The organism is Virgibacillus proomii (assembly GCF_900162615.1).
Taxonomy (GTDB): Bacteria; Bacillota; Bacilli; order Bacillales; family Amphibacillaceae; genus Virgibacillus; species Virgibacillus proomii.
Genome location: NZ_FUFN01000010.1, coordinates 346,030 through 403,700 on the forward strand (window position 1 = coordinate 346,030; position 57,671 = coordinate 403,700).

Annotated in this window: 48 protein-coding genes and 2 riboswitches (2 of these 50 only partly in view); of the genes, 41 read left to right on the plus strand and 7 right to left on the minus strand. The window is 36.6% G+C overall.

Annotation, left to right across the window (positions count from 1 at the left end; translation table 11 throughout):
- Together BN1066_RS09670 and BN1066_RS09675 are read right to left on the minus strand one after the other, a co-directional pair.
- Positions 1–385, minus strand: partial view of an ECF transporter S component gene (locus BN1066_RS09670; RefSeq protein WP_143695776.1) — the 5' portion only. The gene continues 197 nt to the left of window position 1, outside the view; 385 of the gene's 582 nt are visible here — the first part of the coding sequence; it begins with the start codon at positions 383–385; the stop codon falls past the left edge of the window.
- Position 386: 1 nt separating this feature from the next.
- A complete protein-coding gene (locus BN1066_RS09675) occupies positions 387–995 on the minus strand; it encodes a YkoF family thiamine/hydroxymethylpyrimidine-binding protein (protein WP_077319247.1) in 609 nt (202 codons plus the stop codon).
- 101 nt (positions 996–1,096) lie between these two features.
- A riboswitch (TPP riboswitch) is annotated at positions 1,097–1,198 on the minus strand.
- 1,022 nt (positions 1,199–2,220) lie between these two features.
- Between BN1066_RS09675 and lhgO the strand changes: the two genes are divergently transcribed.
- The 24 genes from lhgO to qoxD all read left to right on the plus strand — a co-directional run bounded on the left by lhgO (position 2,221) and on the right by qoxD (position 29,611).
- Complete coding sequence (lhgO, locus tag BN1066_RS09680) at positions 2,221–3,408, plus strand: L-2-hydroxyglutarate oxidase (protein ID WP_077319248.1); 1,188 nt, start codon at positions 2,221–2,223, stop codon at positions 3,406–3,408.
- A gap of 225 nt (positions 3,409–3,633) precedes the next feature.
- Positions 3,634–4,632: a TAXI family TRAP transporter solute-binding subunit gene (locus BN1066_RS09685; protein ID WP_077319249.1), complete on the plus strand. Its 999-nt coding sequence runs from the start codon at positions 3,634–3,636 to the stop codon at positions 4,630–4,632.
- A 10-nt stretch (positions 4,633–4,642) separates the two neighbouring features.
- On the plus strand, positions 4,643–5,140 hold the full coding sequence (locus BN1066_RS09690) for a DUF1850 domain-containing protein (RefSeq protein ID WP_077319250.1): 498 nt from the start codon (positions 4,643–4,645) through the stop codon (positions 5,138–5,140).
- Positions 5,141–5,562: 422 nt separating this feature from the next.
- The gene (locus tag BN1066_RS09695) at positions 5,563–7,716 is read left to right on the plus strand and encodes a TRAP transporter permease (RefSeq protein ID WP_077319251.1); all 2,154 of its coding nucleotides are present in this window, start codon (positions 5,563–5,565) and stop codon (positions 7,714–7,716) included.
- Positions 7,717–7,860: 144 nt separating this feature from the next.
- Positions 7,861–8,235: a hypothetical protein gene (locus BN1066_RS19825; protein WP_143695778.1), complete on the plus strand. Its 375-nt coding sequence runs from the start codon at positions 7,861–7,863 to the stop codon at positions 8,233–8,235.
- Entirely contained in the window at positions 8,181–8,936 is a 756-nt protein-coding gene (gene yidC, locus BN1066_RS09700; protein WP_077319252.1) for a membrane protein insertase YidC, read from the plus strand. Before BN1066_RS19825 ends, yidC begins: the two co-directional genes overlap by 55 nt.
- Positions 8,937–9,329: 393 nt before the next feature.
- On the plus strand, positions 9,330–9,827 hold the full coding sequence (queF, locus tag BN1066_RS09705) for a preQ(1) synthase (protein WP_077319253.1): 498 nt from the start codon (positions 9,330–9,332) through the stop codon (positions 9,825–9,827).
- Positions 9,828–10,267: 440 nt separating this feature from the next.
- Positions 10,268–10,369, plus strand: a complete 102-nt coding sequence (locus tag BN1066_RS20770) for a VUT family protein (RefSeq protein WP_245799838.1) — start codon at positions 10,268–10,270, stop codon at positions 10,367–10,369.
- 294 nt (positions 10,370–10,663) lie between these two features.
- Entirely contained in the window at positions 10,664–12,004 is a 1,341-nt protein-coding gene (locus BN1066_RS09715) for an aminotransferase family protein (RefSeq protein ID WP_143695897.1), read from the plus strand.
- A 168-nt stretch (positions 12,005–12,172) separates the two neighbouring features.
- Positions 12,173–13,582, plus strand: a complete 1,410-nt coding sequence (locus tag BN1066_RS09720; protein ID WP_077319254.1) for an APC family permease — start codon at positions 12,173–12,175, stop codon at positions 13,580–13,582.
- Positions 13,583–13,924: 342 nt separating this feature from the next.
- Positions 13,925–14,581, plus strand: a complete 657-nt coding sequence (locus BN1066_RS09725) for a GntR family transcriptional regulator (protein ID WP_077319255.1) — start codon at positions 13,925–13,927, stop codon at positions 14,579–14,581.
- A gap of 351 nt (positions 14,582–14,932) precedes the next feature.
- Entirely contained in the window at positions 14,933–15,328 is a 396-nt protein-coding gene (locus tag BN1066_RS09730; protein WP_077319256.1) for a thioesterase family protein, read from the plus strand.
- Positions 15,329–15,339: 11 nt separating this feature from the next.
- Positions 15,340–16,479 (plus strand): Leu/Phe/Val dehydrogenase, encoded by a 1,140-nt coding sequence (locus BN1066_RS09735; protein ID WP_077319257.1) that lies wholly within the window; start codon positions 15,340–15,342, stop codon positions 16,477–16,479.
- 15 nt (positions 16,480–16,494) lie between these two features.
- Positions 16,495–17,559: a pyruvate dehydrogenase (acetyl-transferring) E1 component subunit alpha gene (pdhA, locus tag BN1066_RS09740; protein ID WP_077319258.1), complete on the plus strand. Its 1,065-nt coding sequence runs from the start codon at positions 16,495–16,497 to the stop codon at positions 17,557–17,559.
- A 5-nt stretch (positions 17,560–17,564) separates the two neighbouring features.
- Positions 17,565–18,581, plus strand: a complete 1,017-nt coding sequence (locus tag BN1066_RS09745; RefSeq protein WP_077321432.1) for an alpha-ketoacid dehydrogenase subunit beta — start codon at positions 17,565–17,567, stop codon at positions 18,579–18,581.
- Between the two features lie 11 nt (positions 18,582–18,592).
- Positions 18,593–19,807: a dihydrolipoamide acetyltransferase family protein gene (locus BN1066_RS09750; RefSeq protein WP_179104350.1), complete on the plus strand. Its 1,215-nt coding sequence runs from the start codon at positions 18,593–18,595 to the stop codon at positions 19,805–19,807.
- The gene (locus BN1066_RS09755; RefSeq protein WP_077319259.1) at positions 19,807–21,234 is read left to right on the plus strand and encodes a dihydrolipoyl dehydrogenase family protein; all 1,428 of its coding nucleotides are present in this window, start codon (positions 19,807–19,809) and stop codon (positions 21,232–21,234) included. Before BN1066_RS09750 ends, BN1066_RS09755 begins: the two co-directional genes overlap by 1 nt.
- Positions 21,235–21,470: 236 nt before the next feature.
- The gene (nhaC, locus tag BN1066_RS09760) at positions 21,471–22,892 is read left to right on the plus strand and encodes a Na+/H+ antiporter NhaC (protein WP_077319260.1); all 1,422 of its coding nucleotides are present in this window, start codon (positions 21,471–21,473) and stop codon (positions 22,890–22,892) included.
- Between the two features lie 751 nt (positions 22,893–23,643).
- The gene (locus BN1066_RS09765) at positions 23,644–24,423 is read left to right on the plus strand and encodes a GNAT family N-acetyltransferase (RefSeq protein WP_077319261.1); all 780 of its coding nucleotides are present in this window, start codon (positions 23,644–23,646) and stop codon (positions 24,421–24,423) included.
- Positions 24,424–24,589: 166 nt separating this feature from the next.
- Positions 24,590–25,096: a DUF1648 domain-containing protein gene (locus BN1066_RS09770; RefSeq protein WP_077319262.1), complete on the plus strand. Its 507-nt coding sequence runs from the start codon at positions 24,590–24,592 to the stop codon at positions 25,094–25,096.
- A gap of 683 nt (positions 25,097–25,779) precedes the next feature.
- The gene (gene qoxA, locus BN1066_RS09775) at positions 25,780–26,745 is read left to right on the plus strand and encodes a cytochrome aa3 quinol oxidase subunit II (RefSeq protein ID WP_077319263.1); all 966 of its coding nucleotides are present in this window, start codon (positions 25,780–25,782) and stop codon (positions 26,743–26,745) included.
- Between the two features lie 38 nt (positions 26,746–26,783).
- On the plus strand, positions 26,784–28,730 hold the full coding sequence (gene qoxB, locus BN1066_RS09780; RefSeq protein ID WP_077319264.1) for a cytochrome aa3 quinol oxidase subunit I: 1,947 nt from the start codon (positions 26,784–26,786) through the stop codon (positions 28,728–28,730).
- Complete coding sequence (qoxC, locus tag BN1066_RS09785; protein WP_077319265.1) at positions 28,730–29,326, plus strand: cytochrome aa3 quinol oxidase subunit III; 597 nt, start codon at positions 28,730–28,732, stop codon at positions 29,324–29,326. The genes qoxB and qoxC overlap by 1 nt, the downstream gene beginning before the upstream one ends.
- Positions 29,327–29,611, plus strand: coding sequence for a cytochrome aa3 quinol oxidase subunit IV (gene qoxD, locus BN1066_RS09790; RefSeq protein ID WP_077319266.1), 285 nt, complete (start codon positions 29,327–29,329; stop codon positions 29,609–29,611).
- A 959-nt stretch (positions 29,612–30,570) separates the two neighbouring features.
- Here qoxD and BN1066_RS09795 read toward each other — a convergent pair.
- On the minus strand, positions 30,571–30,792 hold the full coding sequence (locus tag BN1066_RS09795) for a hypothetical protein (protein ID WP_077319267.1): 222 nt from the start codon (positions 30,790–30,792) through the stop codon (positions 30,571–30,573).
- Between the two features lie 218 nt (positions 30,793–31,010).
- On the opposite strand from BN1066_RS09795, the gene BN1066_RS09800 reads away from it, so the two are divergent.
- From BN1066_RS09800 to BN1066_RS09830, 6 genes are all read left to right on the plus strand, one after another.
- Positions 31,011–31,400: an ArsR/SmtB family transcription factor gene (locus BN1066_RS09800; RefSeq protein WP_245799759.1), complete on the plus strand. Its 390-nt coding sequence runs from the start codon at positions 31,011–31,013 to the stop codon at positions 31,398–31,400.
- On the plus strand, positions 31,366–33,492 hold the full coding sequence (locus BN1066_RS09805; protein ID WP_077319268.1) for a heavy metal translocating P-type ATPase: 2,127 nt from the start codon (positions 31,366–31,368) through the stop codon (positions 33,490–33,492). The genes BN1066_RS09800 and BN1066_RS09805 overlap by 35 nt, the downstream gene beginning before the upstream one ends.
- Before the next feature lie 200 nt (positions 33,493–33,692).
- Positions 33,693–33,880: riboswitch (cyclic di-AMP (ydaO/yuaA leader) on the plus strand.
- Positions 33,881–34,837: 957 nt separating this feature from the next.
- Positions 34,838–36,187: a TrkH family potassium uptake protein gene (locus tag BN1066_RS09815; RefSeq protein WP_077319270.1), complete on the plus strand. Its 1,350-nt coding sequence runs from the start codon at positions 34,838–34,840 to the stop codon at positions 36,185–36,187.
- Between the two features lie 431 nt (positions 36,188–36,618).
- On the plus strand, positions 36,619–36,942 hold the full coding sequence (locus tag BN1066_RS09820) for a PadR family transcriptional regulator (RefSeq protein WP_077319271.1): 324 nt from the start codon (positions 36,619–36,621) through the stop codon (positions 36,940–36,942).
- Positions 36,935–37,495, plus strand: coding sequence for a DUF1700 domain-containing protein (locus tag BN1066_RS09825; RefSeq protein WP_077319272.1), 561 nt, complete (start codon positions 36,935–36,937; stop codon positions 37,493–37,495). The genes BN1066_RS09820 and BN1066_RS09825 overlap by 8 nt, the downstream gene beginning before the upstream one ends.
- Positions 37,488–38,291 carry a DUF4097 family beta strand repeat-containing protein gene (locus BN1066_RS09830; RefSeq protein WP_077319273.1) on the plus strand — a complete coding sequence of 268 codons (804 nt, stop codon included), beginning with the start codon at positions 37,488–37,490 and terminating at the stop codon, positions 38,289–38,291. Before BN1066_RS09825 ends, BN1066_RS09830 begins: the two co-directional genes overlap by 8 nt.
- A 378-nt stretch (positions 38,292–38,669) precedes the next feature.
- On the opposite strand, the gene BN1066_RS09835 is transcribed toward BN1066_RS09830, so the two are convergent.
- Positions 38,670–39,281: a YdhK family protein gene (locus tag BN1066_RS09835; protein WP_077319274.1), complete on the minus strand. Its 612-nt coding sequence runs from the start codon at positions 39,279–39,281 to the stop codon at positions 38,670–38,672.
- A 470-nt stretch (positions 39,282–39,751) separates the two neighbouring features.
- On the opposite strand from BN1066_RS09835, the gene BN1066_RS09840 reads away from it, so the two are divergent.
- Both BN1066_RS09840 and BN1066_RS09845 read left to right on the plus strand, forming a co-directional pair.
- Positions 39,752–41,140 carry a sensor histidine kinase gene (locus BN1066_RS09840; protein WP_077321435.1) on the plus strand — a complete coding sequence of 463 codons (1,389 nt, stop codon included), beginning with the start codon at positions 39,752–39,754 and terminating at the stop codon, positions 41,138–41,140.
- 266 nt (positions 41,141–41,406) lie between these two features.
- Positions 41,407–42,084: a response regulator transcription factor gene (locus tag BN1066_RS09845; protein ID WP_077319275.1), complete on the plus strand. Its 678-nt coding sequence runs from the start codon at positions 41,407–41,409 to the stop codon at positions 42,082–42,084.
- 285 nt (positions 42,085–42,369) lie between these two features.
- On the opposite strand, the gene BN1066_RS09850 is transcribed toward BN1066_RS09845, so the two are convergent.
- Positions 42,370–42,693 (minus strand): four-helix bundle copper-binding protein, encoded by a 324-nt coding sequence (locus tag BN1066_RS09850; RefSeq protein ID WP_077319276.1) that lies wholly within the window; start codon positions 42,691–42,693, stop codon positions 42,370–42,372.
- Positions 42,694–42,811: 118 nt separating this feature from the next.
- Here BN1066_RS09850 and BN1066_RS09855 point away from each other — a divergent pair, with 118 nt between their 5' ends.
- The 3 genes from BN1066_RS09855 to helD all read left to right on the plus strand — a co-directional run bounded on the left by BN1066_RS09855 (position 42,812) and on the right by helD (position 49,357).
- Positions 42,812–43,429, plus strand: coding sequence for an NUDIX hydrolase (locus BN1066_RS09855; RefSeq protein WP_077319277.1), 618 nt, complete (start codon positions 42,812–42,814; stop codon positions 43,427–43,429).
- A gap of 1,059 nt (positions 43,430–44,488) precedes the next feature.
- Entirely contained in the window at positions 44,489–46,558 is a 2,070-nt protein-coding gene (locus BN1066_RS09860) for a heavy metal translocating P-type ATPase (RefSeq protein WP_077319278.1), read from the plus strand.
- A gap of 504 nt (positions 46,559–47,062) precedes the next feature.
- Complete coding sequence (gene helD, locus BN1066_RS09865) at positions 47,063–49,357, plus strand: RNA polymerase recycling motor HelD (protein ID WP_077319279.1); 2,295 nt, start codon at positions 47,063–47,065, stop codon at positions 49,355–49,357.
- 448 nt (positions 49,358–49,805) lie between these two features.
- Here the strand turns inward: helD and BN1066_RS09870 are convergent, their stop codons facing one another.
- Positions 49,806–50,021, minus strand: coding sequence for a hypothetical protein (locus BN1066_RS09870; RefSeq protein ID WP_077319280.1), 216 nt, complete (start codon positions 50,019–50,021; stop codon positions 49,806–49,808).
- 379 nt (positions 50,022–50,400) lie between these two features.
- Between BN1066_RS09870 and BN1066_RS09875 the strand changes: the two genes are divergently transcribed.
- Positions 50,401–51,225: a DUF5915 domain-containing protein gene (locus tag BN1066_RS09875; RefSeq protein ID WP_077319281.1), complete on the plus strand. Its 825-nt coding sequence runs from the start codon at positions 50,401–50,403 to the stop codon at positions 51,223–51,225.
- Positions 51,226–51,458: 233 nt separating this feature from the next.
- On the opposite strand, the gene pdxK is transcribed toward BN1066_RS09875, so the two are convergent.
- A complete protein-coding gene (gene pdxK / locus BN1066_RS09880) occupies positions 51,459–52,265 on the minus strand; it encodes a pyridoxine/pyridoxal/pyridoxamine kinase (protein WP_077319282.1) in 807 nt (268 codons plus the stop codon).
- A gap of 433 nt (positions 52,266–52,698) precedes the next feature.
- Here pdxK and sppA point away from each other — a divergent pair, with 433 nt between their 5' ends.
- The 5 genes from sppA to cydD all read left to right on the plus strand — a co-directional run.
- Positions 52,699–53,691: a signal peptide peptidase SppA gene (sppA, locus tag BN1066_RS09885; protein WP_077319283.1), complete on the plus strand. Its 993-nt coding sequence runs from the start codon at positions 52,699–52,701 to the stop codon at positions 53,689–53,691.
- Positions 53,692–53,702: 11 nt separating this feature from the next.
- A complete protein-coding gene (locus BN1066_RS09890) occupies positions 53,703–54,173 on the plus strand; it encodes an RDD family protein (RefSeq protein WP_077319284.1) in 471 nt (156 codons plus the stop codon).
- A gap of 926 nt (positions 54,174–55,099) precedes the next feature.
- Positions 55,100–56,452: a cytochrome ubiquinol oxidase subunit I gene (locus BN1066_RS09895; protein ID WP_077319285.1), complete on the plus strand. Its 1,353-nt coding sequence runs from the start codon at positions 55,100–55,102 to the stop codon at positions 56,450–56,452.
- Positions 56,449–57,462 carry a cytochrome d ubiquinol oxidase subunit II gene (locus tag BN1066_RS09900; protein ID WP_077319286.1) on the plus strand — a complete coding sequence of 338 codons (1,014 nt, stop codon included), beginning with the start codon at positions 56,449–56,451 and terminating at the stop codon, positions 57,460–57,462. Before BN1066_RS09895 ends, BN1066_RS09900 begins: the two co-directional genes overlap by 4 nt.
- A gap of 127 nt (positions 57,463–57,589) precedes the next feature.
- A protein-coding gene (gene cydD / locus BN1066_RS09905; RefSeq protein ID WP_077319287.1) for a thiol reductant ABC exporter subunit CydD crosses the window boundary here: on the plus strand, positions 57,590–57,671 show its beginning. The gene runs 1,655 nt beyond the window's last position; the window shows 82 of its 1,737 coding nt (coding positions 1–82); the start codon lies at positions 57,590–57,592; the stop codon falls past the right edge of the window.

A 57,671-nucleotide genomic window follows, 5' to 3' on the forward strand; every position in this document is an offset into this window, starting at 1 on the left:
TGAAACTGAAGATAGCAGCGCCGACTCCTGCAAGCATTAATACCCATAGTGAATATCGCCTATATCGTGTAACTGCAAAGGCTGCTTCTGCCCCCAATCCTTGGATCATGCCTGTAACGATAATGATCGGTCCCATCGCATTACCTAACATCATTTCAACAGTAGCGGCAATGGTTTCGGAGAGAAATGCTGCCCCTGGTTTACGCAGGATATAAGCTGCAATAATGGAGACGATAAACCATATTCCAAAAATAAGATCATAACCAATTGGTCCCATGAAGGTTACGAGTAGCTTTCCTACAGGAAGGAAAGCTAAATAAACAATCCCAAATACAACAGATAAAACAGCCATGACAATAATTTCTTTTAAGCGCCAGCGGTTCAAATTAGTTCACATCCTTTTTAGAAGGGCTATTAGCTGAGATCGTGACAGTCATCACCGTATGAGATGAACCGCACTTTTCCATGTTAGTAAATACTTGCTCCAGTCCTTCAAATACATCTTTTCCTTCTCCGTCAATACGTGTAGCATAGTGAATGGATGATACGTCGATAGCCTTCTGTTTCATCACGTTAATTTGCTGATAAATCATATCCATATAATTTCCACCACCTAATGGATAAAGAGAAAATTTCCCTGCTACTTCCTGCTGAATTTCGTTACTTCGCTGCCTATTTAATCGATGATCATCTTCTGCTAAGAAAACATCACCATCGGAATCACCAGGACAGCCTAATGAATAAGTACCACTAAATACGACATGATGATTCGTACTTGCCGTGTGCAAAAACAGTGCTTTTGTTACATCAAATACATGTGAAATCCTCCCTCTAACACAGGTTCCTACATCCGTTGTTTTCATCCAAACTTTTGATGAATCTATTTCTTGTAGTGCACTGGTGATGACATCGACAAATTGGTCTGTCATTGGGTAAATAGCAAAATCACATCCTGCAATTCTGCTTTGATGGCAAGTTGTTGGTTGATTACTCATTGTTTTTTCCTCCTTGTTTTAAAAAATGCATATAAAAAGACTGCACTCGCCAGGAATGCAGTCTTTGCTCTATTAAGCAGAAAAGTTTCTGTTAATTTATATGTTCGTCGACTGCACTTCCCCACGCTAGTATTATCCAGATCGGGTTATAAGGGTCAGAGTATCTCTTCTCAGCCATATACATAGCTCCCCTAGTGCCAACTAAATACTATATGCAGTTTTTGGTGTTGTAGATTCCTCACATGTCGAGTCAGTCTAATAAATAAACGTGAGGAATAACGGCGTCTAAATGCCTAATTTGTTCAAAGGGCTTTAGGTTATACCATTAAGGTACTAACATTCAGGGAGAAAAGCATTCCCGGAATGAAGTTTCACTTTATTCTATATATTAGAATAGAGGAATAATGCTAAATTGTAAATAAAAAGAATAGTATAGTAAGAAATAGGTGAAAATTCAATCCAGATTTCTTTTTATCCCGCATGTAAGGTGCCGTAAGCCTCCCACTTCAAGATGTGAGTTAATATAACAGGTTCTAAGTGTGAGAAAACGGCACCTAAATGCCCGATTCGTTCAACTAACCATGAGTGGGTGATGAAAGTAAAACCCCCACTCATGGAAGTTTCACTTTATCCCGCATGTAAGGTGCCGTAAGCCTCCCACTTCAAGATGTGAGTTAATATAACAGGTTCTAAGTGTGAGAAAACGGCACCAAAATGTCCGATTCAGTTCATTCTAACAATCAGTGGGTGATGAAGAAAACCTTGACTCATGGAAGTTTCACTTTATCCCGCATGTAAGGTGCCGTAAGCCTCCCACTTCAAGATGTGAGTTAATATAACAGGTTCTAAGTGTGAGAGAACGGCACCTAAATGCCCGATTCGTTCAACTAACCATGAGTGGGTGATAAAGAAAACCCTGACTCATGGAAGTTTCACTTTATCCCGCATGTAAGGTGCCGTAAGCCTCCCACTTCAAGATGTGAGTTAATATAACAGGTTCTAAGTGTGAGAAAACGGCACCTAAATGCCCGATTCAGTTCATTCTAACAATCAGTGGGGGATAAAAAAAGCTCCACTGATTGAAGATTCACTTTATATTATCAGGTTAAGAAAAATATGAAATATAGTAGCGACATGGTAAAAAGTTTTGGTTTTAAGTAAGGAGTTCAACTGGCAGATTGCCGTGTAAAAGGTTGGGCTGAATATTATATCAGGGGGAACTTGTGTGTATGATTATATTGTAATTGGTGGAGGGATTGTTGGTTTAGCAACAGCGTGGCAATTAAAGAAACAGGCTAAAGCTGCAAACATTGCTGTTTTGGAAAAGGAAGCAGACTGGGCATTACATCAAACAGGAAGAAATAGCGGTGTTTTGCATAGTGGTGTTTACTATCAGCCAGGAAGTTTAAAGGCGAAATTAGCCATAAAAGGTCGCAATTCCATGATACAGTTTTGTCAGCAATATGATGTGCCTTATGAAGTATGTGGCAAAGTAATTGTTGCAACAAATGAACAGGAATTTCCTGCAATGGAAAAATTATATCAACGCGGCAGAAAAAATGGGTTAACGATTATGAAATTACATCAAGAACAAGTGAAAGAGCACGAGCCTCATGTCCGCTCGGTAGGGGGGCTATATATACCGAGTACAGGCATTGTGAATTATCAAGAAGTAGCCAACAGATTAGTAGAATTACTAAGGCAGAAAGGAGTTGACTTCGTATTAAATACAGAAGTAATGCGTGTTCATGAACAGATGGAACAAGTAATAATAGAAACGAATCACCAGACCTATACTGCTAAAAATATGATTAATTGTGCTGGACTTTATAGTGATGAGTTAGTAAAGCAATCAGGAATTATTACCGATGTCAAAATCATTCCCTTTCGCGGTGAATATTTTACATTAAAGGAAAGTAAGCGTTATCTAGTAAAGAATTTAATTTATCCTGTACCAAATCCTAAGTATCCCTTTCTTGGCATTCACTTAACAAGAATGATTAACGGAGAAGTTCATGCTGGTCCTAATGCTGTAGTAAGTTTAAAGAAAGAAGGGTATCAAAAAAGAGATATTGACATAAAAGAAGCGTTTGCTACGTTAAGTTTTCCAGGGTTTTGGAGGTTAGCAAAAGATAATATATCAGTTGGGATGATGGAGGTGTCACGTTCGATTTATAAAGGGTTATTTGTAAGAAGTTTGCAGCGTTTAGTTCCTGACATACAAGCAAATGATATAGTGAAAGCGGATGCAGGTGTGCGAGCACAAGCAATGCTAAAGGATGGACAATTACTAGATGATTTTTTTATGATATCCGGTAAACGGATGACTCATGTTTGTAATGCGCCTTCACCTGCTGCTACTGCAGCGTTGGAAATTGGTAAAATAATTGCTAAAAATAAATGTTTAAAATAAAGAGTATGACTAGCTACCATTCTACATTGTAGCGAACACTTTTATATGAAGGAGGAAAAGGGAGAATTGCCCTTTAATACAACTTGGCAGGGTGCCCAATAAACGCTACCAGCTTGTATCAGTAATATTGAAAAATAAGAAACAACATGTCTAATATGTTCACAATATTCATAACTATAATTGTAAACGCTAACATTGAATAAAAAATAATGGGGGGATATATGGATGAAAAAGTATCTTTTTCTTATGTATATGATGATAGTAGGTATTTTTTTGGTTGCTTGTGGTGGTAATGCTAGCGAGCAGGCGGAGGGATCAAAGGATACAGAGGGAAAAGCACAAGCGATCGTTTTTGGAACTGGTGGTACTTCTGGAACTTATTATCCGATAGGCGGTGCATTGAAACCAATATTTGAAAAAAGTGACTATGTAAATAATGTTACAGTAGAATCTACCGGCGCTTCCATTGCTAATATTCAAAATATTCAAGATGGATTAAATCAAATGAGCATTATTATGAGTGATGTAGGGTATGATGCGCTAGAAGGAATTGGTCAATTTGAAGGGAATCCGGTTGAAATTCAAGCAATGGCAGGAATGTATCAAAATGTTGTACAGATTGTAGCTTTAGCAGATAGCGACATTAAAACGATTGAAGATCTGGAAGGAAAACGTGTTGGTGTAGGGAAAGTTGGATCTGGTGTCGAACAAAGTACGCAAAAAGTTCTAGAAGTGCTTGGCTTAACATACGATGATTTATCTAAAGTTACTCATACAGGCTATGCAGATAGTGTTCAAGAAATGAAAAATGGAAATCTGGATGCGGCTTTTTTCACTTCAGGTGTTCCAAATAGTAATATTACTGATTTAATGCAGCAAAATGATATTGTATTTGTTGAAATTGAAGGAGATATTGCTAATAAGTTAATGGAAAAATATCCATTTTACAAAGCGTTTACGATTCCTGCTAATGATGAAGCGATGTACAATTTGCCGGAAGAGGTAAACACAGTTGGTATCCAAAATTTAATTACGGTGTCGCCGGCATTAAGTAAGGACCTCGTATACGATTTAACGAAGCGTTATTACGATTATTTAGGAAGTGAGGAAGTTTCGATTCGTGCCTTAAAACAGCTGGAACGAGAAGAATTGGCTAATGAATTGATTGTTCCACTACATCCAGGTGCCGAAAAATTTTATAAAGAACAAGGATTACTAGACTAACTGATCAAAAATGATGTCATTTCAGCCGTTTCGTAAAATAGTAATGACATTTATTTTGATTCTAATCTTAACAGGAATATTTTTCCTTCCAGTACGGGCATTAGTAATTTCACAAGGGGATTCTGCCATTTATACATTTCTAGTAGCAGAAAAGCGTTTTTCCTTGAAATGGATCCATTCTGTAGAAAAGGAGGTATGGGTGGAAAACTTCCGTATCGAAGGTCAACATATTTTCTTGGAATCTACACACTTCAAAACGTTTGGCGCAGGTACCCCTTCTACATCTGAACAACCGATAAAGTTAAAAAACGGTTGGTTACATCTTGATGTAAATCGAAACATCGGCGCTAGTTTAATTGTTAGAGCTACGATGAACAATAATTACCAGCTGATTATCAAGGGGGAAAAATATCCGCTTGTAGAAAGTAATATTTCATATCGGATTGAGGAGAAAACGACAACGATGATTAAGGTAGTATTTTCAGCTGTAAAGCGTCTCTTCTATTGATCTAAATAATGATAGCCTTACTTTTTAAGTGAAAATAGACGAAAGTTTGCAGGCACGTCTTAACTGAGCGCTTTTAGCTATTGTTCCACTATAGGAAAGAATACAACTTTAGGCTTTATCCCCCATGTAAGGTGCCGTAAGATTCCCACTTCAAGACCTGAATTGATACAAAGGGTCAAAGTGGGAGAAAACGGCACCTAAATGCCCGATTGGTTCAACTAACATTCCGTGTAAAAAGCATTCCACGGAATGAAGTTTCACTTTATCGTATAGGAAAAACGATCGCTTTCGCCATAAAGACTTGGCGACAAGCCAAGTTTTTCTAATATCTTGACTACCTTTGTCTATACGTCTTTTTTCCAAAACGACGATATCTTTTTCGTTTTGCATACAAATTATACGGAAAAAGGTGAGGTGAAATAGTGAATAAACAGAAACAGTTACAGGAATATGAAAGAGAAAGTAATTTGCGGGTTAACTTACCAAAAGCGATTCAATTATTTATTTCCATTTTGGCAGTAGTTCTAGCGTTATTTCATCTATATACATCCTATGCTGGCTCGCTCGTGGATATCAAACAGCGAAGTATTCATTTATATACATTGATGATGCTTGCTTTTTTACTGTACCCGATGCTAAAAAAGGGAGCAAAGCAAAAAATACCGATTTACGATTATGTACTAGTATTGCTTTCGTTTTGTTTAGGTAGCTATATGATAGTATCAGCAACAAGAATCATTGAATCAGGTGGACAAATAAATAATGTAGATATTTATGTGGGAATCGTTGTCCTTTTCGTATTATTTGAAATTACGAGAAGGGTAACGGGATGGGGATTAACGATGTTGGCTTTTGGTTTTCTGGTATATGGGTTTTATGTAAAATTATCTATCTACCCTGAATTAACAGGAGCGATTATATTAAATGCTTCTAAAGGTATTATTACTCATCTCGTCTATATTACAGAAGGGATATTAGGTACAGCCATTGGTGTATCAGCAAGTTATATTATTTTATTTATTTTATTTGGAGCATTTTTAAGCAAATCGGGAATGGGAAAACTATTTAATGATATTGCGATGGCAGTCGCTGGTCACACAAAGGGAGGACCTGCAAAAGTCGCTGTATTAGCCAGTGGCTTTCTTGGATCGATTAATGGTTCTGCAATTGCGAATGTTGTAACCACAGGAGCTTTCACCATTCCCTTAATGAAGAAGGTAGGTTATCATAAAAATTTTGCCGGGGCTGTTGAATCAGCTGCGAGTGTTGGTGGACAAATTCTCCCGCCAATAATGGGAGCAGCAGCTTTTATTATGGCTGAAAACCTTGGTATAGCTTATACAACAGTTATTTTAGCTGGAATCATTCCCGCTCTAATGTATTATTTTGGTATTCTTTTACAAGTGCATATTCGTGCGTCGAAACTTGGACTAAAGGGACTGGATAAACGTGAACTACCTACGCTTAAGGAAGTGCTGATGGAACGAGGGCATTTATTGATCCCAATGGTAATTCTGCTATATTTATTATTTAGTGGGAAAACTCCCTTTTATGCAGCTTTTTGGTCGATTATCTCTACGATTCTCATTACAGGAACAGGAAGAATGTTAATTACGAGCTTTGTAATCTCGCTTTTCCTATGGTTTGAACCTCAAGTAAAAGCATTGATGGCTGGTAGCGGTATGCTAGGACTAAGAGACAACTGGATTGAAATCGGTCTGATTATTATGATCCCGATCTCGATTAATCTGATCCGGAAACAAATGAACGTAAAGGCAGAGGAAATGGGTGTAAAGGATGTCATGGAGGCATTAGAGAGCGGTGTTACAACAACAATTCCGGTTGCAGTTGCCTGTGGGGCTGTTGGTATTATTGTAGGGGTTACTTCACTGACTGGGGTTGCTCTTGAAATAGCTAATTCGATTGTGGGTATTGGTGAACTAATTCAACATCCGCTTGTTCAATTATTAATAACATTGGCGTTAACCATGCTAGCCTCCATTATATTAGGTATGGGTTTGCCAAGTATACCAACCTATATTATTACAAGTACGATGGCTGCACCAATTCTATTACAGCTTCCCTATTTCCGAGAATTAACCGGTTCAGGTGAAACAGCTGTATTTGTGGCACATATGTTTGTTTTTTATTTTGGTATCTTCGCTAATATTACACCGCCAGTAGCATTGGCGGCATTTGCCGGTGCAGGGATAAGTAATGGTGATCCGATGAAAACAGGATTTCAGGCAATGCGACTGGCTTTGGCAGGATTTATAGTTCCGTTTATGTTTGTTTTTTCTAGGCAAATGTTAATGATCGATGTGACATTTCTAAATATATTGCTCCTTTTACTGACCTCATTAACGGGAGTTTTCCTTTTATCTGTTGCCGCAGAGGGTTTCTTTAAACAATCACTGACCTGGTATATACGGATCATTGTAGCTGTAGGGGCATTATTGCTTATCTACCCAGGTCTATGGACAGACTTGGCAGGGCTAATTGCATTACTCATGTTACTATTTTCTACTAGGTTTATGAGCAATAAAGCAAAAACAGCTTCCAAGCATGCTGGATAAAAAATTTGTCAACCGTGGGTATCCCTTTCCACGGTTGATTGGTTTAAGGTCTTAGCGGGTTTACTATGTAAATTATTCCTTTAAATATTTACCTTGTCATATGGTATAATAATAGAATTAATAGGGACAGGAGGTGAATATAGAATGATTGAATTATTAAACCAGCTATTGAATGATATGACCCCCTTTTATTTATATGTCAGTATATTGCTTACAATGGTATCTGTGTATTCTTTTACAGCTATAAATACAAGAGATATCATGAGCAAAAACTATTTGCATATTAGACAATATCATGATGAACGTTTTCGGTTATTACCAATGCAGGAATTATTTGGAATGTGTCAAGAGGTATTTCAATGGTTTGTTAAAAAGGCGAATCGGTTAGCGGCTCCAGAAGATGATACAGACCATCCATCCTTCTCGTTTATTTATAGGGATTTATTACTACGAGGAGGACAACAATGCAAGGTCATTTTATATTCACTTTTCTTAAGAAGTACGGTTTCATCACGTTAACCTTACTAATTTTTCTAACGGGTTGCCAAGCTGAGGGGATAGTCGGCTTCAATAATCCGTTTCCACAGTTAATTAAATATGTAGCTACATTATTTGGGGGCGATTATGGCTTATCCATTGTTCTGATTACTGTGTGTATTCGGTTATTGTTAATGCCTTTAGCATTTAAGCAAATAAAAAGTGGCGCCAAAATGAAAGAAAAAATGAAAGAATTAAAGCCGGAAATGGACGCAATTTCGGAAAAATATAAAAATAAAAAAGATGCTACTGCTAAGATGGACATGCAGCAGGAAATGATGCAGTTATATCAAAAGCATCAGTTTAATCCAATGACTTCAATGGGTTGTTTACCAATGTTGATTCAAATGCCAATCATTATCGCATTTTATTATGCAATTCGTAATTCACCAGAGCTAGCAACTCATTCTTTCTTATGGTTTAATCTTGGTGAAGTAGATATGATACTGCCATTTGTGGCAGCGGCTGTTTATTTTGCACAATCGCGTGTGTCCTTAATAGGGGTCGATGAAAAGCAAAAAAAACAACTAGCGATAATGGGGATGATATCTCCCATTATGATTGGATTTGTTTCCTTTAGTGCACCTGCTGCACTTCCATTATATTGGGCAGTTAGTGGTTTTATACTTGTCTTGCAAACATTGCTTGCAAAGAAGCTTTATTATACGAAACAACTCACATAATCCTAGTTACTTAAGGTCGTGTTCAAAAGAGAATAAATACACGGATAAGAAAAAGACATCCGAAGAGAGATTGGACTGATGTGATGTTGAGTAGATATAATGAGCATGTATATCAATATCAAAAGAGGTTCTTAGCTATAAAAAACTAAGGACAGCTGATAGAATTATGCCGTGGCCTTAGTGCCGCGGCTTTTTTAGCATCTAGGGACTATACTTTCCATGGTGGATATCTTTTTATGATAGTAGTTTTTGTTCTTACTAGAAACCTATATCCATTTATCCGTCTTGTCTATATGGTATTGCTGAAGTAATGAGATGTTGAGTTTGAAGATATACTTTAATATGATTGTTGATTAAATCATGATGATGATGTTTACGTTAAGGAGGTTTTTTATGTCTGGAAGAAGTAATGAGGAGCTTAAGGATGTTACATTATTAGGCAATCAGCATACAAATTATACCTTTGACTATACGCCTGAAGTGTTAGAAGTATTTGATAATAAACATCCAAATAGAGATTATTTTGTCAAATTTAACTGTCCGGAATTTACAACACTGTGTCCTAAAACAATGCAGCCTGATTTTGGTACCGTCTATATCAGTTATATTCCTGATAAAAAAATGGTTGAGAGTAAATCACTAAAACTTTATTTGTTTAGCTTCCGCAATCATGGAGACTTTCATGAAGATAGCATTAATATCATTATGAATGATCTGATTCATGTGATGGATCCGCGCTATATTGAGGTTTGGGGGAAATTTACGCCACGTGGAGGTATTTCAATCGACCCCTATTGTAATTATGGGAAATCGGGAACAAAATTTGAACAAATGGCAGAATATCGAATGATGAATCATGATATGTATCCTGAGAAAATTGATAATCGCTAGTTTTTAAATTAGAGGATAGTTATAGGTATCTCTCCTTAAAGGAAGAGGATTAACATGTTTGACTATTTTAATGCACTATTTGTTGGGGACTTTTGCTGTTATCCAATATCTTAGCCGTAAAGTTATTTCCGATTGGTCCATTTATTCTACCAGGGACAACGGTCGTCTATGTGATGCCTGTTAACCGATTTGATTGGAGAAGTATATGGTAACAGGCTGCTAGAAAAACAGTCCAAGCAGGGTTTATTACTCAGTTAATTGGATGGTCTTTATTTTTATTACGATTCAATTACTTGCTTACAAGTGTTTAAACAGATTTGAGCAAATTTTAGGCAGGAGCTTTCGGGTACTAGTTGCCAGCACTTAATATCTTATTTGGCTAGCTAGTATTTAGATGTAATATTTTTCATCGATTATGGGCAAGGCATGGAGAGAAGGAGCTGCGGCTAAGAAACAATATCTCGACGATGACGAGCCAATTTATAAATACAATTCTATTTATAATTATCGCGTTTACGGGAATGGTTCCATTGATGCGCTAGTCGGTTTAATTTTAACCCAATATGTATTTAAGCTAATTATCGCTCTAGTTGTTACGCCATTTGTTACTTGCTTGTGAAATGGCAAGAACAAAAGAAAATAAAAAAAATTAGAGTTGCAGGCTGATTGAATTTTCGATAAAATTAGATTATCAGTATAAATTAACTGCCAAATCTAATCGACTTTACTGATGAAGTGAAGCGGAACATTAGATGGAAACCAGTTATATGGATAGAATACCTTTGGTAAAATCTGTCTTTATGACTGGTTTTATTATTTTAATGGGAGGAATGAGTATGAGCGATTTATTCGAATTGGACAAAAAGCATTTTATTCATCCTACTTCATCGATTAAGCAGCAACAGGAAAAGGGGGCAAAGGTGATTATCGAGGAAGGGGAGGGCATTTATTTAAAAGATACAACTGGCAAATGGTATATAGATGCTATTTCTTCTTTATGGAATGTTAACATTGGATATGGCAGGGAAGAATTAGCAGAAGCAGCAGCTAAGCAAATGAAGCAATTAGCGTTTAGTTCAGCATTTTCCACCTTTAGCCATGAACCGGCAATTCGGCTGGCCGCAAAAATTGCTTCCCTTGCACCAAAAGGTCTAAATGCTGTATTTTTTACATCAGGAGGCTCGGAATCTAATGATTCTGCCGTAAAACTCATTCGTCATTATTGGAAAATTCAAAGCAAACCAGAACGACGAAAAATTATTTCGCTTAAGCGCGGTTATCATGGAGTTGCTGCTGCCTCAACAAGTGTAACGGGTATACCGGAATTTTGGAACATGGCTGGTCATATGATGACTGATTTTCTCCATGTAGATACGCATTATGAAAGTACTACCGATCAGGCGGTTCATGCTTTACAACAAGCAATTGAAGAGACAGGTCCTGAAACGGTAGCGGCGTTTTTTGCAGAACCGGTGCAAGGTGCTGGTGGAGTGTTAATTCCTCCAAAAGATTATTTCCAAAAAGTAAGGGCGCTTTGTGATCAATATGGGATATTATTTGTAGCAGATGAAGTCATAACCGGTTTTGGCAGAACAGGAAAAATGTTTGCAATGGAAAATTGGGGAGTTATTCCTGATTTAATGACTTTTGCTAAGGGAGTAACAAGTGGTTATTTTCCACTTGGTGGAGTGGTTGTATCCGATGAGATACATGACGTGTTAAAAGAAAAGTCCGGTACCCTTTTCCACGGATTTACGTACAGTGGTCACCCAACCGGTGCAGCTGTTGCTTTGAAAAATATTGAAATCATGGAAAAAGAGCTACTAGTGGAGAATGCGCGACAGATGGGAGATGAGCTTCAGCATCGTTTACAGAAGATAAAAGAGCAGCTTGACATCGTAGGAGAAGTACGATTCATAGGGTTGTTAGGTGCTGTGGAGCTCGTTGAGGATCCTGCTACTAATAAACGATTTGCTGCTGAACAACAAGTAGCTCCTAAGGTGATTGAGGCATTGCATGAACATGGAGTTATTTGTCGGGGTGTCACCTATGAAAACACGGATATAATCTGTATTGCACCTCCGCTTATTATAAATAAACAGCAGGTTAATCAGCTTGTTCAAAGATTATATGACTCTATTTTTATGGTACAACAGCAGTTAGGTATTAAACAATAGAGGATGGTACGTATTAGCTAAATAAATGTTACCGCTTACAATTAGCTAGGAAGTGGAATTAATCCCACTTCCTAGCTTCTTCAAATCAGTTTCAAACATCACCAGTTAGATAAAATTTTTCATTTGGCTAAACATGGAGGACTAGTTAAGAAAAACAGGAGGGGTTCTATGGATGATTCGGATAAATTATTAAAAATTCTTGGTAATAAAGATGTACTTGCGCTTGCCTTTGGGGCAATGATTGGGTGGGGGTGGGTGGTTACTTCTGGTTTATGGATAACAGAAGCCGGATCATTGGGAGCGATCGTGGCTTTTTTAATTGGTGGGATACTTGTTGTTTTTGTAGGTTTAACGTATGCTGAATTAGCTTCAGCAATTCCTCTGGCAGGAGGGGAACTGTCCTATACTTTTAAAGCTATGGGAAGAGTGGCTTCTTTCATTACTACATGGGCAATCATTCTTGGTTATGTTTCAGTAGTTGCATTTGAGGCAGTCGCCTTGCCGACAGTATTTGAATACATTGTACCGAATTATAGTCAAGGTTATTTATATACCATTGCAGATTGGGATGTAACTATAACTTGGGCAGGAGTTGGTATTGTTGGATCTATACTCATTGCTTGGATTAATTATCGAGGTATCAAGCTAACATCCATTATTTCTGTTATCCTAAGTACACTGATTATTGTAGCCGGTTTTATGCTTATTACCGGAAGTACATTCGGTGGAAATTTTGAAAATATGCAGCCTTTGGTTGAGACAGGTATGACTGGTATATTGACTGTTATTATTATGACTCCATTTATGTTTGTTGGATTTGATGTTATACCTCAAGCCGCAGAAGAAATAAATTTACCACAACGGAAAATCGGTCAGCTATTAATTATTTCAGTAATATTAGCTGTGATTTGGTATATTGCCATCATTTTTGGTGTATCAAGAATTCTAAATCCTGAGGAATTAAGTCAATCGAATTTAGTTACAGCGGATGCGATGACAAAAGCATTTGGCAATAGTAAGCTGATGGGGAATGTGTTAGTACTTGGTGGAATAGGTGGGATTTTAACAAGCTGGATCGGGTTTTATGTTGGAGGCAGTCGGGCTATTTATGCGTTAGCTAATGCGGGAATGCTGCCGAAACCCCTTGGCAAATTGCATCCAAAATATAAAACTCCATACAGAGCAATTTTATTAATAGCGCTTCTTTCAACTGCTGCCCCTCTTTTAGGCCGTCCAGCACTTGTTTGGTTAGTGAACGCTGGAGGCTTAGGCCTGGTAGTTGCTTGGTTAATGGTGGGGATTTCTTTTATTCTGTTACGAAAAAAAGATCCCATGATGAATCGCCCTTTTAAATTGCCTGGAGGAACATTATTTGGATGGCTAGCAGTATTTATGTCCTTTGGAGTTGCTACACTATATATGCCCGGCATGCCATCAGCTTTAAAGTGGCCATATGAATGGTTAATTATTGGTATATGGACGGTACTTGGTTTTATTCTTTATCACTATTCCATCGCCAAATATGGCAAACAACATGCAGATGAATATATGAAGAAAGAGCTTGACCGTATTGCATAATCCTATTTTTAGAAAGTTAATAGAAGCAATAACTAACTCAAGTAAATGGATAGGTTGATAGACTTTAAATTCATATTTCTAGAAAATTATAATTTTTAATTGTAGATAATCTTTGATTCGTTCAACTAACATTTCTTGGGAAAAGCATTCCAAGAAATGAAGTTTCACTTTATCCCGTCAGAAGGTATGCGGATTGTACGTACTAAGCAAGCGCTTCTCGTTTTTGTTCCTAACAATAGAATTTAGGTCTTAGTAACCATCATCAAATTATTTTGTTATAATAGTTATATTCTGAATTTATGGACGAATATTTTAGTTACAACAACATAGGAGGTTACTAATATGCGAATTGTAAAGCAGGAATCCTTGCATTTACAAGCCTATTCCATTTTAAAACAAGGAATACTAGAGGGGGAATTTAGACCAGCAGAACGAATTGTGGAATCCAAAGTAGCTAATCGGCTGGGAATAAGCAGAGGACCAATAAGAGAAGCTATTCGAATGCTCATTCAAGATGGATTACTAACTTATAATAATGGGTATGTTAGAGTTTATCAGCCAACTATTCAAGATGTTATCGATGTTTTTCAATGTAGAGAAAGTCTCGAAGCATTAGCAATTAGTCTTGCGATTCATCATATAACAGATGAGGAGAAAGCACAATTAAAGCAAAATTTGCAAGCGACTTACCAAGCTTATCAGCAAGAAAAGACAATAGAATTAGGAAAACTTGATCAAGAATTTCATGATATCATTATTGATGCTTCCCAGAACAAACAATTAGTAGAACTATTAGAAGTAATACGTACGAAAATTCATTATATGCGAATATGTATGGTGAAGGGTGAATTTTATACATCCTTCGTAAGGGAGCATGAACAACTAGCACAGCTACTGGTAAGGGGGAGCAAAGAGGAGGCAATTAATTTAATGAAGAAACATATTAAAAAAGGACTAGATGGTGTACTTACGCATATTAAAAAACCATTTTCCAGATAAGAAAACTTATCTGGAATTTTTTTGGTATACAAAGTGATACTGGGTACTTTACGTTTATCCCGGATGTAAGGAACCGTATTTTTCTCCATTCAAAATGAGCTAATGATGTTGGGAACAAGGAGAAGAACGGTTCCTAAATGCCCGATTCGTTAACTAACATTCAAGGAGAAAAACGCTCCTTGAATGAAGTTTCACTTTATTTAGACAAATTTATACAAAATTAGTTAACAGTAAACTGTTGACTAAATCAAATAATTATTATAATATGCTAAATGTATAAAATTTTTAGAAATATGGAACTAGGCAAAATGTAAGCGTATCCAAAAAGGGGCTGGGGGAGGATGATGTCACATGAAAGCAGGAGTACAAATAGGAGAATCGAAGACAATGACGGTAGAAGTAACAAAGGAGATGATTGCTCAATTTGCTGGAGAAGTTGTTCACCCTGTATATTCTACTGCTTCCATGGTTTATCACATGGAATGGGTATCCAGGCAGTTATTGATTCCTTACTTGGAGGCAAGTGAAGAAGGAATGGGGGCGGCAGTTTCAGTAAAGCATTTAGCTCCTTCTGGCTTAGGGACAAAAGTGAAATTGACAGCAACCATTTCTGCTGTGAGTGATCGCCGAATGACTACTGTTGTAACTGCAGAAAATACGGTCGGATTAATTGGTAAGGGTGAGGTTACACAAGTGATATTGCCTAAAAAGGTAATTCAAGAGAAGCTTTTGCAAGTAAATGACTAAGGAGGAGAGAGATGAAACAGCTTGAGTCTTCCAAAGAAGTAAATCAGGATTTATTTCAGAAAATAGCGGATCATGAGCAGATAGTTTTTTGTAATGATCCCTTAACTGGATTAAAAGCAATTATTGCTATTCATGATACAACGCTGGGGCCGGCTTTAGGTGGCACCCGCATGTATCCATATCCTAATTTTAATGCCGCGTTAGAAGACGTACTTCGTTTATCAGAAGGCATGACAGCAAAATGCGCAGCCTGTGATGTTGATTTTGGTGGAGGAAAAGCAGTAATCATTGGAGATCCTAAAACAGATAAGTCACCGGCACTGTTTCGAGCATTTGGTCAGTTGGTGGATTCCTTAAACGGCAGATTCTATACCGGTACGGATATGGGGACGACCATGGAGGATTTTGTTCATGCAGCAAAGGAAACGAACTTTATCAGTGGAATTCCTGAAGATTTTGGCGGAAGCGGAGATTCTTCCATACCTACAGCACAAGGAGTAATTTATTCGTTAAAAGCAACGAATCAATTTTTATATGGCAGCAATGACATTAGCGGGAAGGTTTATGCAATACAGGGTTTAGGGAAAGTTGGCAGGAAAATAGCGGAAACTTTAATCGAAAAAGGAGCAGAGATTTATGTAACGGATGTTAACGAAAGGGCAGTTAATGAATTTTTAGTAACAGCAAAGTTATTAGGTGGTTTTGTCCACACAGTAAAGCCAGAGGAAATACATCAGGTGGATGCAGATGTTTTTATGCCATGTGCGATAGGAGGAGTGATTAATGAACAAACGATACCAAAGTTAAAGGTAAAGGCTATTGTTGGTTCTGCAAATAATCAATTAGCCCACCCAGAAGACGCTTATAAATTATATGAAAGGGGAATTTTGTATGCGCCTGACTATATCGTTAATGCTGGCGGTTTAATTCAAGTTGCTGATGAACTCTATGGAGTAAATAAAAAGCGTGTATTACTAAAAACAAAAAATATTTATGAGGCAATATTTAACTTATATAAAGAAGCTCAAGCCTATAACATCACAACGGTGGAAGCAGCAGATCGCAAGCTTAAGCAGCATATGGAAACACAGCAAGTAAGAAATAGTTTCTATAGCCAAAATCGAAAGCCCAAATGGAACATAAAAACGTAAAGAGGTGGGATCGAAATGAAAGATAAGTATCCATTATTTCAAATTATTGATCATGATGGAAAATTATTGGAAGAATCATACGAAGCAGAGCTGAGCGAAGAAAAAGTGAAATTATTTTATTATCATATGCTGCGGATTCGTACGTATGACCAGAAGGGGGTAGCCTTACAACGTCAAGGGAGAATAGGAACATATGTGCCATTTGCTGGACAAGAAGCGGCTCAGGTCGGTAGTGCATTAGCATTGACAGATGACGATTGGATGTTTCCAACGTATAGAGATCATGGTGCTTCTCTAACCTTTGGAGCAGATCTTGACATGATGTTATTACATTGGAATGGACGGATGGAAGGGTGTCTACCGTCGAAGAAAAAACAAATTATGCCTGCTTCTATTCCTATTGCTACTCATTTACCCCATGCTACAGGGGCGGCAATGGCAGAAATGTATAAGGGTACTAACAATGCTGCTATTGCTTACTTTGGAGATGGTGCCACATCGGAAGGAGACTTCCATGAAGGATTAAATATTGCAAGTGTATTTAAAGCGCCTGTTGTTTTCTTTAATCAAAATAATGGTTTTGCTATTTCACTTCCTGTTGAAAAGCAAATGAATTCAGAAACGATTGCACAAAAAGCGGAAGCCTATGGTATACCGGGAAGGCGTGTAGACGGGATGGATGTATTCGCTGTACATGTTGCGGTGAAGGAAGCTTTAGAAAGAGCTCGAGCAGGAAAGGGCCCAACACTAATTGAAGCTGTGACTATTAGATTTGGAGCGCATACTACTGCTGATGACCCTTCTAAATATAGAGATCAAGCGGAATTTGATCGTATGCGGGAAAAAGTTGATCCGTTAATTCGTATGGAAAACTATATGAAGTATCGCGGAATGTGGGATACGGAATGGCAGAGCTCAATATTACAGGAGATCCAAGTAGAAATAGCAGAGGCAATTAATCATATGGAAGCATATCAAAAGCCGGAAATAGCGGATATGTTTGATCATGTTTTTGAAAAACCGACATGGACAATGGAAAAGCAAAAACAAGCCGTTTACTCATTGGGAGGGAAAAGCTAATGGTCATGCCAAAGGAATTAGAGAAAGCAAATGGTTTAGCAAAAACGAATTCTTTTACAATGATTCAAGCAATTAATGATGCGCTGAGAATAGCTCTGGAAATGGATGAACAAGCACTTTTACTAGGAGAAGATATTGGGAAAAATGGAGGCGTCTTTCGTGCTACAGAAGGGTTACAGGAAATCTTTGGTGAAAAACGGGTGATTGATACTCCATTAAGTGAAGCTGGTTTTGTAGGAACAGCAGTAGGAATGGCATTAAATGGTTTAAGGCCGATCGTGGAAATCCAATTTTTAGGATTTATCTACCCAGCTTTTGAACAAATTGCGACACATGTAACACGTATGCGAACCCGTACATTTGGTCAATACCATATACCGATGGTAATACGAGCTCCATATGGTGCAGGTGTACGATCACCAGAAATTCACTCTGAAAGTGTGGAAGCATTATTTGTTCATTTACCTGGAATAAAAGTGGTTTGTCCGTCTACAGCATATGATGCGAAAGGACTACTCCTCGCGGCGATAGCTGATCCCGACCCAGTATTGTTTTTAGAGCCGATGCGTTTATATCGTAGCAAACGAGATGACGTTCCCGCTCACGATTATCATATTGAGATTGGAAAAGGAAAAGCAGTGAAACAAGGAGAAGATGTGACCATTTTTGCTTGGGGAGCAATGATGCCAATTGTAATTGCCGCTGCTAAGCAAATGGAAGAGCAGGAAATAACTTGTGATGTCATTGATTTACGCAGTTTATATCCATTAGATAAAGGTATGATTGCCGATTCGGTTCAGAGAACGGGGCGTGTCGTCATTGTTCATGAAGCTCATGAAACCGGCGGGGTTGGCAGTGAAATTATTTCGATCATTAATGAAACATCTTTTCTCTATTTAAAGGCACCGATTGAAAAAGTGACAGGATTTGACGTACCAGTTCCGTTATTTTCTTTAGAAAATGACTACCTGCCTACAACCGATCGAGTAAAACAAGCAATTCAGAAAGTATATGAATTTTAGGAGGTGACTTTATGATACAAATCAAATTTCATGACATTGGTGAAGGGATGCATGAAGGAGAAATAGTTCGCTATTTTGTTAATGTTGGTGATGAAGTATCTGTAGATCAGCCACTGGTAGAACTACAAACAGATAAAATGGTAGCGGAAATACCAGCACCGTCCGCTGGCACTATTAAGTCAATCCTTTATCAAGAGGGAGAGGTTGTAACCGTTGGCACGATAATTATGGAGATAGAAACAGACCCGCCTCTTAGTACTATACAAGTAGATAGAGAAATCAAGGAAGAAGAAATAGCTTCAGCAAAGGCCGAAACAATGGCTTCCAATTTACCTTTATATAATCGTGTGTTAGCAGCGCCTTATACAAGAAAGATTGCTAGAGAGATGGGGATTGATATTGAAAATATCGATGGGACAGGTCCTGCAGGCCGTGTGCTTGACGAGGACGTATATCGTTATGCCAATTCATCAGCGATTGCTACAAATGAAGCAACAACCGAAGATCAAGAGGTTTTAAATCCGGCTAACGTACCAGCAGAAACGATTCCTTTTACTGGTATTCGTAAGCAAATTGCTCAAAAAATGACTCGCTCTGTACAAACTATTCCACATGTTACGCATTATGATGAAGTTGATGTCACCTGCTTGCTGAAAGCAAGAACTTCTTTAAAAGAAGCTGGAGAAACAGTTTCTCTTGCTGCTTTTTTTGTAAAAGCGACGGTTATTTGCTTAAAAGAATTTCCTATTTTTAATGCCAGATTAGATGTGGAAAAGGGCGTGATTCGTTTATTAAAAGAGTATCATATTGGAATTGCTACACATACCGAAGCCGGTTTAATGGTACCAGTTGTGCATCATGCAGAGCATAAATCCATTCGTACAATTGACCAGCAAATGAAGGAGCTTACTGTGAAAGCAAAGGCTGGGAAATTGTCTTTACAAGATCTGAAACAAGGTACATTCACGGTAAATAATGTAGGACCGCTTGGTGGAAGCGGCGCAACACCAATCATTAATTATCCAGAAACGGGCATCATGACTTTTTATAAAACGGAGAAAATACCAGTAGTTACAGCTGATGATGAGATTAGCATTCGTTCAATGATGAATATATCGTTAACCTTTGATCATCGTGTTGTTGACGGAGCACAGTCGATAGCGTTTGCGAATCGGTTCATTGATTTGATTGAAAATCCAACAAAGTTATTACTGGAGTTGATGTAATGGTAGTAGGGGAATTTGTAGAGAAACGAGAGTTAATTATAATTGGCGGCGGACCTGCAGGGTATCATGCAGCTATTCGTGCAGCTAAATTGGGCATTCAAGTTACTTTAATAGAGCAAGCTCATTTAGGTGGAACTTGTCTAAATAAGGGCTGTATTCCGTCTAAAGTGTTTTCCTATACAGCCAATAAGTTAGCCTCAGTGGAAAAACTTTCGACCTTTGGTATTTCTGTTGGCGATCCTTTATTTCATATAGATCAGCTCACTTCCTATAAAGATAAAACAATTCAGCAGTTACGAACAGGTGTAGAAGATCTCTGCCAAGCAAATGCTGTTGAAGTTATTCAAGGAAAGGCTAACTTTATCAATGAAACTAGAATAGGAGTAGAATCAGATCATCAGTTTACGATATTTGAGTTTGAAAAAGCGATTATTGCTACTGGGAGTTCACCTGCTTTACCAGATTCTCTAAAGGATTATTCTTGTATCCTCACAGAGGAGGATATTTATATGTTAGAAAAGATCCCTGAAGAACTTGTGATTTATGGGAATAATTATCTTGCTTTAGAAGCGGCATTCAGTTTTCGAACGCTTGGAGCAGGAGTAACGATGGTGTTAAATGGTTCGGATGATTTTTACTTTGATTCTTCCATTAATCGAGAATTAAAACGTATATTAAAAAGGGAAAGAATACAAGTGTATCGTGGGTACCACCTTGAACAACTAACATCAAAGGGCAAGCACATTTCACTAGAGTTTCATAAAAATGATCAGCAAACTTTTTTGTCTGCTACTCATTTTTATATCCAAACAAAGCATGCTCCACGTATAGAAGGTTTAGGAATCGAACGATTAGCAATGGATTGTACCGAAGACGGGTTTATAAGGATAGATAAAAAAATGAGAACAAATATTCCTTCAATTTTTGCCATTGGCGATGTAACAGGTGGTAAAGTGTCAGCTGTAAAGGCGATGAAGCAAGGGAAAGTTGTGGCAGAGATCATTGCCGGCTTAGCTAGTGAGGTAGATTTAACGATGGTGCCTACGGTCGTTCATAGTATTCCCCCCATAGCTGCTGTCGGTTTAACAGAAGAAGAAGCAAAACAACTTGGTTATCAAATAAAAACGAGTCTATTCCGATACAGTGGCAACGGTTATGCGATGATTGCCAATGAAAAAAGCGGGATAGCAAAGGTTATTAAAGATGCGAAAACAGATCTTCTATTGGGAGTTCATACCATTGGCGCAAGTGCCATTGAACTTATAAGTACGGGTATAACAGCTTTAGAATTGGCAAGCCGTGATGAAGATTTGAAGTTTCCACTTTATCCACATCCAAGCTTTAATGAAATATTGCTCGAAGCGGTAGAAGGCTTAACGGAAAGCGCCATTCATATAAAACCAAAACCTGTGGTACATCATAAATAAAGTGAAACTTCATTCCGTGGAACTCTTTTTACACGGAATATTAGTACCACAAGGGTATGACCTAAAGGCCCTTAAACCAATCGGGCATTTAGGTGCCGTTTTCTCCCAATTTGACTTCTTCGTATTGCCTACACACTCTTGAAGTGGGAGTCTTACGGCACCTTACATGCGGGATAAACTATTTCCACAATGAAACAAATAGCAGTTGACGATAAATTAAAAGAAGGGGGAGTTTTATGTATCGTATAAAAACTGTGCAAACACCACCACTTTGGGAGACACTTCTAATTACTGCTGCAATTGTAAGTATTATTAGCACGAGTATTATCTTATTTGAGTCATCCCCTCATGTACCACTTGTTATTTCCTTATTATTGCTTTGTATTTATGGAATTGCTAAAGGAGTTCCTTATAAAACGTTAGAAGAGGGAATTATTGAAGGGGCAAAATCGGGAATGGGAGCAGTGTTTATATTTTTCTTTATTGGTGTGTTGATTGCTACATGGATGTTAGGTGGAACGATACCAACATTAATGTACAGTGGGTTGGAGCTTGTCACACCAAGTTTCTATTTTGCAGTAGTATTTATCATTACATCTGTAATCGGGATAGCGGTGGGGAGTTCCTTAACCACGGTTGCAACCGTTGGCGTAGCTTTTATTGGTATTTCTGAGGCAGTCGATGTTTCCTTAGCTATTACCGCCGGAGCTATTGTTTCGGGGTCTTTTTTTGGAGATAAAATGTCCCCATTGTCAGATACAACGAATATGGCTTCATCTATTTTAAAAGTAGATTTATTTGATCACATTAAAAATATGATGGGGACAACCATTCCAGCCTTTGTAATAACCTTACTTATTTTTGTATTTATCTCGCCAAAGTTGACGGACGCTAATTTTGGAAAGATGGTTGAGTTTCAGAACGGGTTAATAGATACTGGTCTTGTTAGTTGGTATAACGGAGTAATTCCGCTTGTGGTTTTAATCGTGCTTTCGATTAAAAAGGTTCCTGCGATTTTAACATTGGCAGCAGGATCCCTGGCTGCGGTTATCATGGCATTATTTCATAGCACTCCATCATTAGAAAATTTATTTCGAATTTTAATGGGAGGATTTGTTTCAGAAACAGGAGTTGAAGCGATTGATTCTCTACTGACAAGAGGAGGTATCAACGGAATGCTATTTACCATTGGATTGGTATTGCTTGCGCTAAGTATGGGAGGGCTACTATTTACCTTAGGTATCATTCCTAGATTATTAGCATCCATTGAACATTTATTAAATAAAGTGTTTTCTGTCATTTTTGCGTCTGCTTTGACTGCTGTTGGAATCAATGTTCTGATTGGTGAGCAATACTTATCCATTTTATTAACAGGTGAGACGTATCGTATGTCGTATGAAAAAGTCGGGTTAGCTAAGAAGAATTTAGCAAGGGTAGCAGAAGATGCAGGAACTGTAATTAATCCACTTGTACCTTGGAGTGTTTGTGGTGTTTTTATTACAACGGTATTAGGTGTTCCGACATTAGAATATTTACCTTTTGCCTTTTTCTGTTTGTTATCCCCAATACTAACGTTAATGTTTGGTTATACTGGATGGACATTAACTTATGAACCTATAAAAAAGAAAAAATCACCGTCTGTAGGAGCAACAGGATAATGGTGCCACTTCAAAATGAACTCCCTTATCGTAGATAGATGGTAAGGGTTTTTTGCTTTTTGAAGAGAGCATAAGATTTGTAAAGTATCCATTCATATCCACTGACTAAAGTTACTTCCTTTTGATGAATGACCAAAACCAGTCTCCTCCCTTCCATAAAAAGAACCTGCCTCAATGTACCGAAACTTTTGTAGAGTAGGGTGATTAAAATCTAAGGATATATGTATAGTCGATCTAGGTGATTTTCTGCCGCACTGTCTTGATGCTAGCCAAGTTTTTCTTATTGAAGTAAAGTTGTGCATACAAAAACCGATATTTTTAGTATAATAGAAGTTGCATTGGTTTTTTTGTACTATAAGAAAGTGTAAATTTAGGGTTTATCCCGCATGTAAGGTGCCATACTTTCCTCAATTCTAAAATCTATTATGCATTGTGAATATAAAAGAAAAAACGGCACCTAAATGCCCGATTGGTTCAGGGGCCTTTAGGTCATACCCTTGTGGTACTAACATTCAGTAGGAGAGGGAAGAAAGCTCCTACTGAATGAAGTTTCACTTTATAGTATAAGAAAAACTATAACTTTCGCTAAAGACTTGGCGACAAGCCGAGTTTTTCTAACATAAAATTTTAGCGAAAGTTGGTTGAACGTCGCTGAAATTTTTGTTTAAAAGAATACGTGCCCAGGCAATCGCCTTCGCCGGGAAGCTAGCCAAGTTTTTCTTTATAAATAGTATTGTTTAGGAGAAGCGATATGAGTAGATTGAACTTTAAAAATATTTATACAGCAGGTGCGGTCGTAAACGAATCAGATTTGTACATCCATTATCATAATCCAAAAATGTTAATAAAGTATGATGATAATTATTTAGAATTTTTAAAAATGCCTACATTAGAACAATTTAAAGAAGCTGCTGCTTATTTGCATGATTTTCACTTACAGCGCAATCAATACCATGTAAAATTTAAGTTTCCAGAAAACAAGAAGCCGGTTGAGGAACTCATTCATTATTTTATAACATGCAATTATGACTATACGTACTTAGAGTTATTCGCAATTCAGCCCAATCAATTTCCCCGTGTCCAAGAAAACTCAGATCTAACCATTCAGCTTGTTTCAGAAGTTAATTTTGATCATTATTTGTATACAAAGTATCAACAAGATAGCGCATTTGGAAAGGAATTTGCAAATGCACAACGTGATGCATATCAACAAGAGTTTCAAGATCCAAGTAAACTGCAAATTTTGTCATATTTCCGGGGAAATATTTCAGGTTCTTTAGACATAATTATTGGTCAAAATATTGCAGAAATTGACGGATTATATGTACTTGAAGCGTATCGTAACAAGGGAATTGCTAGTGCTATGCAACAATTTATTATGAATACATTTCCTGATAAGACGATAATCGTGCTGGCTGATGGAGAAGATACACCGCGGGAGATGTATATTAAACAAAAATACCGTTATTTAGCCTTCCAATACGAAGTTCAAAAGGTATATATGAATCAGAAAGCGACAATAAAACAATAGTAACGGTATGTTAAATAAGAAAGAAACAACCTTTGAGCTTTTTCTCAAAGGTTGTTTCTTTCTAGAAAACGATATCATTTTTGAGAATTTGGTTTTGTATAACATCTTTACTTTAATGTAACTTTTGATTTGTGTCTTCGTATTACAGGGCAAGGGGGGATTGTTTATGTCTGAATCGTGGGAGCGACCTAAATTAAAGATTCCTAAAACAAAAAGTGAATGGATTTGGGATGGAGTTGGCTATGTAAGTTTTTTGGGAACACTCATTTTTTTAATTGCGATTTGGAAGGAGCTTCCTTCGGCGATACCCGCACATTTTAATGCTGCTGGTGAAATTACACGCTGGGGGAGCAAAAGAGAATTGTTGATCCTACCTGTGATGGGGATGTTTATGACACTTTTTACACAAATACTTGAAAAATATCCAGAGAGCCATAATTATCCGAAGCGTTTTAATGAATCGAATGCAGCACAATTTTATTTGCATAGCAGAAAAATGGTTAATAGGATAAAAAATATTTGTTTACTTATTTTTTCCTTTATCCTATTTGAACAAGTTTCTATCGCATTAGGCTGGTGGGGCGGCTCAGGAGTTTGGATGTTACCAATCATCCTGATTATTGTTTTTTTTCCAATAATAGTTGGACTTATTCAACAAAGAAAGATTAAATAAAAAGCAAAACGTTATCGGTAAAAAAGGTGATCACTGTTTAGGGGGATCATCTTTTTTGATTATAAAGATTAAGTTTTATTCTAGTCTACTTCTTATAAATATTGCCACGTTTATTATTATTTAGTAGTTCGCTAGTATCCGAAGTCTTTTTCTATTATAAAATTTCAAATCGTTTTACAATTTTTTGGATTTCGTGATAACTCAAATACATTTAATTGTTAACAGGTTGCCTATAACTAAGTTTATCTATAAAGAAGAAGCTATATTAATTTAGAAGTTCGTACGCCGCTAACCGTTCGAATCTAAAGATGTGTTCTTGTGAGCATTCTTCATTGATTCTTAGATTATCATAGGAACAAATAGTCATAATCATTTAAAAAAGTTTTACTTTCTTGTTCAAGAGGGAAAGGTTATTTTTTTGTGAAAATCTACACAATTTGGCGTTTGAAGTGTATATTTGCAATGTGACTAATGTAATTATTTCTATTTGTCACAAAACATTCAACTAAAGTTCAATTTATTGTACCGAATTTCGTGAACATTTTTTGACAACTAGTATATTCTCTTGTTTTCGTTTTTTTATAGGATTAAGATTGAAAAACGGAAATTCAAAGTGTGATTTTATCATGCTTCTAAATAATTATTTCTAGATATAACATCATTTAGGGGGAGGGGTATCTCTGATGAAATTAAAATGGGCGATCTTAGGAGCTCTACTTACAATGATAGCTGTGCTGACAGGGTGTGAACCGTTAGCCGTCTTAGATCCAAAAGGACCGCAAGCACAGACACAAGCTGATGTAATATGGATTTCGATAGCGATTATGTCGTTTATCGTTATTACCGTATTTGCAATGTTGATTTACATGCTGATTAAATATCGTGCGTCAAAACAGCCTGACTCATATGAACCGCCGCACATTGAGGGGAGTGCTATTGTAGAGGCAATTTGTGTTGGTATTCCAATTCTTATTGTTACCGTGCTTTCCGTAATTTCAGTCCAAAGTACGTATAAAGTCGAGGCTACTCCAGAGGTTTATAAAGACAAGGAACCTCTAGTTATTTATGCTTCATCATCTGATTGGAAATGGCATTTTAGCTATCCAGAGGAAAATATCGAAACGGTTAACTATTTGTATATTCCAACAGATAGACCACTTGAATTCAGACTATATTCGCATGGAGCTATTACGAGCTTTTGGATTCCGCAACTTGGTGGACAAAAATATGCGATGTCAGATATGATTACTACTTTGCATTTAGGTGCTGATTCTCCAGGAGAATTTATGGGGAGGAATGCAAACTTTAGTGGGGAAGGTTTTGCCGAAAATACATTCAATGTAAAAGCAATGCCACAACAGGAATTTGCCGATTGGGTGAAAGAAGTGAAGCAAACTGCGAAACCACTTACAGAAGATAAATTTGTCGAGTTATTAGAGCCTGGACATTTAGGACAATTAACGTTTACTGGTACGCATTTGGACTTTATGCCGCCTCCTGAAGGACATCATGGAGGGGAAGGCACTCATGGGTCGAACACTGACGGCCACTCCATGGGACAACATGAGAAAACTGATGAAGATCAAACGGATAGTTCTGAAGCCAACCGTTCACAAACAACAGAAAACCATCATGAAGGACAGCACTAAGCTTTGCATCGGAGTTATTTGGGAGGGAGTAGATAAGTATGGACTTTTTTGAGAGATTTGCGATACCGCATCCAAGTCCCGCTATATATGCATCTATGGTTGCTATTGGTTTAACTACTATTGCAATAATAGTTGGCTTAACCTATTTTAAAAAATGGGGTTATTTATGGCGTGAATGGCTTACCACTGTTGATCATAAAAAAATCGGAATTATGTATATGATTTCTGCATTATTAATGCTGTTTCGAGGTGGAGCAGATGTGCTGATGATGCGTGCGCAAACTGCTGTACCTGAAAACACGCTGTTGGATGCACAGCATTATAATGAAATATTTACGACACACGGAGTTGTAATGATTATATTCATGGCAATGGCATTTATCATTGCGTTAATGAACTTTGTCATTCCATTACAAATTGGCGCACGAGATGTTGCGTTTCCTCGTTTGAATGCTCTTAGCTTTTGGCTTTATTTTATGGGAGCAATGTTATTTAATATATCGTTTGTAATTGGTGGTTCACCAAGCTCAGGATGGACTTCTTATTTTCCGTTAGCCGGAAATGATCTAAGCCCATCTGTAGGAACGAATTATTACATGCTTGCTCTGCAAATATCCGGGTTAGGTACTCTGATTACTGGAATTAACTTTATTGTGACGATTCTTAAAATGCGAGCTCCAGGCATGACTTTAATGAAAATGCCAATGTTTACATGGGCTGGTTTAATTACAAACGTCATTATCGTGTTTGCTTTTCCGGTATTAACTGTTGCATTAGCGATGGGAACAATGGATAGATTGTTTGGAACTAATTTCTTTACAACAACAGATGGTGGAATGGATATGCTGTGGGCTAATCTATTCTGGGTATGGGGACACCCGGAAGTATATATTTTAATTTTGCCTGCTTTCGGTATTTATAGCGAAATTATCCCAACTTTCTCACGTAGAAATCTATATGGTTATAATACGATGGTCATTTCCATGGTAGTTATCTCATTACTATCATTTCTTGTCTGGGTGCACCACTTCTTTACAATGGGGCAAGGAGCATTAGTAAATAGTATTTTCTCCATTACAACCATGGCGATAGCAGTTCCAACGGGAATTAAAATATTCAACTGGTTATTTACGATGTGGAAAGGTAAGATTAAGTTTACTGTACCGATGTTATATTCATTAGGCTTTATTCCGATTTTTACTATCGGTGGTGTAACCGGAGTAATGCTTGGCATGGCTTCGGCTGACTATCAATATCATAATACAATGTTTTTAGTCGCACACTTTCACTTAGTTATTATTCCTGGTGTTGTGTTCGCTATGATCGCAGGTTTAACCTATTGGTGGCCAAAAATGTTCGGCTTTATGTTAAATGAACGAATTGGAAGATGGACGTTCTGGTTTATCGCGATTGGTACATGTTTGGCGTTCTTCCCGATGTTTATTTCAGGGTTAGATGGTCAAGCTCGTCGTATGTATACCTACTCCGAAGCAACCGGCTTTGGGATATGGAATATGCTTTCGTTTATTGGAGCAATCGGACTAGCAATCGGATTTGTGCTTCTTGTGTACAATATCTACTATAGTATACGTTATGCTTCAAGAGATATTGGAGATGACCCATGGGATGCACGTTCACTTGAGTGGGCAACGCATAGCCCGGTACCTGAATATAACTTTGCTATTGCACCGGAAGTTAATTCGCGTCAGCCCTTTTGGGATGCAAAGAAGCATGGTCACAAATTATTTAAGGCTGGCTATAAAGAGATCCATATGCCGAATAATAGTGGTGTTCCGTTTATAATGGCTGTCTTTTTCTTCATCTTCGGATTTGCTTTTATATTTAGTATGTGGATAACAGCGATTGCTTCACTTATTGGTATTTTTGCTTGCTTAATTCATCGTTCATTTGAAAAGGATCATGGATACCATATTTCTGGTGATGAACTTAAAAAAACAGAAGCAGAACTGCGGGGTGCTAAATAATGAATATAGATAAGACACAACCGCTTGAATACCGTACAGAGCAAGGTCGTTTAAATATATTAGGTTTTTGGATATTTATTGGTGCAGAGGTTATGCTGTTTGCAACATTATTCGCATCTTATTTCATTTTGGTAGATCGTACAGGAAGTGGTCCTACAGGAGCAGATGTTTTCCAAATTACTCCGGTATTAATTGAAACGATTTTGTTATTAACAAGTAGTTTTACGATTGGGCTCGGGGTTCATGCGATGCGAATCGGCAACAAAAAGGCGATGTTAAGCTTTTTTATCCTTACGCTAATTCTTGGCGTGGCATTCTTGGGAGTAGAAATTTATGAATTCTATCATTATGTACATGTCGGTGCAGGAATTCAGACAAGTGCATTTACATCTATTTTATTGACAACTCTTGGAACGCACGGATTACACGTTACGTTTGGTTTGTTCTGGGGAATTATGATCGTGATACAAATCATAAAACGTGGTTTAAATTCGGAAACAGCTAATAAATCATTTATTTTTTCCCTTTACTGGCATTTCTTAGACGTTGTATGGATTTTTATTTTCAGCTTCGTCTACTTGAAAGGAATGATGTAAATGAAGGAATTATTTCCAACTAAACATGTAATGGGCTTTGTCTTTTCTTTAGTACTTACCGTTGTCGCTCTCTTGGTATATTTTATGGATATGTCGTTTGCGGTAGGAATGACGGTCCTCCTTGTTACGGCTTTTGCTCAAGCTGGACTGCAGCTAATAATCTTTATGCACGCGGGTGAATCTAAAGATAGAGGTGCTATTTATACAACGATATATTATGGTGTTATCGTAGCCATTATGACTGTTTTTGGTTCATTATTAGCCATGGTCTGGGGTTATGTATAAAAGGAAAAAGCCGTCCATACATTTTGATGTATTGGGCGGTTTTTTTAGTATGTAAGAAAAACTATCCGTTTTTATTCATCATACTGAGAAATATTCTAGGGGGTTTAGTATAGAAAATCAACTATTTTTATAATCGATGTTCAAAAAACATTTGATGTTAGAAAGTGGTGAAAGCAAACTAATCTAAATACTGAAGAAAATATTAGCAGAATAATAAAATTATAGAGAGACAAAGGTTGGACAGTTATACATGTAGAACATACGTTAATAATCTTAATTTAGTATTCTACCCTGCTAATAACCGATTTTCGATAAAAGAAATAGTTGCATTTATAGACCAGTACTAATAATAACAAAGAAAATGAACAGCAGTTTTATTGCAACAAACTTAGAAACATTTTTAAAAGTAAATAGACTCATCACAGCCGTAATTACAGGGTCTTGTATATTTACAACTACAGAATGAGCAGTAACCCAGGCCTTCGTACATACTTAATTCAGATACAACAGATTTGTTTGGATTAACGGATTAAAATAATAATTAGTATAATGTAAATACGATACATAATGTATCATTACCTACAAGATAAATTAGCTGCCATTTTAATGACAATGCAAAGAAGATGATAGTTTTAGCACATTAATTAAAATTGAGTAGCATATATAAGAAGTCAAACAATCTTAACTCTTTGGCTATCATAATTGTAAATGTATCGATTTTGAATTGATGTGACGATTATGTTATGGGAGATTTAGTAGATGGCAACGCTAGGTTGAGATAATTTCAATTTTTTGTATAAAGAAAGTGTTACCGCTCTTATTTTTATAGAGAGGGTGAACTAAGGATTTTATAAAATGTTTAGAATAACCTCCTGGCTCAGTTTTACGTTAAGGAGTGTTCAGGCAGTGTGCAGCCAATATACTCATGCTGTTAGGAAATTCCATAGAAAGTCAAACAATTAATTCTCTTTCTTTTTTCTTCTGTCATTCATTTCTTCTGTTGCTACAAAGAATATTCCCATTAAAAAGATAAAAACAGCTCCCATCACAGTTCCGATCCCTATTCCTGTTATATAACTGTAATCGCTTACAAAAAATCCATAAATAAACATCGTTATCCCAGCAAATAATATGATTGCACCAACATATTTTGTTGCACGTAACATTTTTGCATTGTTCATAAGTGGCCTCCTTTTTTGCAAATCAAGTTGCTTAACTTGATTGTTATTTAATTTGCAAAATTTCAAGTAATATATAATTTCATCTATCTATATTATTCATGTTGTTCACAAAATTGTCAAATAGTATTATTTATAATGTTTTTTGTTGACATAAAATTAACCTCAGCATAGACTATAATCAAACAATCAAATAACTATTTGACTATAGGGGGATTAACTTGAAAACCGCAAATACCAAAAAGCATCAATCAGATGTTTGTGAAACGTTTTGTTATGATGAAGCTAAAGTAAATCATATTCGCCCAAAAGTAGATAAAATGGAAGGTGTAGAGCAGCTTTTCAAGGCATTAGCAGATGCTACCAGGCTTAAAATAGCTTATGCATTAACATTAGAAAGGGAATTATGTGTTTGCGATGTTGCCCATATTATTGGCGCAACGAAGGCTACTGCCTCGCATCATTTAAGACTTTTACGGAATATGGGATTAGCAAAGGATCGTAAAGAAGGTAAGAATGTATTTTACTCATTAGATGATGAACATGTGCACCAGTTAGTGACAATAGCAATTGTACATGCAAAAGAAGGTGTTGATATTGGAAAAGAATGAGCATGTGTACCGTCTACAAGGATTATCCTGCGCAAACTGTGCCGCAAAATTTGAAAAGAATGTTCGTGACATTGCTTCTGTCCAAGATGTAAAAATAAATTTTGGTGCATCAAAAATCAAGGTAGTAGGAGAAGCCACTATTGATCAACTGGAATCAGCAGGAGCATTTGATGGAATTAAAGTTGTTCCGGAGAAAAAGCGCTTAGAGGAGCACAAGAAGCAATCATTCTGGAAAAAACAAAGCAATATTACTACAATGTTTTCACTGTTCTTTACCGTTTTAGGTTATGTATTTATGTTTCAAGTTGGAGAAAAAAATATGGCAACGATAGGAACCTTTGCTGCAGCTATTTTAGTTGGTGGCTGGGAACTGTTTAAAGTTGGTCTTAGGAACCTTACCAAATTTGAATTTGATATGAAGACATTAATGACCATCGCCATAATTGGAGCAGCCATTATTGGCGAATGGGCAGAAGGTGCAGTCGTTGTTTTCCTATTCGCTGTAAGTGAAGCATTAGAGGGCTACTCCTTAGAAAAAGCCCGACAGTCCATTCGGTCATTAATGGATATTGCGCCAAATATCGCAATGATTAGACGTGGAGATAAGCTAGTTGAAGTGGATGTTGATGATGTCCAAATTAATGATGTCATGATTATAAAACCAGGGGAAAAAATTGCGATGGATGGAGCAGTATTAAAAGGAGAGTCTTCTATTAATCAGGCTGCAATTACTGGAGAATCTATACCAGTCTATAAGACTGCCGGAGATAAAGTGTTTGCAGGTACATTAAATGAAGAAGGATCTTTAGAAATTCGAGTAACGAAATATGCAAAGGATACTACTATTGCGAAAATTATTCATTTAGTAGAAGAAGCACAAGCTGAACGAGCCCCTTCACAGCAATTTGTCGATCGCTTTGCGAAATACTATACGCCTGCTATTATCGTTATTGCCTTTTTAGTAGCAGTTATTCCGCCACTATTCTTTGATGCGTCATGGTCTCAATGGGTGTATAGTGGACTAGCTGTACTTGTGGTAGGTTGTCCTTGTGCCTTGGTAATTTCAACCCCTGTTGCAATCGTTACAGCAATTGGGAATGCAGCACGTAAGGGTGTGCTAATTAAAGGTGGTATTCACTTAGAAACTGCTGGAAAATTAGAAGTGATTGCCTTTGATAAAACAGGAACCTTAACAGAGGGGAAGCCGGCAGTGACAGAGGTGATATCTTTAGGAAATCTGTCAAGACAAGAAGTTCTAGCACATGCCGCAGCCATTGAAACATTCTCGCAGCATCCATTAGCCTCTTCGATATTACGTAAAGCAAAAGAGGAAAAAGTAAACGAACTGCATGCTAATAACTTTATGTCTCTAACAGGTAAAGGAGCAAAAGCAACAATTGACCAAACTGAATATTTTATTGGAAGTCCTGCTCTATTTAGAGAGTTTGTAAATATACCGAAAGAATTACAGCAGCAAATTCGCACCTTGCAAACGCAAGGAAAAACAGTGATGCTTTTAGGAACGAAAACAAGAATGGAAGGGTTGATAGCCGTTGCTGACCAAGTACGAAAAAACAGTCGCTCCATGATAGAAAGGCTACGTAATCTTGGTAAACGAACAATTATGCTTACAGGAGATAACCAAGCTACCGGAGCTGCAATTGGACGAGAGATTGGTATCTCAGAAACAAAGGCAGAATTACTACCACAAGATAAGTTAACAATGATTAAGCAATTGAAAGAACAATATGGAAAAGTAGCGATGGTAGGAGATGGAATTAATGATGCGCCTGCTCTGGCAGCGGCAGATTTAGGAATTGCTATGGGTGGTGCCGGTACGGATACAGCGATGGAAACGGCTGATATTGCGTTAATGTCAGATGATTTGAGCAAAGTTCCATACATGATGGGCTTAAGTAAAAAAGCATTAAACATTATTAAGCAGAACGTTACTTTTGCTCTTGGTTTAAAAATTGTTGCATTGCTGTTAGTTATTCCTGGATGGCTCACATTATGGCTCGCTATTTTTGCGGATATGGGAGCAACCCTGTTAGTAGTATTTAATTCATTACGTCTAATGAAAACAAAATAAGCAAAATATTCTAAGTGAACACCCGCTTTTTTTGGAGGGTGTTCATTTTTTTAATGCTTATGAACTTGACCTAAATCTACAGATGGAGCGACTTTATAGATTCTGTGACATGTAAAGATCAGGGATAAAATGATGTTGACAACTATATGGAATAGGAGTAAATTATAGCTTATTGATAGTAATTAACAAAATATTTATATGCCTTTTTATCGCTTAATCTCTAAGAGCGGGGGAACCATAAGTAACAAAATAGAACAAACGATTTGGCTTAGATAGTGCCTATAACGTCATTATTTTTCTGTTTTGGGGTGAATCTTAGTTCATCAAGAGGGGATACTTTCAGTTCCTAATCCGACAGCTAACCTCGTAAGCGTTCATTTCAATCCGAGAGAAAGGTCCAAGGGCTGAACAACCTTAGACCATGCTTTATTGCAATGGTCTTTTTTATCGTTTTGGGAACAAGATTCGTTCTACATGATGGTTCTTTTGGGTGAAAAAGTTCCGTTGTCTAACTCGTTCGCTTAAACTGTGGCAAGCTTCCAACTTCTCCCTTCGATAAGTTAACATCGACTCGAATCTAAAGGAAAACCGACTAAAGCGGGCTTGCCGTGTCGGGCATACCTCTGTTTTAGTGGCAAGTTTCCTTTATCCCGGATGTAAGAAGCTGTATTTTTCCCATTTCAGAATGCTTATGATATTGCGAACATGAAAAATACGGCTCCTAAACCCCAATTCGTGTGGGGCAACAGGACATGGAAAGCTACGACATCGATACATCTGGACAAGGAAAGCTTCTTGAATAAGCATCAAACACAGAAAAAGAGTTTTTCTTCTTCAAGGACAAGAAAAAATACTTCTTACGTAGAAAAGTGTTTTACTTTTCAAGGAAAGGGAAAGCTACGACAGCGACATATAGTGATTTTCCAAGGAGAAAAGTAATCCTTGAATAAGTTCCTTATCGGGTTAGAAGGTCTCTAGTTTGTACGTTACTATCCGATTGCTTTTGTTTCTTTCGTTCATTTAATGATCTTTGGCGAATATTAATTTGTCTAGAGAATGGAATAAATAATAGTAAACATGGCAGGCAACAACAGAAAGAAGGATATAGGATGTTACAGAGTATTTGCAATTCACTATTTCATAGAATAGAAAGGCGACCGGGTTCTTTTATCGCTTATTTTTATACATTTGGAAAGTATGTGCTTCGATTAAGCAGAAACACTAAAAATGTAACTGTTCAAAGAATAAGTGTAACAAAAGGATCGTTTATGCCAAAGGCTTCTCCCGAACATAGTGTTTGTTACGGTTATATAAAGAATATGTACTTAGAACAGAGGTGTAGGCCATGAGGAGGATCATTTCTTTACGTCCATTTGCAAGAAGTGCGATCCATTTTAGTCCCCCTCAAACCCTCGCATTCACATTTTTGATATTTATTTTAGGTGGAACTGTATTGTTAAAGCTGCCAATTGCTACGACAGAACCTATATCTTGGATGGATGCGTGGTTTACTGCAACTTCAGCAACTACGGTTACAGGTTTGATCGTTGTAGATACAGGGATAACGTATACGCTATTTGGTGAAATGGTAATTATGTTTTTGATGCAAAGCGGTGGTCTCGGCTTAATGACATTTTCTATCCTAATTTTAATGATGTTGAGAAAAAAGATTGGTTTACGACAACGCATATTGACGCAGCAATCCTTAAACCTTAATCAAACTTCTATTGGCGGACTTGTCCGTTTAGTTAAACGATTATTTATATTTTCTATATCTATTGAAGCAATCGCATTTGGAATATTATGTATCAAATGGATTCCTGAATTTGGAATTTTAGGCATTAAATATAGCTTATTCCATAGTATATCAGCTTTTAATAATGCGGGTTTTTCTTTATGGGAAAATAACTTAATCAATTATGTAGGTGACCCGCTGGTTAATATTGTGATTACAGCTTTGTTTATTACCGGTGGTCTAGGTTTTACCGTTTTAGCGGATGTTTGGGATAAAAGAAGGTTTCATAAGCTTTCTTTACATTCCAAACTAATGCTTGTTGGGACATTAATTATTAATGTTTCTGCTTTACTAGCGTTATTTTTTCTAGAGTATGGAAATCCAGAAACAATTGGGAATTTTTCCTTTGTTGATAAACTGTGGGGTTCCTATTTTCAGGCAGTGACACCGCGTACCGCTGGATTTAATACATTAGATATAGCAGAGATGACAACCCCCTCTATACTGCTAATGATGCTACTGATGTTTATTGGTGCCGGGAGTGGGTCTACCGGGAGTGGAATTAAAGTAACCACTTTTGTTGTCATGATATTGGCCACGATTTCCTTTTTACGAGGAAAAAGTGAAACGACTGCTTTCAACCGAGCGATTAAACCGCATACTATAGTGCGTGCATTGTCAATTATGATGATCAGTATTTTATTGATATTTGTTGCTATTTTTATTTTAACCATTACAGAGGATGCACCGTTTTTAGTTATTGCATTTGAAGTGATCTCAGCATTTGGTACAGTTGGTTTATCAATGGGAATAACACCGGATCTAACGTTTTTGGGTAAAATTGTGATTATCGTGATGATGTTTATTGGTCGAATTGGTCCGCTAACTATCGCTTTTGTATTTGCTAGACAAAAATCATTGTCCATTCGTTATCCTGAAGAAGATATATTTACTGGGTAAATAAGGAGAGTTTCCCCCTCTCTTTATTTATATATATGAATTTTTAGCAAAAGCAAAAAGCAAGCTATTCGCTTGGTATGAAGTATAAAGGCGTGTTCAAAAAGAGGGCTAAAAAGGATTAAGATCGGCTAAGTTTTCATACGTCCTTGAAAAAGCAGCATACTTTCTGCGTCGGGTGCGTCGCTGATTAGATTGCTTGTTTAAGGAACAGAGAAATGAGGTAACGAAGCAATTCGATGTATGCCTTTTTAGCAGATTTTTTGAACATCTTTTATAAGCACAATTAATTCTCCTGCATGAGGCTTAATTTGTTTTACGAATATTATTTTTTAATCTAGTATCTTGCATTATTCAGTAGTAGAATATATAGTATATATAGGTACTATTTATTGTTCACTAGTAATAAAATAAAAATGAGGGTGTATGGCCGAATGAATGTTCAATTTAAAAAGGGTGTATTAGAGTTATGTGTTCTTGCTTTATTAGATAGGCAGGATCATTATGGCTATGAACTGGCGAACAAAATATCCAAGCGAATAGCGATATCAGAAGGGTCGGTTTATCCGCTATTAAGAAGACTTGCAAAAGAGGAATACTTTACAACCTATTTAAAAGAATCGACGGAAGGACCATCCAGAAAATATTACCGGCTAACGGACAAAGGAAGGGATTATCTTCGTCAATTAATTCATGAGTGGGTACTGTTTTCCGAGGGCGTAAACAAACTGCTGCAGGAGGGTGAGCATATTGAATAAAAATCAATTTATTAAAAAATTAACAAAAGGAATCAAAAAGCTTCCTAAAAATGAACAACAGGATATTATTCAAGACTTCGAAGAACATTTTGCAGCAGGGATGGCAGAAGGAAAAACGGAGACGGAAATCGCTGCTGCGTTAGGATCACCAAGTCAAGTTGCTAAAGAGCTTGTAGCAAACTACCGTCTTGAAAGGGTTCAAGATACTACCAACACTGGCAATATCCTCCGAGCTGTCTGGGCTGTAATAGGATTAGGCTTCTTCAATATGGTTATTGTGCTTGGCCCTTTTATTGCTTTAGTCTCATTAATTGCTGCTGGATGGATAATGGGTGGTGCATTTATCATATCTCCTTTACTTGCTTTGGTGAATTTAATCTTTTTTCCGGAGTCATTTATCCTTTTTGATTTATTTGTAGCGTTAGCTCTGACAGGAATTGGAATATTTATTGCTATTGGTATGTATTATATAACACGCTGGATATTTAAAGGCTTTGTTCGCTATTTGCAATATAATGTAAAGATGGTAAAGGGTGGTCTAAAGCATGGGTAACATCAAAAAGTTAAGCTTAATTGCCTTATTATTAATAATTATTGGTGGCATAGGAAGCTTGTTTACTTTTAAAACCTTAGAAAGAGGTACTGTTTCTGAGACGAAGGAAGTAGAGGCTAAAGAAGTATCAAATCTAAAGATAGATCTGATAAATGAAAAAGTGAATATTGTTCCTACTAAAGAGGCTGAAATAAAAATAGAACTTAAGGGGAAAAGCAATGAGCCCGATAGAAAACACTTAAACGTAGATAAGCAAGGCGGGACGTTAACCATTCAAAAAAAACGCGAACATTTTAATAAATTCGTCTTTTTTGAACGAAGTGATTCGTTAACATTAACTGTCTATTTGCCTAAAAAAGAGTATGAATCTATTCAAGTTGAAGTGAACAACGGTAGTATTAAAGCCGATCACATTACTGTAAAAAATATGAAGGTTTCTGGAGATAATGGTAAAATTTTTCTAAGAGATGTAAAAGCAGATCAAACAAATGTAGGAACGACAAATGGTAGTGTTCTGTTAAAAGATATTTCAGGAAAACTTAAAGGAAAAACAAATAACGGTAAAATTTCTCTTTTAACTGTTGATTTAGATCGTTCTCTCGATTTTACGACGAACAATGGTACGATTGAGATAAAAACTGAGAACGAGCCAACTAATGTTACCTACGATCTACGTGTAGGCAATGGAAATATTCAAGTGTTTGATGAAAAAAACTGGGATACGGTGATCGGGAACGGAAAAAACTTGATCAAAGCATCTACGGATAACGGAGATATTGAGATTAAAAAATATTAAGTCTCGGTATTGAAGTACTTGTTCTGTAAGCAGATGAAAACGGACTAGAAAGGTTAAAGCAACGAATGTATGTAATTGCAATCAAGCAACCAGAAATAAATCTACTTGAAAATTCGAAGTTTCTTTTTGTGTAGTTTTGTAGGATCTGATTCGCTAATTCAATCGTCTTCTCTCGTTTAAATTTAGCAATTAGAAATACCTCCCATTCATTTATTTTACCAATAAAAAACTAAACTGCGAAGCAAGAGGGTAGTTACCCCTAAAAGTTAAAGGATTCAGCGCAATACTCCCGCTGAATCCTTTATTATTTTTATGTTTAAGAGTAGTGATCATCTGAGTTAGATAGCATCAAACAAAGTAATCTTGCTGTCTGAGCACTTATTCCTCTACAGGCGATAGTTCGTCTTCTGTTACCCATTTATGATTTTTAACTTCTTCACCTGTTGTTGTAGATTTATAATCAACCATATAAACAGTAGTTTGTTTAGCTTCGTCAATAGTAGCTTTGGCACCATCCATTCCTTTCATATGAGAGGCTTTAATGGTTGCTTCATCACCTGGTGTCAAAGGCTCATCTCCTACGTCAGCTAGTTCTTCGTGGATGACCCATTTATGGTTCTCCACTTTTTCACCTCCGTCTGTTGGTGTATAAGTCACCATATAGACAATCGTATCATAGGCGCCTTTAATAGTTGCTTCTGCTCCTTTCATCCCTTCCATATGATCAGCTTCAATAATTGCCTTACTTCCAACCTCATATTTTGGATTTTCAGCTTCTTTTAAGTTTTCTGGTACTTCACCAGAACTAGAATGCTCCATTTCACTTTCTTCTTTAGAATTTTTTTCTTTCTCCGTGTTCGTTTCCTCTTGTTGATTTGTTGCCTTGCCATTTTCGTTATTGTTTGTTCCTTCATCCTGATTAGTTCCACAAGCGGCTAATGTTATTGCTGAGATAATGGAGACCAATCCGATAAACCATTTTTTCTTCATTTCTTATACCTCCTATGTGAAATGTGCCTTTGGTAATGAAAATACCCAATAAATTTGCAGATTTTGTGCAATTTCTATGACATATTGTAAGTAAATCCTTAGAAAATTATACTTCTTCTGCACAAAAACTCGATATTATTGCATTAGGATAAGAAACGGTTGATTAACTATAAAATGAGAAAAACAGATAAAAGTGCTGATTAGGAATCAAAAGGCTTGCCCGTTGTCTAGGAAACTAAACCCGTTTCTATATGTGGATATCTTTTTTGAAAAGTAGCTTCGTCGTCTAGCCTAACGATTGAGCGACTACAACTTCGATCTTTTTCCTACGATAAGTTAATGTTGGCTTCTGTAGTCATTGTGTACTATCTTAGAAGAATTTCATTTTGTATGTCGCGAAACAAGCACTTCCGCTTTTGTTCTGTTATGATTTTTGTACAGTTTTAATGGGAGAAGAAGGGGAAAATGTTATGTTTAATCGACTATCGTTAAAAATGGGAGCACTTTTTTTTGTATTTATTTTAATTATAGGTGGGCTGCTTTATTTTATTCTTTATATTAATTTAGCGAATGAACGAATAAACGAAATCATCAACAATCTATTAGCGAGAGGAAATACACATAGTGATGTATTAGAGGATCATTTTGATGAAACGACGATGAACCATGTGGGTCTAATGGAGTCTGCTTCTGATTTTGTCGTAATTATTACAGACGTAAAAGGAGATATACTTGTTCAATCCAATCCGCTAGAGAAAGAAATGGAAACAGTGATTAAACGAACGGATTATAATCAGATTCCTCCTGAGGGAGTCGTAATAGAAGATAACTGGAAAGAAAAGCAATATATTGCGACAGATAGTCCAATAACGATAGATGGTGAACATCGTGGTCATGTATTTATGTTTGCAAACTCGAAGCAGGTAAGAAGTATATTGGATCAGCTAAGTAATCATTTTAAATTTATCGGATTTATAACGGTTGGCATAACAATTATTACAATATTTATTTTGTCTCGTTTTATTACCTCACCGGTAGTGAAAATGAAACGAGCAACAGAGCAGTTAAGTATAGGAAACAACCAAGTAGAATTGCATACAGAACGAAATGATGAACTTGGAGAGTTGGCAAAATCGATTCAGTCATTATCCAATGACTTGGATCGGTTAAAAAATGAACGAAAAGAATTTTTAGCAAGTATTTCCCATGAATTACGTACACCGTTGACCTATATTAAAGGTTATGCAGATATCATCCATCGTCGATCCTTATCAGAGCAAGAGTTAATAGAATATATCGAGATTATTCGGGAAGAAACCGAACAATTATCAAAATTAATCAAACATTTATTTGAATTGGCAAAGATGGACCAGTATTCCTTTGTCATCAATCGAGAATTAGTTACGTTAAAGACACTTATTGCATCTATTATCGATTTAATACAACCTGTGATTCAACAAAAAAATATTAGCGTATCTTTACAATGTCCCTATTATATAAAGGCATTTGTTGATCCGCATCGTTTCCAACAGGTTATCTTAAATATTTTGGATAATGCAGTAAAACATTCTCCAAAGGGCTCTGTCATTACTATAGAGGTCAGAGAACAAAGAGAATTTATTACCATTACCGTTTTGGATCATGGTGAAGGTATACCGAAACAGGACCTGCCTTTTGTGTTTGACCGTTTGTATAGAGTAGATAAATCAAGATCAAGAAAAAGCGGTGGGAGTGGACTTGGTCTAGCCATAGCTAGAGAAATTGTGGAATCCCATGGAGGTTCCATGAGGATCAACAGTAAATTCGGTGAAGGAACGGATGTGCTTATTCAATTACCGATAATATCAAAAAAAATATAAAAACTCTTCGAATATTGAAGGCTTAACATTGAGGCGTCACGAACATGAATCTTTACAAAAATATGCAACCAACCCTTGTTGCGTAAGGCCTTGATCTTATTATACTCGCCACTTAATATAAGGACTCGGTGGGTAAGTCGTTCCGAATTCTTTTCAAGGGGAAACTCTTTTTATACACAAATGTACTAATATACTAATATCAAGAGTTATCAGGTTTTTATTAAAAAACGTTTAAAAGTATGCAATAATTTAGGAGGGGGGTTCAAATGAATAAAGTATTATTAATTGATGATGAACAGCGTATGTTAGATTTATTAGCATTATATTTGCAACCGTACAATTATGATTGCGTAAAAATAAAAAAAGCAGAAGAAGCGCTTTATTATTTGGAAAAGGATAATTTTGATATTGTTTTACTTGATATAATGATGCCAAATATCGATGGGTGGGAGTTATGTAAGCGTATAAGGGAATTCTCTGATGTGCCGATTATTATGATAACTGCGAGAGATCAACAAGATGATATTGTTAAGGGATTACGTCTTGGTGCAGATGACTATATTACCAAGCCGTTTGATGAACGGGAGTTATTGGCCAGGATAGAAGCATTGATTAGGAGAACGGTGCCTAAGAAAACTATTGAGATAAATGGTTTATGTTGGAATGAGGATAAATTTGAGCTTACGTATAATGACCAAATAATTAAATTAACACCAAAGGAATTCCTCATGATTGGTCAATTAATGAAGCAACCGACAATTGTGTATACAAGAGAGCAGCTTATTGAGTTGATTTGGGGATTCAATTCTGAAACAGAAGGAAGAACAATCGATTCACATATTAGAAATATGCGAGAAAAAGTAAGGCAAGCTGGTTTTCCAATCGATGATTATTTAGTAACGGTTTGGGGGATTGGCTATAAATGGGTAATTCCCCATGAATGACAACAGTCCGAATGCACATTACATCTAATAAACGATTCAAAGAATATAAATTGAAGTAAAGAAAATATCGCACTTGCTTTTATATTTTCGGTATTTTATCCCATATGTAACTGGCAGTAAGTCTTGCCCTTACATGAAGTGAGGTGAACCCAGGGAGATAAGTGGAGGATCCAACTACAAGTCAAATGTCCGATTCTGTTCAGAGGTTTTAAGCCACACCCTTGCTGTACGAATAATCAGTGGGGGGATAATAGAAAACCCCCACTAATTGAAGATTGACTTACATTAAGCAGCTCGGCAAATTTTTGCACACTTAAAGCAAGCCTCTGCGCATTGTTGACAATGGTCATGATCATGCTTTTTACACTCTGCTCCGCAGGCTTCACAAATAGTCGCACAAATAGCGGTTAACTCGGAAAGAAATGGAGTCCCTCTAGTAATTGCCTGTTCCACATAACTGCAAATTTCCGCACACTCTCTATCCAAGCGAATGCAATTAGCCATCTTGTGTAATTCTTTCTCTTCAAGGCAGGCATCGTAACAATGGTTACAAGCAGTCATACATTCATGCAATGCTTGAATAAGCTCCCTATGTTGTTCATGTGCCATGAAAACCCTCCTTTTATTAGTTACATTTCCCATGTTTGCTTAGATTAAACTAAAATCAATGAAAAATGTTTCATCGTAATGCTAAAATGGAATAAATTGAATAGGGGAGTGAAGGGCGTTGAGTTATCAATGGCTTGAATGGGCTAGAAGAGTCCAGGCCTTAGCCCAGGCTGGTTTGGAATTTACCAAAGATGAGTATGATCGTGAACGTTATGAGGAGCTTTGGGAATTGAGTATGGAAATAATGTCATCCTACTCGGAGTATGATATGAAACAATTAACCAACCTATTTCAAGATGAACACGGATATCCAACACCAAAGATGGATGTACGAGGTGCTGTATTCAAAGATGGGCGTATATTAATGGTTCAAGAACGGATGGATAATAAATGGTCACTTCCAGGCGGTTTTTGTGAAGTTGGTTTATCTCCTTGTGAAAATATTGTAAAAGAGATATATGAGGAATCAGGTTATCACACCATTCCTTGTAAATTTCTCGCCCTTATGGATATGATGAAACATCCACATCCACCACAGCCTTATCATTATTATAAAGTGTTTATTCAATGTGAGATTGTGGGTGGTGAAAGAAGTAGTGGTATTGAAACGAATGATGTTGCATTTTTTCACGAGAATGCCCTTCCTGAAATATCCATAAAAAGAAATACAAAAGAGCAAATTAAGATGTTATTTGAGTTTTATATAAATCCTAGTAAACAAGCTATTGTCGATTAAATACGAGGAAAATGTGAATAAATATTTTTCTTTTTCAAATACTTATAGGGAATGTTCAAAAATAGGATAGAATGGTGCATTGAATTTCATCGTTGTCTCGGATTTTATAACCTTTTTTGAACATGACTTATATCAAGGGTATTATTTTAGGGAATATAACCTTTACTAAAGGCGTAATCTACATTTTAATACCCTTATGTTTTACGTATAAGAACAACTAGGTGCTTGTAATAGTGGGCAGGGCATTAGCCGCCTAGCACGAACAGCGGGTGTGACTCCTTTGTTGTAAAGCTTCAATCATGGGAAAATCTTAGTAGGTAGATGGAAGGGTTATTCTAGCTAAGAACCGTTATCCTTTTGTCCGTGGTGGTTATCATAAGCAATTGTGCAAAGCTTAAGCACCCAAGCTGTAGCAAAAGCAAACTTCCAATCTTCTTTTTTACAATAAATCAATATCGGCTCGAATCTAAAGGAAGACCGACTAAAAGTGGGCTTGCCGTCAGGTGTTGGCATGCCCCCTTGTTTTAGTGGCATGTTCTTTATCAGTATGTAAGAAGTCTATTTCTCTATTTCTATTATCTGGATAAGATAGTGAGAGGAGTAGCTCCTAAACCTTAAATGAAGCTTCACTGTATCTTTTTAAAGATCTCCAGTTTGTTCGTTGCTAAATGAGTGCTTGGGCTTTTGTTCCGCAGTAAGATGCCGTAAAGACTAGTTCCAAAACGTTTGCTATCTAAAGAACGCTTAACAGCTGATTGGTTCAAGGGCCCTTAGGTCATACCCTCATGGTACTAACATTCTGAGGAAAGAAGTTTTATTTTTACACTATAGGAAAGTATATAACTTTAGGCTTTATCGTATAAGAAAACGGTAGTTTTCGCTATAAAGACTTGAGACAAGCCAAGTTTTTCTAAAAAAACATACTTGAAGTTAGAACGTTTAATGATTTTTCTAAATAATTTTTATCTGTTTTACTAAAATCGTTTTAAAATTACCATATGGGGGTATAGTATAAAGGCGAGAAGTAATTCAGTAAGGAAGAAAATAGGAGGGTATGATATGAAGCATGAAGAACATGGCAATCATCATCAACATCATGAGCATAGCGATCATAATCACAACCATGAAGAGCATAAGCACTATGATCATCGACATTCCGGACATTCACATGGCCATCATGGAGGGCATGATCATGGAGATATGGTAAATGATTTTAAAAAACGATTTTTTATATCTTTAATTATTACGGTTCTAATCCTTGCTTTATCCCCAATGATTCAAGGCTTTCTTGGAGTTGAATGGAGATTTCCTTACGACCAATATATTCTCTTTGCCTTATCTACGTTTATATTTTTCTATGGTGGTTGGCCATTTCTGACGGGAGCAATTAGTGAATTAAAAGAGCGAAACCCTGGAATGATGACGTTAATTGGCTTAGCAATTTTAGTTGCTTACAGTTACAGTTCTCTTACTGTATTTGGCTGGGAAGGGAAAGACTTCTTCTGGGAGCTAGCAACGCTAATTGATATTATGCTGCTTGGGCATTGGGTGGAAATGCGTTCCGTAATGGGCGCTTCAAATGCATTAGAACAGCTTGTTAAATTAATGCCAAATGAAGCGCATAAATTAGATGAAAATGGAAATATACACGATGTTCCTTTATCTGAATTAAAGAGTCGGGATCGAGTATTAGTAAAACCTGGAGAAAAAATACCAGTTGACGGTTCGATTATTGATGGTAAATCTGCAGTAGACGAATCGTTACTTACTGGTGAATCTGTCCCGATCGAAAAAGCTGAAGATGATTCTGTAATTGGTGGTTCCGTTAATAAAGAAGGTTCCCTTACGATACAAGTAGAAAAAACAGGAGAGGAATCATTTCTATCTCAAGTGATAACGATGGTAAAAGAAGCCCAGGAATCACGATCGAAAACACAAGATTTAACAAATAGGGCAGCAAAATGGTTATTCTATATTGCTTTACTTTCCGGTTTTGTTACATTAGTCATTTGGTTATCACTTGGAGAACCTTTTGATGTTGCTATGGAACGAATGGTTACGGTCATGGTTATTGCATGTCCACATGCGTTAGGGTTAGCAGCACCACTAGTTATAGCGGTTTCTACATCTATTTCCGCTAAAAAAGGTTTATTAATCCGAAATCGCGCTAACTTTGAAAGTGCAAGGAATTTAAATGCGGTAGTATTTGATAAAACAGGAACGCTGACGAAAGGTGAATTTGGCGTAACTGATATTATTCCAATGAACGAGAAGAGTGAAGAAGAAGTACTTTCGTATGCAGCAAGCATTGAACAAAATTCGGAGCATCCAATAGCCACTGGAATCGTTCAACGTGCAAAGGATAGAGAAGTAACCATCCATAAGGTTACAGATTTTCAGTCTATTACAGGAAAAGGCATTCAAGGAAAAGCGGATGGAAAAGTGGTAAATGTCGTTAGTCCCAAGTATGTAAATGATCAGCAGTTAGACTATGATCAACAACTGTTTAGTGAGATGTCGGAACAGGGGAAGACAGTTGTGTTTGTACTTGTTGATGAAGAGCTGATCGGGATGATTGCTTTAGCGGACATGGTTCGAGATACAGCAAAAGAAGCTATTGTAGCACTGAAAGAGCAAGATATTCACCCGATTATGCTTACTGGAGATAATCGCAAAGTAGCGAATTGGGTTGCAAAACAACTTGGCATTGATGAAGTATATGCAGAAGTTTTACCAGATGATAAAGCAAATCAAGTAAAAGAGATTAAAGAAAAAGGTTGGAAAGTAGCGATGACTGGAGATGGTGTTAATGACGCACCAGCACTTGCCACGGCAGATTTAGGAATTGCCATTGGTGCAGGGACAGACGTAGCTATGGAAACAGCTGATGTCGTACTCGTGAAAAGCAACCCTAAAGATGTTGTAGCACTAATGGAGCTATCAAGAAAGACTTATCGCAAAATGGTTCAAAACCTTTGGTGGGCAGCAGGATACAATATATTCGCAATTCCACTTGCTGCTGGCGTATTAGCACCAATTGGGATTGTACTCAGTCCAGCAGTAGGTGCTATTTTGATGAGTTTAAGTACAGTAATTGTCGCAATTAATGCGAAGTTGCTGAAAGCTTAGTTTGCTCTTAACAAATAGAGATTGGTAATAACCGAATTTTTTCTAGTATAGAAAAACCGTACTGTTAACATGGATTGATCGACGTGTAGAACAGTATGGTTTTTACTTATGGAAATGAAATCCGTTTTACATGGCGGATCTTTTTTGCAGGTAGCTTCGGCATTCCGTCTAGCTTTAGCGCTCATCAACTAGCAAATTTCTCTTCTTCTAACGATAAGTCAACGCCGGCTTTTTTTTCCGAAAATCAAAAGAGCGGGGATATATTTTGTAGGAGGGCTCATATTATTGGGTATAGATGAGAAATATAACAATAAAATTACTTCACATTTTAACATGTTGTGAAATGAAAAAAGACCTGTTGAAGTAACATGGAAAACATGCTATGCTATACAGGCTTAACCGTCTTTATCTTTAATTTGTATTTATAAATATCCTACTTTATTATAACAAACTTTATAAGTGAAGTCAATGAAAAGCCTAATAAAATGAAATGGGGTTGATGAAATGAGTCAAGAACAGAAAGATTTTCAATCCGAACAGCGGCGAGTTAATGATGTCTTATCACAAATCCAACAAAAAGAAGCAAAACTTGCAGCAAAAGCAATAAATTTAAAAGACAGCGTAATTCATTTACGAAAAACGTTTTGGGACGATGTGACAGTAAACTTAGATGAGCCAGATGATGTTATTGAAACAGAAGCAAGTATTAAACAACAAGCGGAGCTGCTAGCGCAAAAAGAAACGATCCATGGCGGTTTAAGCCGAGAGTTAAAAACGTTAAAAAAGCTAGAGGATAGTCCCTATTTTGGTCGGGTTGATTTCAAAGAAGATAATCAAGGGGAAATTGACAAGCTATATATAGGAGTTGCTTCATTAAAAGATGCAAATGAAGAAAATTTCCTCATTTATGATTGGCGAGCCTCGATATCCAGCCTTTATTATGATTATGGATTAGGTCAAGCCAGCTATCAAACTCCAGAAGGAAAAATCACGGGTGAGATTTCCTTGAAGCGGCAATTTATTATTCGTCATGGTGAAATTAAAGCGATGTTTGATACAGGCTTAACGATAGGTGATCAATTATTGCAAGAGGCTTTAGGGACAAATGCGAGCACAAAAATGAAAAGTATCGTAGCGACTATTCAAAAGGAGCAAAATAAAATAATTCGTAATGAAAAGAGTAAGTTGTTACTAGTGCAAGGTGCAGCTGGCAGTGGAAAAACATCTGCGGCATTGCAACGAATCGCTTATCTGATGTATCGTTATCGAAAAATGCTCAAGCCGGAAAATGTGATGTTATTTTCCCCTAATCCTTTATTTACCAGCTATATTAATAATGTTTTACCAGATCTTGGTGAAGAAAATGTAAAACAGACTACTTTTTTAGATTTTTTACAAGATAAAGTAGGAGTTGGCTTTTCTATTGAATCGCCGTTTTCGCAAATGGAATATTTGTTGACAAACAAAACATCTGCCGATTATCAAATTCGTTTAAGCAGTATCGAATATAAATCATCACTTATGTTTAAACAGCTTATCGATCATTATCTAGATTCTTTATATACATCGGGAATTCAGTTTAAAAATATTGCATTTCGTAAGCAAGTAGTGATCACTAAAGAAGCAATCGCGGAATACTTCTATTCATTGGAGAAACATATCTCGCTTGCTAATCGTATGGAGTTAGTAGCGAAATGGTTGATCAAAGAACTGAAGCAAATTCAGGATGGAGAAATTCATAAAGACTGGGTAAGGGAAAAAATTGAATTACTGAATAAAGAGGCATATGTAAAGGCGTTTTATCAATCTCAAAAACAAGGTGTAGATGAAGAGTTTATTCTACGTAAGGCAGTAGTAGCTAAAATGGTTGCAAACTTAACGGATCGTATTAAACAATATGCATTTGTAAATGTACGAAAGACGTATCAGCGACTATTTACAAATTGGCAGCAGAAAGATATACCTATGCCGAATGGTTGGAAGCAAATTGCTGAAGAAACATGGACTGATTTACAGTCTAATTATTTACGTTGGGAAGATGCAGCACCATACGCTTACTTTAAAGGTAAGTTACTAGGTGATAAAGTGGATCGCTCTGTACGTTATCTTGTTGTAGACGAAGCACAGGATTTTTCCGCTTTTCAGTTTGACTATATAAAGCACTTATTTCCGTATACCAGGATGACTTTATTAGGGGATAGTAATCAAGCTATTTATGTTCATATGTCTAAGGGGAATCCGTTGTTGTCAGAAAATGAACAGGATGTGGAACGAATTGTTTTAACAAAAAGTTATCGCCCTACAAAGCAAATTGTCGAGTTTACCATGCATTTTGCTCCCTATACGGAAGCTATAGAACCATTTGAGCGTAATGGTAATAAGCCTGTACTGATGCAGGTAGAGGATGAAAATGATATAACGGATGTCCTTATCAAAAGTGTACGAGAGCTGTTTGCAGAAGGGTATGAGACAATAGCCATCATAACAAAAACGCTTAAGGAAAGTGAAACATTCTATCAACGATTAAAAGACCACATCACAATTAGTCAAATCAATGAAGAAACGTACACGTTCATGAAAGGACTATTAATTATACCCGTATATTTAGCAAAAGGGATTGAATTTGATGCTGTGTTGATTCCGGATGCTTCAGCTGAGCATTATCCAAAAGAAGATCAGACTTTATTTTATACAGCCTGTACGCGGGCCATGCATGAACTTCGTCTAATTACTTCCGGTCAAACGAATGAGCTTATCAAACAAGCTCCGAAAGCAACCTATAATTCCATAAAAGTATAGTTATAATATAAAGAAATAAGCGACTTTAAAAAAGAGTCGCTTGTTTTTTATGTGATTGTTATTTTTAGGAAAGGGTATATGGAACTTGCTATGGTTGACTACTGCTATCGTGGATTATTTTTGAAAGCTGCTAATTTATGTATCTTAAACATATTATACTTTTTGTATAGTAGATTCATTTTCCTGTAAAGAGCAGTATCCTAGCAGAGTGATAGATAGCAATCGTTTTACAAATTGCCTTTCCTCCAACGGTTAAAGCGGCAATAATGCTTGTCAGAATAATGGATATAAAAATGAAATAAAAGGAACCCTCAGCAGTTTGGCTAATTGGAAAACAACAGCAGTTGAGCTGCACCACTGACGATCCAGCAATATCACTAATGATATCGTTAAATAAACTGGAAAATATCGGAGCCGTTTTAGCGACAGGCTGCTTCTTTTGCTCCCTTTATTTTTTTGCTGCTATTGCATGAAATGCTGCAAGACCAATTGTATCACCTATAATACCAATCATTATAAAGACGAAGACGATAAACAGACTAAGCAATAAACCTGTTCCTTCTTGAAATAACGTCGAAACGAATGAAAATAAAAACACCATTCCAAAGGTTAGTAAACTTATTTTACTATTCCACTCTAAAGATTGACGCATCCGTCTAATCAATTGGATAAACTCCTTTGTTATATTTAGATCGTTTAAAGCGTGTTTAATAACTCATATTGATAAAGGGTGACTCTTCCGGCTACCACCCCGGAAGAGTCTTTGAATTACCCGAACTACTAATTTATCCGTCGATTGCTTGAAGTTCTATGTTGCAAAAAAGTCTAATAGGAGAAATCATCTTCTACATTTTAATTACTCCACTTTTATTTAATGATATAACTTTCTTGAAGATGTTATGGTTGAGCTTTTATTCCTGAATTATTTAACCGAATCTATATTAATTAACTTAGGTGAATTATTTTGCCTTAATGAAAAAATACACTATTTTATAAAAAAAATCAAGTGGCTTTTATAATATTTTTGAGAAAAGAGCCCGTTCATTCCATTTATCACAGAGGATATTCATGTAAAGCTTACCGGTAACAGTGTTCATTTAGCTGATTTTCCTAACTATAATGAAGCGGGTATAGATGATCAGCTTGAGCAAGAAATGGAAAGGGTTCTTCAAGTTGTAGAACTTGCAAGGCATGCCCGCAATCTATCCAAAATCAAGACGAAACAGCCTTTAGCTTCACTGACTGTCATAGGAGATAAAGAGGCTGTGCAGTTTTCAAGAAAATATGAATGGATTATAAAAGATGAAATAAACGTTAAGCATGTGTATCTAGGAAGCGATCTTGAAGATCAAGTTCACTATGAAGTCAAATTGAACTTTTCTACAGCCGGGCCAAAATTAGGAAAACGGACAGGACTTGTGCAAAAACAGCTGCAACAGTTATCTGATGAATCTATAGTTGAAATGGTAAAAGGAGACTGTAAACTAACTTTACCTTCAGGAGAATCTCTGCTGCTTGATGAAGAAGATCTCATCGTGAAACAGGTTACGAAAGCAGGAGTAGAAATGGCTGCCAACCAATCTTATACGGCGCTCTTAGATATGGTCATAACGAAAGAGCTAGAGCAAGAAGGGCTAGCTCGCGAACTCATACGCGCTGTGCAGCTTTACCGAAAAGAGTTACATTTACCAGTTGATAAACGTGTATGTATTACTTTTGATGTAAGTGATCCCATAAAGGATGTCATTAAGCAATTTCAAGATTTACTAACAACTAATTTATTAATAAGTGATCTAAAATTTGGTGAAACAGCCGTAATGAAGACGGTTGAAATCGATGGGGAAAGTATACGTTTAGGGATCGATTAATTGAAAAAGGGGTTGTCTAAAAAGTTCGTTTTTGACTAATTAGCACCAAATTAAATAAACCCCCAAGAATGCTGATTTAACAACATTCTTGGGGTTAGTTTTTTTACTTTACGAGCTGAATTACCTCTTTTCAGACAGCTCTTTTTTACAAACTTTAATGAATGACACAATGGAATGATCGTTCAATATGTGCATAATTTCTCCTAACTATAATAAGTTTGACAGCTGGGTTTTTAATCAATTAATTTAGTGTAAGCACCGTGTCGAACTGGACCTACATATTTATTCAGCTTCCATCCATGTTTAATGGCTGCAGTTACAAACTCTTTGGCGGCAATAACGGATTCTTTTACAGAGTTTCCCAATGCGAGATTAGCCGTAATTGCTGCAGCAAATGTACAACCGGCACCGTGATTATAGGTTGTCTGGATTTTTTCCTTTTTTAATAGGATAAATTCTTGTCCATCATAAAAAAGATCAACAGCTTTTTCATGGTCAAAAGCAGTTCCACCTTTGATAACAACATTTTTTGCGCCTAACTCATGAATTTTTACAGCAGCTGTTTTCATTTCTTCCATCGTCTTGATCCGACCTGTTTGTGCTAATTGTCCAGCTTCGAACAGGTTTGGAGTTGTAATGATTGTATGAGGAAGCAGCAGTTCACGCATTGCATCCGTATTCTCCGGCTGCAGCACATCATCTTCACCCTTACATACCATTACCGGATCTAGTACATAATTTCTTATGTTATAATCGGAAATTTTCTTAGCTCCTAATTCAATAATATCAACAGAACCAAGCATTCCTGTCTTCATCGCATCAACACCAACAGATAGAATAGTATCTAATTGTTTTTCAACAATCGTTACATCTATAGGAGAAACACAATGCCCCCAACCATTGGGGTCCATTGTAACGATAGAGGTTAGAGCTGTCATGCCGTAAACATCGTGTTCCTGAAATGTTTTTAGATCCGCTTGAATACCAGCGCCACCACTGGAATCAGAACCTGCTAGAGTTAAGGTTTTCTTCATTGTCATAGCTATCGCTCCAAACATAATTATTGTTCATATATATTCTTTCTATATAGAATATAACAGAATTTTTCAGATTAAAAGTAATAGATACTAATTCAGAACTTCGGATTTTAAATGAAGTACGATTAAAGAACGAGCAGGATAGTATTTATAAAAGTTGAAAAGTAAGAGAGATCACTATAAAGTTTAGCCAGAACTCCCAAAAGCTGCATCAGGCACTTGAAAGTTGAGAGAGATATATCAAAAGCTACAAGAGATGCTTTGAAATGAAGCGCTACTATACTGTAAATATAAAGCAAAAACTAAAATGGAGAGGAAGCATAATTTTTTCATTATCGCCAATAATGTAATTTATAAGCTTTCCTTGAGAAAAATGGAAAAAGTAGTGTATTATTTTATATAACTCAAAAATATTGGGAAAAGTGGAGGCGGTAAAGTGAATACAAAACGCTGGTTTGCAATCATTATTGCTACAGTATTATTAGTTGTATCAATTGGATTTCAGTTTGTCAGCAGTTTTGCGACTGCTAATTTTTCAGACATGTTTACTTTAATGGATCAGAAGTATGAAGAAGAGATCATACAAGAAGGAATGGGAGATAAGATTGCTGTTCTGTATCTAGATGGAGTTATTCAAGATACAGCACCTAGTACATTAGTTAATACAACTTCTTATAATCATAAACAGTTTCTGGAAATGCTTAATGAAGCTGGGGAGGATGAGTCAGTTGACGGTATTATTCTTAGAATCAATACACCCGGCGGTGGAGTGGTAGAAAGTGACGAAATTCATGACAAAATAGAAGAAATCCAGAAAGAGAAAGAAAAACCAATTTATGTTTCTATGGGAAATACTGCTGCTTCAGGGGGATATTACATATCTGCGCCAGCTGATAAAGTAATAGCTCATCCAGCAACGTTAACCGGGTCTATTGGTGTTATTATGGAAGGATATGACCTTTCTGAATTAACCGATAAATGGGGTATTGATTTCAATACGATAAAAAGTGGTAAACATAAAGATATTATGTCATTTTCACGAAAGATGACCAATGAAGAAAGAGAAATCTTACAAACAATGGTCAATGATATGTACAATGATTTTGTGAAGGTTATCGTTGATGGAAGGGGAATGTCAGAATCCAAGGTTAAAGAGTTGGGAGATGGCCGTGTTTATACTGGTAGCCAGGCAAAGAAAAATGGATTAGTCGATGAGCTGGGTTCATTAGATGATACGATTGCGTATATGACGAAAGATTATCAGCTTGATGATGTTCAAGTAGTTAAATATAATGAACCAATGGGCTTTAGAGAGTATTTAGGCATATCTTTAGGTTCGTTATTTACAAAAGAAAAAGAACTTTTTAACGTCATGGATGTAATTAGGGAGTCTAACGCTCCTCGTGCCATGTACCTATATTCCAATTAAGGGGGGATAAAATGAGTGAGCTTACTGCTGAAAATGCAATGATGGAAATAACCAGTGACACATATAGATATGCTGGGTTTTGGATGCGATTTTGGGCATATATTATGGATTTAATTGTTGTTGCAAGTATTAACGGTATTCTTTTAACCCCATTTAAATTCATTAATGATGGAGAAGTTATTGAAATGGGATTTTGGACGTTAACAGGCATTATTGCGTCCATTATGTTCTATTTATATTTCCTGCTTATGACGAAAAAGTTCGGTCAAACATTAGGGAAAATGATTATGGGAATTAAAGTTATTCGAGAAGATGGAGAAAAGTTAACATGGAATGATTTATTATTTAGAGAGGTAATAGGTAGATTTATTCATCGTGTATTTTCCTTTTTAGCTGTTCTTTATATCGTTGTTGCTTTTACGAAAGAGAAACAGGGAATACACGATATGATTGGTAATACAAGAGTAGTTTTTGTTGATTAAGCTAATAATAAGCACATAAACAGTACCGGTGTGTATCACTTTTCTGTTTATGTGCTTTTTAAAAATAAAGATGAAACTTGATTTATGAGGGTCTTCCCTTCATTTCCTACTGATAGTTATAGAACAAAGGCTAAAATCTGGGCGTCCTTGAAAAAAAGCATGCGATATCGCTGCCGTAGCTATCCTTGTCCATGAAAACCGCGTTGTATCGCTATCGTAGCAAACTCTGTCCTTTAGACGCGAACGAAGCGGACATATATCTGTTATCTCCCACTAAGACTTCATCATATACTCTATAAGTGGAAGATTTATGACATCTTAGATGCGTGATACTATTTTAGCATGGAGTTACGAAACTTGAGTAAATGTTAATTTCTAACAGGTTACGCGCACAATGGTTGATTTCCCTTCAAGTTTTCCAACATGAAGAATAAGATTTTCGTTTAGAAGTTAGTTTAACGATTTTACTTTTTAATTGAGCCAAAGCTAGATAGTCAACCTATCTTCAGAACTTGGATACAATCCAAGTTTCTTTAGTAATGCTTGTTCTACTTTTTTGAAACGCTGTAATTGACAATGGATAAACTTATGAAATAGGTGTATTGTTACCTGTTATTTCCATGTAAGTTACTACAATGTAGTTATGTTACTTTAGGGAAATTCTCAATTTCATGAGTAATTTATCAATAGTGGGGAATGTAATATTATAAATAGACAAATTTTTGTTTGAGGTTTGTCATACTTTTGTCATGGTAATTCGTCCTTTTCTATTAGAAAATAGTTTATACTAATTATTACGTGAGTTGATCACTAAATATTAACTTTTCCTTAATATAAATTAGGCTGAAGGAAATAAATTGATGAATGTTTGAATGATCACTTTTGAACAAGAGGCGAATGCCGATAAATAGGAGGGATTGCCGGTTATGATGGATTTAGATCCAGTTTTAATGAGTCGTTTATTAACGACAATTACTTTAGTATTTCATATTATTTTTGCAACTTTAGGTGTCGGGGTCCCATTGATGATTTCCATTGCTGAGTTTATTGGGATTAAGAAAAAAGATCCACATTATATCATGTTAGCCAGGCGATGGGCCCGAGGATTTATTATTCCTGTGGCAATTGGAGTAGTAACAGGAACAGCTATCGGTTTACAACTATCCTTGTTATGGCCGGAATTTATGCAATTAGGTGGAAATGTAATTAGCTTGCCGCTATTTATGGAAGTATTTGCTTTCTTTTTTGAAGCAATATTTTTAGGGATCTATATGTATACATGGGATCGATTTAAAAATCAAATGACACATTGGTGGCTCTCATTACCGATTGTAATTGGCGGTGGACTTTCTGCGTTCTTTATCACAACTGTAAATGCTTTTATGAACACACCAGAAGGTTTTAAAATTGGCAAAAATGGCTTTGCAGCGATTAATCCATTGGAAACGATGTTTAACCCGGCAACACCAACAAAAGTTTTTCATGTATTGACGTCTGCATATTTAACGGTGGCTGCCATTTTAGCTGCATTTGCTGCATTTGGTTTGCTAAGAAAGAAAACAAGAGAATATCATAAAAAAGCATTAAAGCTAACAGTCACCTTAACATTCATATTTGCGATTTTTACAGCAATAGCAGGAGACGTTTCTGCCAAATTCCTAGCCGAATACCAACCAGAAAAACTGGCAGCTGCGGAGTGGCATTTTGAAACAGAGAAAAACGCGGATTTAATTCTCTTTGGTTGGTTAAATGAAGATAATGAGCCAACGGGAGTAATACGTTTTCCAAGTTTACTTAGCTTTTTAGCATTTAGTGACTTTGATGCTGAAGTAATTGGACTAGAAGAATTTCCAGAAGAGGAACGACCTCCATTATGGATTCACTATATGTTTGACTTAATGGTAATTATTGGCTTCTTCTTGCTTGGCGTTTCATTTCTTTACCTTATCCTTTCAAAGTTAAAACGATGGAATGAAAATAATAAATTCATGCTGTGGTTGCTTATTTTAAGTGGACCTCTAGCAATGCTAGCAATTGAATTTGGTTGGATTTATGCAGAAGAAGGAAGGCAGCCATGGATATTGCGAGGATATATGACAGTTGAAGAAGCAGCAACGACGTCACCGTATGTAGGGTGGATGTTTATCCTATTTTTATTACTTTATATAACACTTGGTGTAATCGGAGTAGTCGTGCTTCGTAAGCTATTTAAAAATAATCCGGTAGAAGATGAACTGGAAAAGAAATACCCGTCCATAGAAAAGGGTGATAATCAATGAGTTATGAAATAATTGGGATTACGGTATTATGGCTCTTTTTATATGGTTATTTGATTGTTGCTTCTGTCGACTTTGGAGCTGGTTTTTATGCATATTATGCGAAAGTAACAAAAAAAGATCATATTATTAACCAATTAATTTCCAGATATTTGTCTCCAGTATGGGAAGTAACTAATGTGTTCTTCGTGTTCTTTTTCGTCGGTATCGTTGGCTTCTTCCCTGACTCTGCCTACTATTATGGTACTGCACTGTTAGTGCCCGGAAGTATAGCTATTATTTTACTGGCAATTCGTGGGTCATTTTATGCATTTGAAAATTATGGATCGAAGAAAAGTAATGTTTATATGTTTTTATACGGTGCTACCGGATTATTAATTCCAGCCTCCTTGTCAATAGCACTGACGCTGTCAGAGGGGGGATTTATTAAAGAAGAAAGTGGAACGGTCTCCTTAGATTACTTTGCATTATTTGCCAGTCCGTATTCTTGGAGTGTCGTATTTCTTGCGATCGTATCTGTATTGTTTATCAGTGCAACCTTTTTAACCTTCTATGCAGCAAGGGCCAATGACGTTAAAGCATTAAAGCTTGTAAGAAAATATGCATTATTTTGGGGTACACCTACGATTATTGCTGCATTGACGACGTTTATTGCACTAGGTCAGCATAATCAACGCCATTATCAAAATATGTTTGATTATTGGTGGATGTTTGGCTTATCAGTAGGATTTTTTATGATTGCCATGTGGTTAATTTATCAAGGAAGGCGATATGGCTTAGCGTTTATTAGTGTGATGCTGCAATTTTTCTTTGCTTTCTTTGGCTATGGTGTAAGTCATCTTCCATATATTTTAGATCCGTATATAACGGTATATGAAAATGCAACTCATGAATCAACAGGAATTGCACTAATCATCGTTTTTATTGCAGGTCTATTCCTATTAATCCCTTCATTAATTTTACTACTGCGTCTGTTCTTGTTTGACGCAGACTATGTAAAAGGGAAAAAATAAGCAATTGGTGTATCTTAAAAGGAACAAGAATACTAAGTCAGTTACCTCGGTCTTAAGCCTTAAGATTGGGAGATATGCTCTTTAGAAAGGGCGAAGAAGGCCCCATCTTTAAACAAGGAGCGTCTACATGCATAATATGAAATTTTATCTCAAAGCAAATAAAATAAGTATGGTATATCTGTTTGTGCTTTCTCTCTTAATGGGTGTCG

Excerpts from the sequence above, each read along its gene's own strand:
- queF (WP_077319253.1), top strand. The coding sequence starts at position 9,330 with ATGTCTGGAAGAAGTAATGAGGAGCTTAAGGATGTTACATTATTAGGC.
- helD (WP_077319279.1), top strand. The coding sequence starts at position 47,063 with ATGAGTCAAGAACAGAAAGATTTTCAATCCGAACAGCGGCGAGTTAAT.
- BN1066_RS09815 (WP_077319270.1), top strand. The coding sequence starts at position 34,838 with ATGAGGAGGATCATTTCTTTACGTCCATTTGCAAGAAGTGCGATCCAT.
- qoxB (WP_077319264.1), top strand. The coding sequence starts at position 26,784 with ATGGACTTTTTTGAGAGATTTGCGATACCGCATCCAAGTCCCGCTATA.
- pdxK (WP_077319282.1), bottom strand. The coding sequence starts at position 52,265 with ATGACAATGAAGAAAACCTTAACTCTAGCAGGTTCTGATTCCAGTGGT.
- BN1066_RS09755 (WP_077319259.1), top strand. The coding sequence starts at position 19,807 with ATGGTAGTAGGGGAATTTGTAGAGAAACGAGAGTTAATTATAATTGGC.
- BN1066_RS09675 (WP_077319247.1), bottom strand. The coding sequence starts at position 995 with ATGAGTAATCAACCAACAACTTGCCATCAAAGCAGAATTGCAGGATGT.
- BN1066_RS09850 (WP_077319276.1), bottom strand. The coding sequence starts at position 42,693 with ATGGCACATGAACAACATAGGGAGCTTATTCAAGCATTGCATGAATGT.
- BN1066_RS09750 (WP_179104350.1), top strand. The coding sequence starts at position 18,593 with ATGATACAAATCAAATTTCATGACATTGGTGAAGGGATGCATGAAGGA.
- BN1066_RS09795 (WP_077319267.1), bottom strand. The coding sequence starts at position 30,792 with ATGAACAATGCAAAAATGTTACGTGCAACAAAATATGTTGGTGCAATC.
- BN1066_RS09845 (WP_077319275.1), top strand. The coding sequence starts at position 41,407 with ATGAATAAAGTATTATTAATTGATGATGAACAGCGTATGTTAGATTTA.
- BN1066_RS09725 (WP_077319255.1), top strand. The coding sequence starts at position 13,925 with ATGCGAATTGTAAAGCAGGAATCCTTGCATTTACAAGCCTATTCCATT.
- BN1066_RS09720 (WP_077319254.1), top strand. The coding sequence starts at position 12,173 with ATGGATGATTCGGATAAATTATTAAAAATTCTTGGTAATAAAGATGTA.
- BN1066_RS09890 (WP_077319284.1), top strand. The coding sequence starts at position 53,703 with ATGAGTGAGCTTACTGCTGAAAATGCAATGATGGAAATAACCAGTGAC.
- nhaC (WP_077319260.1), top strand. The coding sequence starts at position 21,471 with ATGTATCGTATAAAAACTGTGCAAACACCACCACTTTGGGAGACACTT.
- BN1066_RS19825 (WP_143695778.1), top strand. The coding sequence starts at position 7,861 with ATGATTGAATTATTAAACCAGCTATTGAATGATATGACCCCCTTTTAT.
- pdhA (WP_077319258.1), top strand. The coding sequence starts at position 16,495 with ATGAAAGATAAGTATCCATTATTTCAAATTATTGATCATGATGGAAAA.
- BN1066_RS09690 (WP_077319250.1), top strand. The coding sequence starts at position 4,643 with ATGATGTCATTTCAGCCGTTTCGTAAAATAGTAATGACATTTATTTTG.
- BN1066_RS09685 (WP_077319249.1), top strand. The coding sequence starts at position 3,634 with ATGAAAAAGTATCTTTTTCTTATGTATATGATGATAGTAGGTATTTTT.
- BN1066_RS09745 (WP_077321432.1), top strand. The coding sequence starts at position 17,565 with ATGCCAAAGGAATTAGAGAAAGCAAATGGTTTAGCAAAAACGAATTCT.
- BN1066_RS09900 (WP_077319286.1), top strand. The coding sequence starts at position 56,449 with ATGAGTTATGAAATAATTGGGATTACGGTATTATGGCTCTTTTTATAT.
- yidC (WP_077319252.1), top strand. The coding sequence starts at position 8,181 with ATGCAAGGTCATTTTATATTCACTTTTCTTAAGAAGTACGGTTTCATC.
- BN1066_RS09730 (WP_077319256.1), top strand. The coding sequence starts at position 14,933 with ATGAAAGCAGGAGTACAAATAGGAGAATCGAAGACAATGACGGTAGAA.
- BN1066_RS09805 (WP_077319268.1), top strand. The coding sequence starts at position 31,366 with ATGCAAAAGAAGGTGTTGATATTGGAAAAGAATGAGCATGTGTACCGT.
- BN1066_RS09735 (WP_077319257.1), top strand. The coding sequence starts at position 15,340 with ATGAAACAGCTTGAGTCTTCCAAAGAAGTAAATCAGGATTTATTTCAG.
- BN1066_RS09840 (WP_077321435.1), top strand. The coding sequence starts at position 39,752 with ATGTTTAATCGACTATCGTTAAAAATGGGAGCACTTTTTTTTGTATTT.
- BN1066_RS09830 (WP_077319273.1), top strand. The coding sequence starts at position 37,488 with ATGGGTAACATCAAAAAGTTAAGCTTAATTGCCTTATTATTAATAATT.
- qoxA (WP_077319263.1), top strand. The coding sequence starts at position 25,780 with ATGAAATTAAAATGGGCGATCTTAGGAGCTCTACTTACAATGATAGCT.
- qoxD (WP_077319266.1), top strand. The coding sequence starts at position 29,327 with ATGAAGGAATTATTTCCAACTAAACATGTAATGGGCTTTGTCTTTTCT.
- BN1066_RS09715 (WP_143695897.1), top strand. The coding sequence starts at position 10,664 with ATGAGCGATTTATTCGAATTGGACAAAAAGCATTTTATTCATCCTACT.
- qoxC (WP_077319265.1), top strand. The coding sequence starts at position 28,730 with ATGAATATAGATAAGACACAACCGCTTGAATACCGTACAGAGCAAGGT.
- BN1066_RS09895 (WP_077319285.1), top strand. The coding sequence starts at position 55,100 with ATGATGGATTTAGATCCAGTTTTAATGAGTCGTTTATTAACGACAATT.
- BN1066_RS09835 (WP_077319274.1), bottom strand. The coding sequence starts at position 39,281 with ATGAAGAAAAAATGGTTTATCGGATTGGTCTCCATTATCTCAGCAATA.
- BN1066_RS09820 (WP_077319271.1), top strand. The coding sequence starts at position 36,619 with ATGAATGTTCAATTTAAAAAGGGTGTATTAGAGTTATGTGTTCTTGCT.
- BN1066_RS09860 (WP_077319278.1), top strand. The coding sequence starts at position 44,489 with ATGAAGCATGAAGAACATGGCAATCATCATCAACATCATGAGCATAGC.
- BN1066_RS09765 (WP_077319261.1), top strand. The coding sequence starts at position 23,644 with ATGAGTAGATTGAACTTTAAAAATATTTATACAGCAGGTGCGGTCGTA.
- BN1066_RS09770 (WP_077319262.1), top strand. The coding sequence starts at position 24,590 with ATGTCTGAATCGTGGGAGCGACCTAAATTAAAGATTCCTAAAACAAAA.